49 protein-coding genes and 2 tRNA genes (1 of these 51 only partly in view) are annotated in these 57,083 nt (G+C 61.7%); 20 read left to right on the top strand and 31 right to left on the bottom strand.

Annotated features, from left to right (window positions below):
- Window positions 1-40: 40 nt before the first annotated feature.
- From AACQ95_RS08365 to AACQ95_RS08340, 6 genes are all read right to left on the bottom strand, one after another.
- Complete coding sequence (locus AACQ95_RS08365) at window positions 41-1,006, bottom strand: alpha-L-glutamate ligase-like protein (protein WP_043141648.1); 966 nt, start codon at window positions 1,004-1,006, stop codon at window positions 41-43.
- Window positions 1,007-1,009: 3 nt separating this feature from the next.
- Window positions 1,010-2,548 carry an inactive transglutaminase family protein gene (locus AACQ95_RS08360; protein WP_043141646.1) on the bottom strand — a complete coding sequence of 513 codons (1,539 nt, stop codon included), beginning with the start codon at window positions 2,546-2,548 and terminating at the stop codon, window positions 1,010-1,012.
- Between the two features lie 3 nt (window positions 2,549-2,551).
- The gene (locus AACQ95_RS08355) at window positions 2,552-3,340 is read right to left on the bottom strand and encodes an ATP-dependent zinc protease family protein (protein ID WP_043141644.1); all 789 of its coding nucleotides are present in this window, start codon (window positions 3,338-3,340) and stop codon (window positions 2,552-2,554) included.
- A gap of 52 nt (window positions 3,341-3,392) precedes the next feature.
- The gene (gene cmoB, locus AACQ95_RS08350; RefSeq protein ID WP_241278302.1) at window positions 3,393-4,370 is read right to left on the bottom strand and encodes a tRNA 5-methoxyuridine(34)/uridine 5-oxyacetic acid(34) synthase CmoB; all 978 of its coding nucleotides are present in this window, start codon (window positions 4,368-4,370) and stop codon (window positions 3,393-3,395) included.
- A gap of 3 nt (window positions 4,371-4,373) precedes the next feature.
- Window positions 4,374-5,117 carry a carboxy-S-adenosyl-L-methionine synthase CmoA gene (gene cmoA, locus AACQ95_RS08345; RefSeq protein ID WP_241278301.1) on the bottom strand — a complete coding sequence of 248 codons (744 nt, stop codon included), beginning with the start codon at window positions 5,115-5,117 and terminating at the stop codon, window positions 4,374-4,376.
- A gap of 388 nt (window positions 5,118-5,505) precedes the next feature.
- Complete coding sequence (locus AACQ95_RS08340; protein WP_241278300.1) at window positions 5,506-6,354, bottom strand: DUF72 domain-containing protein; 849 nt, start codon at window positions 6,352-6,354, stop codon at window positions 5,506-5,508.
- 432 nt (window positions 6,355-6,786) lie between these two features.
- Here AACQ95_RS08340 and aspS point away from each other — a divergent pair, with 432 nt between their 5' ends.
- The 3 genes from aspS to AACQ95_RS08325 all read left to right on the top strand — a co-directional run bounded on the left by aspS (window position 6,787) and on the right by AACQ95_RS08325 (window position 11,289).
- A complete protein-coding gene (gene aspS, locus AACQ95_RS08335; protein ID WP_241278299.1) occupies window positions 6,787-8,553 on the top strand; it encodes an aspartate--tRNA ligase in 1,767 nt (588 codons plus the stop codon).
- A 92-nt stretch (window positions 8,554-8,645) separates the two neighbouring features.
- Window positions 8,646-9,386: a YebC/PmpR family DNA-binding transcriptional regulator gene (locus AACQ95_RS08330; protein WP_043557237.1), complete on the top strand. Its 741-nt coding sequence runs from the start codon at window positions 8,646-8,648 to the stop codon at window positions 9,384-9,386.
- A gap of 286 nt (window positions 9,387-9,672) precedes the next feature.
- Window positions 9,673-11,289, top strand: coding sequence for a phosphoethanolamine transferase (locus AACQ95_RS08325; RefSeq protein ID WP_241278298.1), 1,617 nt, complete (start codon window positions 9,673-9,675; stop codon window positions 11,287-11,289).
- A 71-nt stretch (window positions 11,290-11,360) separates the two neighbouring features.
- Here the strand turns inward: AACQ95_RS08325 and nagC are convergent, their stop codons facing one another.
- The 3 genes from nagC to nagB are packed head-to-tail and all read right to left on the bottom strand — an operon-like array spanning window position 11,361 to window position 14,535.
- The gene (gene nagC, locus AACQ95_RS08320; protein WP_042872493.1) at window positions 11,361-12,575 is read right to left on the bottom strand and encodes a DNA-binding transcriptional regulator NagC; all 1,215 of its coding nucleotides are present in this window, start codon (window positions 12,573-12,575) and stop codon (window positions 11,361-11,363) included.
- Window positions 12,576-12,579: 4 nt separating this feature from the next.
- Window positions 12,580-13,725 (bottom strand): N-acetylglucosamine-6-phosphate deacetylase, encoded by a 1,146-nt coding sequence (nagA, locus tag AACQ95_RS08315; RefSeq protein WP_241278297.1) that lies wholly within the window; start codon window positions 13,723-13,725, stop codon window positions 12,580-12,582.
- Between the two features lie 9 nt (window positions 13,726-13,734).
- Complete coding sequence (nagB, locus tag AACQ95_RS08310; protein WP_241278296.1) at window positions 13,735-14,535, bottom strand: glucosamine-6-phosphate deaminase; 801 nt, start codon at window positions 14,533-14,535, stop codon at window positions 13,735-13,737.
- Between the two features lie 273 nt (window positions 14,536-14,808).
- Between nagB and nagE the strand changes: the two genes are divergently transcribed.
- From nagE to glnS, 3 genes are all read left to right on the top strand, one after another.
- Window positions 14,809-16,263, top strand: coding sequence for an N-acetylglucosamine-specific PTS transporter subunit IIBC (nagE, locus tag AACQ95_RS08305; protein WP_042872488.1), 1,455 nt, complete (start codon window positions 14,809-14,811; stop codon window positions 16,261-16,263).
- Between the two features lie 120 nt (window positions 16,264-16,383).
- Window positions 16,384-19,047 carry a beta-N-acetylhexosaminidase gene (locus AACQ95_RS08300; RefSeq protein ID WP_241278295.1) on the top strand — a complete coding sequence of 888 codons (2,664 nt, stop codon included), beginning with the start codon at window positions 16,384-16,386 and terminating at the stop codon, window positions 19,045-19,047.
- A gap of 349 nt (window positions 19,048-19,396) precedes the next feature.
- Complete coding sequence (gene glnS, locus AACQ95_RS08295) at window positions 19,397-21,058, top strand: glutamine--tRNA ligase (RefSeq protein ID WP_241278294.1); 1,662 nt, start codon at window positions 19,397-19,399, stop codon at window positions 21,056-21,058.
- Between the two features lie 101 nt (window positions 21,059-21,159).
- On the opposite strand, the gene fur is transcribed toward glnS, so the two are convergent.
- Entirely contained in the window at window positions 21,160-21,588 is a 429-nt protein-coding gene (fur, locus tag AACQ95_RS08290; RefSeq protein ID WP_042036904.1) for a ferric iron uptake transcriptional regulator, read from the bottom strand.
- 244 nt (window positions 21,589-21,832) lie between these two features.
- On the opposite strand from fur, the gene AACQ95_RS08285 reads away from it, so the two are divergent.
- Window positions 21,833-22,306 (top strand): DUF4442 domain-containing protein, encoded by a 474-nt coding sequence (locus tag AACQ95_RS08285; RefSeq protein WP_172955377.1) that lies wholly within the window; start codon window positions 21,833-21,835, stop codon window positions 22,304-22,306.
- Between the two features lie 71 nt (window positions 22,307-22,377).
- Here the strand turns inward: AACQ95_RS08285 and fldA are convergent, their stop codons facing one another.
- Genes fldA through AACQ95_RS08265 form a run of 4 tightly spaced genes read right to left on the bottom strand, consistent with a single transcriptional unit; the run spans window position 22,378 to window position 24,300 of the window.
- On the bottom strand, window positions 22,378-22,902 hold the full coding sequence (fldA, locus tag AACQ95_RS08280) for a flavodoxin FldA (protein ID WP_017412672.1): 525 nt from the start codon (window positions 22,900-22,902) through the stop codon (window positions 22,378-22,380).
- 39 nt (window positions 22,903-22,941) lie between these two features.
- Window positions 22,942-23,238 carry a LexA regulated protein gene (gene ybfE / locus AACQ95_RS08275; protein ID WP_005309699.1) on the bottom strand — a complete coding sequence of 99 codons (297 nt, stop codon included), beginning with the start codon at window positions 23,236-23,238 and terminating at the stop codon, window positions 22,942-22,944.
- Between the two features lie 20 nt (window positions 23,239-23,258).
- Window positions 23,259-23,480: a DUF2788 domain-containing protein gene (locus AACQ95_RS08270; protein WP_042036907.1), complete on the bottom strand. Its 222-nt coding sequence runs from the start codon at window positions 23,478-23,480 to the stop codon at window positions 23,259-23,261.
- Window positions 23,481-23,535: 55 nt separating this feature from the next.
- Entirely contained in the window at window positions 23,536-24,300 is a 765-nt protein-coding gene (locus AACQ95_RS08265) for an alpha/beta fold hydrolase (protein WP_241278660.1), read from the bottom strand.
- A gap of 288 nt (window positions 24,301-24,588) precedes the next feature.
- On the opposite strand from AACQ95_RS08265, the gene seqA reads away from it, so the two are divergent.
- Window positions 24,589-25,098 (top strand): replication initiation negative regulator SeqA, encoded by a 510-nt coding sequence (gene seqA / locus AACQ95_RS08260; protein WP_241278293.1) that lies wholly within the window; start codon window positions 24,589-24,591, stop codon window positions 25,096-25,098.
- Between the two features lie 57 nt (window positions 25,099-25,155).
- The gene (gene pgm / locus AACQ95_RS08255) at window positions 25,156-26,820 is read left to right on the top strand and encodes a phosphoglucomutase (alpha-D-glucose-1,6-bisphosphate-dependent) (RefSeq protein ID WP_241278292.1); all 1,665 of its coding nucleotides are present in this window, start codon (window positions 25,156-25,158) and stop codon (window positions 26,818-26,820) included.
- A gap of 105 nt (window positions 26,821-26,925) precedes the next feature.
- Here the strand turns inward: pgm and AACQ95_RS08250 are convergent, their stop codons facing one another.
- A complete protein-coding gene (locus tag AACQ95_RS08250; RefSeq protein WP_241278291.1) occupies window positions 26,926-27,807 on the bottom strand; it encodes a DMT family transporter in 882 nt (293 codons plus the stop codon).
- Window positions 27,808-27,902: 95 nt separating this feature from the next.
- Between AACQ95_RS08250 and AACQ95_RS08245 the strand changes: the two genes are divergently transcribed.
- A complete protein-coding gene (locus tag AACQ95_RS08245; protein WP_103471926.1) occupies window positions 27,903-28,385 on the top strand; it encodes a MarR family winged helix-turn-helix transcriptional regulator in 483 nt (160 codons plus the stop codon).
- A 45-nt stretch (window positions 28,386-28,430) separates the two neighbouring features.
- Here the strand turns inward: AACQ95_RS08245 and mltB are convergent, their stop codons facing one another.
- The 8 genes from mltB to AACQ95_RS08205 form a co-directional block, all read right to left on the bottom strand.
- Complete coding sequence (mltB, locus tag AACQ95_RS08240; protein WP_241278290.1) at window positions 28,431-29,522, bottom strand: lytic murein transglycosylase B; 1,092 nt, start codon at window positions 29,520-29,522, stop codon at window positions 28,431-28,433.
- A gap of 89 nt (window positions 29,523-29,611) precedes the next feature.
- Window positions 29,612-30,232 (bottom strand): CDP-alcohol phosphatidyltransferase family protein, encoded by a 621-nt coding sequence (locus AACQ95_RS08235; RefSeq protein WP_241278289.1) that lies wholly within the window; start codon window positions 30,230-30,232, stop codon window positions 29,612-29,614.
- On the bottom strand, window positions 30,225-30,890 hold the full coding sequence (locus AACQ95_RS08230; RefSeq protein WP_241278288.1) for an ATP-binding cassette domain-containing protein: 666 nt from the start codon (window positions 30,888-30,890) through the stop codon (window positions 30,225-30,227). Before AACQ95_RS08230 ends, AACQ95_RS08235 begins: the two co-directional genes overlap by 8 nt.
- A gap of 16 nt (window positions 30,891-30,906) precedes the next feature.
- Entirely contained in the window at window positions 30,907-32,592 is a 1,686-nt protein-coding gene (locus AACQ95_RS08225; RefSeq protein WP_241278287.1) for an ABC transporter permease, read from the bottom strand.
- Entirely contained in the window at window positions 32,592-33,782 is a 1,191-nt protein-coding gene (locus AACQ95_RS08220; RefSeq protein ID WP_241278286.1) for an ABC transporter substrate-binding protein, read from the bottom strand. The genes AACQ95_RS08225 and AACQ95_RS08220 overlap by 1 nt, the downstream gene beginning before the upstream one ends.
- A gap of 22 nt (window positions 33,783-33,804) precedes the next feature.
- Entirely contained in the window at window positions 33,805-35,988 is a 2,184-nt protein-coding gene (locus AACQ95_RS08215; protein ID WP_241278285.1) for an FAD-dependent oxidoreductase, read from the bottom strand.
- Window positions 35,988-36,581 (bottom strand): carboxymuconolactone decarboxylase family protein, encoded by a 594-nt coding sequence (locus AACQ95_RS08210; protein ID WP_241278284.1) that lies wholly within the window; start codon window positions 36,579-36,581, stop codon window positions 35,988-35,990. The genes AACQ95_RS08215 and AACQ95_RS08210 overlap by 1 nt, the downstream gene beginning before the upstream one ends.
- Window positions 36,582-36,591: 10 nt before the next feature.
- Window positions 36,592-37,266 carry a DUF1499 domain-containing protein gene (locus AACQ95_RS08205; RefSeq protein WP_241278283.1) on the bottom strand — a complete coding sequence of 225 codons (675 nt, stop codon included), beginning with the start codon at window positions 37,264-37,266 and terminating at the stop codon, window positions 36,592-36,594.
- A gap of 51 nt (window positions 37,267-37,317) precedes the next feature.
- Between AACQ95_RS08205 and AACQ95_RS08200 the strand changes: the two genes are divergently transcribed.
- A complete protein-coding gene (locus AACQ95_RS08200) occupies window positions 37,318-37,875 on the top strand; it encodes a peptide-methionine (S)-S-oxide reductase (protein WP_241278282.1) in 558 nt (185 codons plus the stop codon).
- Between the two features lie 4 nt (window positions 37,876-37,879).
- Here AACQ95_RS08200 and AACQ95_RS08195 read toward each other — a convergent pair whose 3' ends face one another.
- The gene (locus AACQ95_RS08195; protein ID WP_043138524.1) at window positions 37,880-38,158 is read right to left on the bottom strand and encodes a peptidylprolyl isomerase; all 279 of its coding nucleotides are present in this window, start codon (window positions 38,156-38,158) and stop codon (window positions 37,880-37,882) included.
- A gap of 82 nt (window positions 38,159-38,240) precedes the next feature.
- Window positions 38,241-38,615 (bottom strand): hypothetical protein, encoded by a 375-nt coding sequence (locus AACQ95_RS08190; protein ID WP_042872451.1) that lies wholly within the window; start codon window positions 38,613-38,615, stop codon window positions 38,241-38,243.
- Between the two features lie 593 nt (window positions 38,616-39,208).
- On the opposite strand from AACQ95_RS08190, the gene tamA reads away from it, so the two are divergent.
- Together tamA and tamB are read left to right on the top strand one after the other, a co-directional pair.
- Window positions 39,209-40,984, top strand: a complete 1,776-nt coding sequence (tamA, locus tag AACQ95_RS08185) for an autotransporter assembly complex protein TamA (RefSeq protein WP_241278281.1) — start codon at window positions 39,209-39,211, stop codon at window positions 40,982-40,984.
- Window positions 40,985-41,060: 76 nt separating this feature from the next.
- Window positions 41,061-44,846, top strand: a complete 3,786-nt coding sequence (tamB, locus tag AACQ95_RS08180; protein ID WP_241278280.1) for an autotransporter assembly complex protein TamB — start codon at window positions 41,061-41,063, stop codon at window positions 44,844-44,846.
- Between the two features lie 126 nt (window positions 44,847-44,972).
- Here tamB and AACQ95_RS08175 read toward each other — a convergent pair.
- Both AACQ95_RS08175 and AACQ95_RS08170 read right to left on the bottom strand, forming a co-directional pair.
- A tRNA-Tyr gene (locus AACQ95_RS08175) sits at window positions 44,973-45,057 on the bottom strand.
- 52 nt (window positions 45,058-45,109) lie between these two features.
- Window positions 45,110-45,194: transfer RNA gene (locus tag AACQ95_RS08170), tRNA-Tyr, on the bottom strand.
- 125 nt (window positions 45,195-45,319) lie between these two features.
- On the opposite strand from AACQ95_RS08170, the gene AACQ95_RS08165 reads away from it, so the two are divergent.
- A complete protein-coding gene (locus AACQ95_RS08165; protein WP_241278279.1) occupies window positions 45,320-45,829 on the top strand; it encodes a VC2046/SO_2500 family protein in 510 nt (169 codons plus the stop codon).
- A 98-nt stretch (window positions 45,830-45,927) separates the two neighbouring features.
- On the opposite strand, the gene hpf is transcribed toward AACQ95_RS08165, so the two are convergent.
- Window positions 45,928-46,269, bottom strand: coding sequence for a ribosome hibernation-promoting factor, HPF/YfiA family (gene hpf / locus AACQ95_RS08160; protein ID WP_043138515.1), 342 nt, complete (start codon window positions 46,267-46,269; stop codon window positions 45,928-45,930).
- A gap of 371 nt (window positions 46,270-46,640) precedes the next feature.
- Here hpf and AACQ95_RS08155 point away from each other — a divergent pair, with 371 nt between their 5' ends.
- The 5 genes from AACQ95_RS08155 (at window position 46,641) to yciA (ending at window position 53,946) form a co-directional block, all read left to right on the top strand.
- Window positions 46,641-49,157, top strand: coding sequence for a putative bifunctional diguanylate cyclase/phosphodiesterase (locus tag AACQ95_RS08155; protein ID WP_241278278.1), 2,517 nt, complete (start codon window positions 46,641-46,643; stop codon window positions 49,155-49,157).
- Window positions 49,158-49,241: 84 nt separating this feature from the next.
- The gene (locus AACQ95_RS08150; protein WP_241278277.1) at window positions 49,242-51,158 is read left to right on the top strand and encodes a transglycosylase SLT domain-containing protein; all 1,917 of its coding nucleotides are present in this window, start codon (window positions 49,242-49,244) and stop codon (window positions 51,156-51,158) included.
- 179 nt (window positions 51,159-51,337) lie between these two features.
- Entirely contained in the window at window positions 51,338-52,336 is a 999-nt protein-coding gene (locus tag AACQ95_RS08145; RefSeq protein WP_043557209.1) for a LacI family DNA-binding transcriptional regulator, read from the top strand.
- Window positions 52,337-52,596: 260 nt separating this feature from the next.
- Window positions 52,597-53,409, top strand: coding sequence for an SDR family oxidoreductase (locus AACQ95_RS08140; RefSeq protein ID WP_241278276.1), 813 nt, complete (start codon window positions 52,597-52,599; stop codon window positions 53,407-53,409).
- 138 nt (window positions 53,410-53,547) lie between these two features.
- Window positions 53,548-53,946: an acyl-CoA thioester hydrolase YciA gene (gene yciA / locus AACQ95_RS08135; RefSeq protein ID WP_080741131.1), complete on the top strand. Its 399-nt coding sequence runs from the start codon at window positions 53,548-53,550 to the stop codon at window positions 53,944-53,946.
- 6 nt (window positions 53,947-53,952) lie between these two features.
- On the opposite strand, the gene AACQ95_RS08130 is transcribed toward yciA, so the two are convergent.
- Window positions 53,953-54,177, bottom strand: coding sequence for a hypothetical protein (locus AACQ95_RS08130; protein ID WP_042872430.1), 225 nt, complete (start codon window positions 54,175-54,177; stop codon window positions 53,953-53,955).
- A 111-nt stretch (window positions 54,178-54,288) separates the two neighbouring features.
- On the opposite strand from AACQ95_RS08130, the gene AACQ95_RS08125 reads away from it, so the two are divergent.
- Complete coding sequence (locus AACQ95_RS08125; protein WP_042872428.1) at window positions 54,289-55,134, top strand: endonuclease/exonuclease/phosphatase family protein; 846 nt, start codon at window positions 54,289-54,291, stop codon at window positions 55,132-55,134.
- An 84-nt stretch (window positions 55,135-55,218) separates the two neighbouring features.
- Here the strand turns inward: AACQ95_RS08125 and AACQ95_RS08120 are convergent, their stop codons facing one another.
- On the bottom strand, window positions 55,219-56,766 hold the full coding sequence (locus tag AACQ95_RS08120) for a lytic transglycosylase (protein ID WP_241278275.1): 1,548 nt from the start codon (window positions 56,764-56,766) through the stop codon (window positions 55,219-55,221).
- A gap of 69 nt (window positions 56,767-56,835) precedes the next feature.
- Window positions 56,836-57,083, bottom strand: partial view of a hydroxyacylglutathione hydrolase gene (gloB, locus tag AACQ95_RS08115; RefSeq protein WP_043138498.1) — the end only. The gene runs 517 nt beyond the window's last position; the window shows 248 of its 765 coding nt (coding positions 518-765); its start codon lies off the right edge, out of view; the stop codon is at window positions 56,836-56,838.

Genomic DNA, 57,083 nt, shown 5'->3' with positions numbered 1-57,083 from the left:
GCGCGCCCACAGGCGCGCTTTTGCTAGTCAGGCCGTCAGGCTACTCGTCGAAGATACCGAAGTGATCCTTGGCGAAGTTGACTCGCTGCTCCACGTTCATCTTGACCTGGCCCAGCTTCTCTATGGTCTTGAGATTGGGCACCAGGCCGCGGCCGTTGGCGATCTGGATGGCGAGACCCGGCCGGGCGTTGAGCTCCAGCAGCATGGGGCCGCGGAACTTGTCCAGCACCATGTCGGTGCCTATGTAGCCCAGGCCCGACATCTCGTAGCAGGAGGCCGCCAGGGTCAGCAGGGTGTCCCAGTGGGGCACCTTGAGCTCATAGAGATCGAGGCCGGTATCCGGGTGATGACGCAACGGATTGCCAAACTGCACCGCCCGCAGTGCCCGACCGGTGCGCAGGCACAGGCCCACGCCCACGGCGCCTTGGTGCAGGTTCGCCTTGCCGTCGGAGGCTGCGGTGGAGAGGCGCATCATGGCCATCACAGGGAAGCCCTTGAAGATGATCACCCGGGCATCGGGCACCCCTTCGAACGAGTAGCCATCGAAGACGTCATCGAAGTTGATGAGGCCTTCCACCAGCGCCACGTCGGGCTTGCCGCCCAGCGAGTAGAGCCCGGCCAGTATGTTGGAGACATGGCGCTCCAGATCCTGACCATTGCTGGCGCTGCCGTTTGGCTTGTAGAAGAGACCCTCTTCCTGACGCAGGATCACCAGGATCCCCTTGCCGCCCGAACCGCGCGCCGGCTTTATGCAGAAACCCGGCCAATCCTTGACCAGCTGGGTGATGCGGGTCACGTCATGCTGTTCGCGGATGGTGCCGATCAGTTCCGGCACAGTCACCCCCGCATCCAGCGCGATGCGCTTGGTCTGCAGCTTGTCATCCACCAGCGGGTAGAGGCTGCGCGGGTTGTAGCGGCTGATGTAGGAGTGGTTGCGTTTGTTCATGCCGAGGATGCCTGCCTGGGACAGGCTCCACGGACTGGTGTATTTTTCCCAGAACCACATCTGTTACTTGTCCTTACCCGGGGTGGCGCCAGACTTGATCTCGTTCACCAGCGGTTTGAAACGCTTGAGCTCGCTCAGCTTGTAGCCGGTGTAGTTACCCAGCAGCAGCACGGTCGCCATCAGCACCAGCTGCAGGCCGAGGAAGTTGAAGGTCAGGTGACGGATCAGCTCGTTGTCCATGGCCAGGTAGGCGATGACCGCCACCAGCAGGGAACCACCGCCCTGACGGACGACCTCTTTCGGACCCTCTTCTTCCCACAGAATGGACATCCGCTCTATGGTCCAGGAGAGGATGATCATCGGGAAGAAGGTGATCTTCATGCCGTCGGTCAGCCCCAGCTTGAAGGCGAACGCGGAGAAGATGCCGATCATCGAGATCACCATGATGATGATCGCCGATATTCGGGCCACCAGCAGCAAGTTGAGCCGCGACAGGTAGGAACGGATGATGAGACCCGTGCCGACGATCAGCAGGAAGCCGATCAGACCCGTGATGAGGGAGGTCTGGATGAAGGCGACCGCGATCAGCACAGGCATGAAGGTGCCCGAGGTCTTGATACCGACGATGACCCGCAGGAACACCACCATCAGCACGCCGATGGGGATCAGCAGCAAGCCCTTGAACAGCGCCTGCTCTTCCAGCGGCAGACTGTGGATGGAGAAGTTCATCATCTCTGATTTTTCGAACTTCTGCGCCAGCGCCACGTTCACCGGTTGCTCCTGCTCGATCATCGAGAAGGTCACCTTGGAGTTGTGGCCGCCGGTCACGTCCAGCAGGGCGCCTGAGTTGTATTCCCACAGCAGCAGGTTGGCAGGGCGACCCTGTTCACCGGTTTGCGGGTTGAACAGCTTGTAGTCGGTCGGGCTGTTGAACACCTGCAGGTAATCCACCAGCTCCTGGCGACGGCGGCCGTCTTCCAGGCTCAGGGCATGGACGACCCGGGCCGGGACGTCAGCGTTGCTCAGCAGCTCGGCGATCAGGTTGGCGCGGCTCTTGTGAGACTTCAGCAGCTCGGCGTTCTGCTCCTGCTTCTCGATCTCCTTGATGATCTCGCGGGTCAGGGTGTAGCCGTCGGCGGAGCGCTCCTGCGCCCGCTCGGAGATCTGCTTCATCGCAGTGGCGTAAGGCTCGCTCTCTATCTGCTTCTCGATGACGGGGGGCTGGGCCAGCGCCGCCGGTTTGGCGTGCTCGTCAGCCATCATGTCGACGCGGTAGTAGAGCTCCTGCCGGCCGGAGGCGGTGCGAATGGACCATTCGGCACGGGCATCGCCATCCTTCTCGACAAACGACAGGCCATAGCCCGGGCTAGCGGCGTTCTCGTTCATCAGGGTGAAACCGGGCTGAGTGCCCGGAATGGCCAGGGAGGCGATCACTGGCTCGCCGGTGGCTTCAAATTCCAGCTTGGCCTCGATGGACCAGATCTGGCGTTTTTCACCCGGCGTCAGCGGCACGTCCAACGCTATGTGGTGATAAAACGTCATCCCCAGGCCGACAATGTACAGCAGGGCGACCAGCAAATAGAACGGCTTACGGGAAACCATGGATTATTTCACATCCTTGAGCTTGGGTTTTGGTTGGATATATTCGCGGGCCACATCAACCACGGCGATGTCTTTCAAAAATTCGCGACCCAGCAGCACGGGGAAGGTCATGTCGCTGCGGTCTTTCAGAGTAAATTCAGCTTTTTCTGTCATGTCGCCGATCCGCACAGCCAGACGTACCACGGGACGACGATCGAGATCGTCGGCGGACGCCTGACGTACCCGCACGTGACGCACCAGCGGCGCTTCGATCTGGATCTTGTCATCCATCTCCTGGTGGCTCAGGAAGAAGCGCACCCAGTTTTTGCCGTTGCGCTCGAAGATGGTGATGTCCTGGGCGCTGATGGAGGAAGTGGTGGCACCGGTATCGACCCGCGCCTGGAAGGCGTCATTGGCGGCGTCTACCCAGATCCACTCGGCTTCACCGACCAGCAGTTTGCCATCGACCGTGTGGCCCTGGCTTGGTGCCTGGCACTTCTCGGTCGGGATCGCCATGGGCTTGGGCGGCTCGGGCGGCAAGGATTCGAGCTTGCTGTCGACTTTTTTCACGGACTCTTTCATGTTGTTGACATCAGTGTTGAGCTGAACCAGCAGGTGCTGTTGCTGCACGTACTGCTTCTGTTGCTGTTCCATGGATGTTTGCAGACGTTGCTCGCTCAGATTGATCTCGGTGCGAAGCTCGGCCAGCGTCAAGGTAGGTACCGGGGGCGCTTTCTCCATACTGACACACCCGCCGAGACTGAGCAGGGAGAGCAGGGTCATTCCTTTTAATTTGCTTTTCATGTCATTCATTTAACTGTGCTTCCTGGAATTGGGTCAGTGTAACTTCCACAGGCGCCATCGGCTAGTCTTTGGCCTTTCTGGCAATCAGTACGGCACGTTTCGGCGCCGGGTGTCCTTCCACCGTGAGCGCTGGATCTTGAGGGTCCAGATAATCGCTCAGGGATTCATTTATCATCCAGTCGGTACGACGCTGTTCGTCGGTGCTGGTCATATTCTCGTCTACTATCCGCACGTCGGTGAAGCCGCAGCGCTCGACCCAGAGCTTGAGGGCCGCGCTTGAGGGGATGAACCAGACGTTGCGCATCTTGCCGTAACGGTCGGTGGGCACCAGCACGTCGTTGACGCCACCATCGATCACCAGGGTCTCCAGCACCAGCTCGCCATCGTCTTTGAGCTGGTTGCGCAGCTGCTCTATGTGCTCGATGGGGGACTTGCGGTGATAGAGCACCCCCATGGAGAAGACTGTGTCAAAGGCGCGCAGCTCCGGCAGCTCCTGAATGCCGAGCGGCAACAGGTGGGCGCGCTGGTCGCCGCCGAGAAAGTGGCGGATGGCCTCGAACTGGCAGAGAAACAGCGGGCTCGGGTCTATGCCGACCGCGAGTTTGGCGCCTTCCCCCACCATGCGCCAGAGGTGATAGCCGCTGCCGCAGCCCACATCCAGCACATAGCGACCGGCCAGCGGGCTGATATGGGGCACTACCCGTTCCCACTTCCAGTCGGAGCGCCATTCGGTGTCGATGTGGATGCCGTGCACTGTGAACGGGCCTTTGCGCCAGGGCATGAAGTGGCGCAGCAGGCTCTCGACCTTCTTGCGCTCCCCCTCGCCCAGGCTCTCGGCATGGCCGATCTCGACCCCATGTTGCAGCTCTATGGAGCCGGACGCGACCGTGGGCAGTTTGTTGAGGGCACGATTCCAGCGCGGCAGATCCCCGTGCTGGTTGTCGTGCTGCCAGGCGTGCAACTGGGCGGGCAGGGTATGCAGCCAGTGGCTCAGCCGGTTTTTGGCGATCAGTTGATAAAAATTGGCAAAGTCGATCATGGCTTAGTTGGCGTCGCTGGATTTGATGGCAATCATGGAACCGAAGTTGAAGCACTGGAACCAGAGATCCTGGTGAACGAAACCGGCGTCCCACAGGCGGGCTCTGTGTATCTCCAGGCTGTCGGTGCGCATCACGTTCTCGAGGGCGTTGCGCTTCTGGCTTATCTCCAGCTCGCTGTAGCCATTGGCCCGCTTGAAATCCAGGTGCAGATCGATGAGCAGCTCGTTGACCGGCGCATCCTCGAAGCGGAACTTCTCGCTCAGGATCAGGATGCCGCCCGGGCGCAGCCCATCAAAGATGCGCTGGATCAGGGGCATCCGCTTGTCGGGGTCCACGAACTGCAAGGTGAAGTTGAGCACCACCACGGAGGCGTTCTCGATTTCGACGTCGCAGATGTCCGCTTCCACCAGTTCTACCGGCACCTCGGATTTGAAGCCGGAGAGGTGGGCGCGGGCGCGCTCTATCATCGGATGGGAGAGATCCACCGCCGTGATGGCGCAACCCGGCTGGGTCACGTGGCGACGCATGGCCTGGGTGGCGGCACCCAGCGAACAGCCGAGGTCATAGAGCCGGCTCTCGGGCTGGGCGTAGCGGGCGGCCATCATGCCGATGGCGGAGATGATGTTGCTGTAACCCGGCACCGAGCGCTGGATCATGTCGGGGAAGACGTCGACGACCTGTTCGTCAAAGCAAAAGTCCCCCAATCGGGCGATGGGGGCGGCAAAAATCTGGTCTTTGGTATGCATGCTGGCGCAACCTGACAGCCGGTATATGAACCGACTGTTTGTTCAATTGAGTCGTTGGGTGACACCCTTCAGGGTTGTTTTATCACCGGTTTACGAACGGGGTGGCTGGCCGTGAGATCCTTCGGGCCGGCCCTGTTCGCAATGGGCCATCATCCGGGCCCTTGATCCGGAGCCGCGTTGTCTGTTGCAACGAATTGCAGTGGTCAACGGCAGGCCCCTTATTCGGAGCCGTGCTGTCTGTTGCAATGAATTGCAGTGGTCAACGAAGGCCCCTTGCTTGGGGCGCTAGTGTAGAGGATTGATGGGCGTTTGTCTTGACGCCGAGCCCCGTCCAGCAACAAAAAAGCGGCTTTTTTTACGCATGCCCGATAGCCTGTGAAATGGCTGACTAAAAGCGCAGCACGCCCTGGCGTGCGCGATCGTTTTCCCCCGGCCAGGGGGCCATCTCCTGCCCCAACAGGCGGGTTATCTGGCGGGCCAGCTCGGGTGACTGGGCATTGTCAGCGGTATGTATAAAGAGGTAGAGATCCTTGCCCTCCGCCAGCCACTGACGCCAGTGGGGCAACCAGCTGGGCAGGAAGGGGTGATTGGCGGCCGGATCCGGCAGACCGATGAGCCGCACCACGGGGGCGCTGGCGGTGGTCAGCAGATGCACCGGCAGTCTGGGCTTCTTGCCCTGGGCATCTATCATGGCTGCCGTGGTGGCTGGCACAGAGAACAGCGGCCGGCTGTCGAGCATGATGCGGTTGATGCCTTTTTCCATCAGCATACGGTTCAGGCTGCGCTCCGCCTCGCCCTTGGCGAAGAAATCGGGGTGGCGCACCTCGAGGGCATAGCGAAACTGTGTCGGCAGCCGGTTGAAGAATTCAGCGAGACGGGGAAGGCCGCTCGGGCCGAAGCGGGCGGGCAGTTGCAGCTTGAGCAGTCCCAGCTTGTCGTGCAGCGGGGTGAGCAGCTGGATAAAGTCGCTCACCTGTTTGTCGGCGCTCACCAGATCGCTCTGATGGCTGATTTCTTTCGGAAACTTGAAGCTGAAGCGAAAGTGGGCGGGCACCGCATCGGCCCAGCGTAGCACCGTTTCCGGGGTCGGCGAGGCGTAGAAGGTGGTGTTGCCTTCTACCGTGTTGAACACCCGGGCGTAGTGGGCGAGGTGCTCGGCGGGTTTGGCCCCCACGCCCAATAATTGACCGGGCCAGGCCGGGTGTGACCATTGTGGCAGGCCCAAAAAGAGGCTCATGGCGGATCCTGTCTGCGGGTTTATCTCGTTTTGCGCCCATTTTTTGCCTTGAGATGTAAAAAACAGGGCAAAGGGGGCTGCTGGCCATTTTACCCAAATGGGGGTTTTCCTCTATAATGCCAGCCCTTTTGTTTGCCAATTTGTTGTGACTCACGCCGCTGTGCGCATATTGTGGCGACGGTAGCGGCCATGAATTGGCCAAACAACGACGCTTTCCGATGCCCTCTGACCGACTGCCCGGCCGCTTGCCAGCCGCCTCTGGTCGAGCCGATATCGGTGGCAGGTGTCCGATCCAGGGGATCGGACGGTATGAGACAGATTTCAAACCGGGTAAGAACAAGACTCTGGCCAGCTGTGAGACAGACGGTGCTTGCCAGTCGTGCCCGGCGACCCAGGTTCACCGTCTCTCTACAATTTCGAAGGAAGAAGTCCATGCGCTCTATCTATTGCGGACAGGTCAATGAGGCCCATGCTGGGCAGACCATTACATTGTGCGGTTGGGTCCATCGTCGTCGCGACCTCGGCGGTCTGATCTTTATCGACATGCGTGACCGGGAAGGGATCGTGCAGGTGTTCTTCGATCCGGACAAGCCGGACGCCTTCGCCCTGGCTTCCGAACTGCGCGGCGAGTTCTGCATTCAGGTCTCAGGTGTGGTACGTGCTCGTCCTGACTCCCAGCGCAACAGCGACATGGCCACCGGCGCCATCGAAGTGTTCGCCCACGAGCTCACCATCATCAACCGCGCCGAGCCGCTGCCGCTCGACTTCAACCAGGTCAACAGCGAAGAGCAGCGTCTCAAGTTCCGTTATCTGGATCTGCGTCGCCCCGAGATGGCCAAGTACCTGAAGACCCGTGCCAAGGCCAGCGCCTTCGTGCGTCGCTTCATGGACGAGCACGGCTTCCTCGACATCGAAACCCCCATGCTGACCAAGGCCACCCCGGAAGGTGCCCGTGACTATCTGGTGCCGAGCCGGGTGCACAAGGGCAAGTTCTACGCCCTGCCGCAGTCCCCGCAGCTGTTCAAGCAGTTGCTGATGATGTCCGGCTTCGACCGCTACTACCAGATCGTCAAGTGCTTCCGTGACGAAGACCTGCGTGCCGACCGTCAGCCGGAATTCACCCAGATCGATGTGGAGACCTCCTTCATGACGGCGCCGCAAGTGCGTGAGCTGATGGAAGAGATGATCCGCAACCTGTGGCAACACGTGCTGGCCGTGGATCTGGGCGACTTCCCCGTGATGACCTTCGACGAGGCCATGCGCCGTTTCGGCTCCGACAAGCCGGACCTGCGTCTGCCGATGGAGCTGGTCGATGTGGCAGATCTGCTGACCGCTGTCGAGTTCGCCGTGTTCGCTGGCCCCGCCAACGACCCGAAAGGCCGTGTGGCGGCCCTGAAAGTGCCGGGCGGCGCCGAGCTGTCCCGCAAGCAAATCGACGAGTACACCAAGTTTGTCGGCATCTACGGTGCCAAGGGCCTGGCCTGGATGAAGGTCAACGAAGCCGCCAACGGCCTCGAAGGCGTACAGTCTCCGGTGGCCAAGTTCCTGTCTGACGAGATAGTGCGCGAGATCCTGGCCCGTACCGGCGCCGCCGACGGCGACATCATCTTCTTCGGCGCCGACAGCAAGAAAGTGGTGGCCGATGCCATCGGTGCCCTGCGTCTGAAAGTGGGCCGCGATCTGGGTCTGATGGAAAACAGCTGGAAGCCGCTGTGGGTCATCGACTTCCCCATGTTCGAGGAAGACAGCGAAGGCGGCCTGGCGGCCATGCACCACCCCTTCACTGCGCCGAGCAACCTGGGCCCGAGCGAGCTGAAAGCCAACCCGCTCAGCGCCTATGCCAACGCCTATGACATGGTCATCAACGGCTACGAAGTGGGTGGCGGTTCTGTGCGTATCCACAACAGCGAGATGCAGGCCACCGTCTTCGACATCCTCGGCATCACCCCGGCCGAGCAGCGTCTGAAGTTCGGCTTCCTGCTGGATGCGCTGAAATACGGTACCCCGCCGCACGCCGGTCTGGCCTTCGGCCTGGATCGCCTCAGCATGCTGCTGACCGGTACCGACAACATCCGGGACGTGATTGCCTTCCCGAAAACCACGGCGGCCGCCTGTCTGATGACAGACGCCCCCAGCTTTGCCAACCAGGCGCAGATGAGCGAACTGGCGATTGCGACGACCGTCAAGGGTGATGAATAAGCCGGCATCCGGCACAGTCCCGGCCGCGCCCGGCGCGGCCTACCCGGTCACTTTGTGTTATTGAAATCTAAAAAATATAACGGAGAGTCTCTATGGCAGGTCACAGTAAGTGGGCCAACATCAAACACCGCAAGGCAGCTCAGGATGCCAAGCGCGGCAAGATCTTCACCAAGCTGATCCGTGAAATCACCACCTCGGCTCGTATCGGCGATCCGGATCCCGCCAACAACCCACGCCTGCGTGCGGCGGTGGCGGCTGCCCTGACCGGCAACATGACCCGCGACACCATCAACCGTGCCATCGCACGTGGGGCCGGTGGTGGCGACGGCGAGCAGCTCGAGACCATAGTCTACGAAGGCTACGGCCCGGCTGGCTCCGCCGTCATGGTGGAGTGCCTGACCGACAACCGCAACCGTACCGTGGCGGAAGTGCGTCACGCCTTCAGCAAGTGCGGCGGCAACCTGGGCACCGACGGCTCGGTCGCCTACCTGTTCAGCAAGAAAGGTCTGCTGACCTTCGTCGGTGTCGATGAAGATGCCCTGATGGATGCGGCCCTGGAAGCGGGCGCCGATGACGTGGTGACCGAGGAAGATGGTTCCATCGAGGTGTACACCACCCCGAACGACTTCGGGACCGTGCTGGATGCGCTGGAAGCCGCCGGCTTCAAGGCCGAGAGCGCCGAAGTGACCATGATCCCTTCCACCGAAGCCGAGCTGGATGCGGAAACCGCCCCCAAGCTGATGCGCCTCATCGACATGCTGGAAGATCTGGACGACGTGCAGGAGGTGTACCACAACGGCTCCATCTCCGACGAAGTCGCCGCGACCCTGTAATCCGGTTCGTGAACACTCAGGTGGCGACGCTCTGTTCGCCCCCGCTAAAACGGCAGCCTCGGCTGCCGTTTTTCTTATGATGAGCTGGCACCTGAAGATCGTGCCGACCATGGCATTGCCCGCCTTAATTTTCCCTTAAGTTTGGCGACTTAAGCTGCCTGCCGTGTCCGGGCGCCCAGCCCCTTGCCGCGCTTGCCCTCAGGAAGAGGTGCGCGGCAAGCGAGCACTCACAACGGGTGCCCCCATGCAGGGGACCCAGTCCTGCCTGGTTTGTCGGAGTATCGTTATGCGCATCACCCTGGGAGTGATGAAGGTGAATCTGTTGCTGGTGCTGCTGTTTGCACTGGTGTTCAACTGGCCCATCTTCCTGCACTTTTACCACATTCTCACCCAGCTGGAGCACGTCAAGGCGGGCTTTGCCCTCTCTATCCCCCTGGTGCTGCTGGCCGCGCTCAATGCGGTGTTTCTGCCCTTTACCTTCCGCTATCTGCTCAAGCCCTTCTTCGTGCTGCTGATCCTGATGGGCTCTGTGGTCAGCTACGCCATGCTCAAGTACGGCGTCATCTTCGACGTGAGCATGGTGCAGAACATAGTCGAGACCAACAGCGGGGAGGCGACGGCCTACCTCAATGGCTCGGTCGCGCTCTGGTTCCTGCTGACCGGCCTGCTGCCGGCGCTGGCCTTGCTGTGGGTGAAAATAGCCTATCCCAGCCCCTGGTATAAGGGACTGGGGTTGCGTCTTGGTTCCATCGCCCTGTCGCTGCTGTTTCTGGTGGGGGTGGCCGCGCTCTATTACCAGGATTACGCCTCGGTCGGGCGCAACAACAAGTCCCTCGGCAAGGAGATAGTGCCCGCCAACTATGTGCACGGTCTCTATCGCTATGCCACCGACATCCTGTTTGCCACCCCCATCCCGTACCAGCCGCTGGGGACGGATGCCAAAGTGGTGGGGCAGGGCGGCAAGCCGACCCTGATGTTCCTGGTGGTGGGGGAGACGGCCCGTAGCCAGAACTACTCCCTCAACGGCTACGGGAAGCAGACCAACAGCTTCACCGCGCAGGAGGCGGGCATGGTCTCGTTTCGCAACGTGCGCTCCTGCGGCACAGCCACGGCTGTCTCCGTGCCCTGCATGTTCTCCAATCTCACGCGCCGGGAATATGACGACACCCTGGCCCAGTCGCGGGATGGCATGCTGGATGTGCTGCAACACGCCGGCATCTCCGTGCTGTGGAAGGAGAACGACGGCGGCTGCAAGGGGGTGTGCAAGAACGTGCCCACCATAGACATAGAGGCCAAGGCGTTCCCGCAGTATTGCCAGAGAGGCTCCTGCTACGACGAGGTGATGCTGGAGGGGCTGGATCAGCAGATAGCGCAGATGAAGGGCAACAAGCTGGTGGCTTTTCACCTGATGGGCAGCCACGGCCCGACCTACTATCGGCGCTACCCCGCCTCCGAGCGCTTCTTCGTGCCGGACTGCCCGCGCAGCGACATCGAAAACTGCACCAATGAAGAGCTGGTCAACAGCTATGACAACACCATACGTTACACCGACAAGGTGGTGGCACGGCTGATCGACAAGCTCAAGACGCTGCAGAACGACTACAACGTGGGGCTGGTCTATCTCTCCGATCACGGCGAGTCCCTCGGTGCCATGGGGCTCTACCTGCACGGTACCCCTTACAAGTTCGCGCCGGACGATCAGACCCGGGTGCCGCTGCTGACCTGGCTCTCCCCCCAGTTGCAGGCAGATCGGCGGCTGAACATGGATTGCCTGCAGCAGGAGGCGGCCAGCCAGCGCTTCTCCCACGACAACCTGTTCCACTCAATGCTGGGGATCATGGATGTGCAGACAAAGGTGTATGACGGGGCCCTGGATCTGTTCAAACCGTGCCGGGCGGGGTAAACCGGCGAACAGCACACAATAAAAAAACGGCAGCCAGTGGCTGCCGTTTTTTATCTCGCAAGGCCAGCGCCTTACTTCTGCTCCATGATGATCTGCAACAGATCACCCTCCAGCAGGGCCCGTTTCACCAGGGCGAAGCCGCCTATGGTGGGTTGGTTCTGGAAGCGCGCCTTCACTATGGGCAGGCCACGGTGGAAGCTCGGCAGAGACTGGTGCTCCACGCAGCGGCGGATGGCCGGGAACAGAATCTCTTCGGCGGCGGTGATTTCACCGGCGATCAGCACCTTCTGCGGGTTGAACAGGTTGACCGTGATGGCCACCGCCCGTCCCAGATGCTCACCCACGTTCTCGATCACGCTGCGGGCCAGTTCATCACCGGCCATGGCGGCCTTGCACACCTCCTGGATGGTGATGTGCTTCTCCTGCAGCGAGCTCAGGTGGCCGCGGCTGATGAGCTCTTTCACCTTGTCGACGATGGCCTCGTTGGAGGCTATGGTCTCCAGACAGCCAAAGTTGCCGCAGTGGCAGCGCTTGCCGAGCGGTTCGACCTGGATGTGGCCGATCTCGCCGACGTTGCGGTTCTGACCGAGGAACACCTTGCCCTTGGTGATGATGCCGGAGCCGGCCCCCTGGTGCACGCTCACCAGGATGGAGTCCATGCAGTCGCGGGATTCACCGAAGAAGTGCTCGGCCAGCGCCAGGGAACGGGTGTCGTTGCCCACGTAGCAGGGCAGGTTGAAGTGGTTCTCCAGCAGCTTGGCCAGCGCCAGATTGCGGATCTGGTACTTGGGGGTATAGATGACCATGCCCGATTCCGGATTGACCAGACCCGGCATGGTCAGCGCTATGCTGATCAGGTTGCGGCTGCGCTCCTGCTGGGCGTCGATGAAGGCACCAATTTCGCGCAGCAGCATGTCGACCACGGGCTGCTGGTCGATCTCGGTCACCTGGGTGATGTGCTGATCGAGCTCCTTGCCGTCGAGATCGTACAGGCTCAGCTGCAGATAGCCGCGGCCGAGCTTGGCGGACACAAACTGAAAGCGATGCTTGATGGTGGTCAGGGAGATGGCGCGCCGCCCGCCGGTAGAAGCTTGCGGTGAGGTCTCCTTGATCAGGCCATGTTCGATCAGTTGCCGGGTTATTTTGGTCACGCTGGCCGGGGCCAGCTGACTCAACTCGGCAATTTTGACCCGCGAGATGGGGCCTTGCAGGTCGATGAGCCGATATACGGCCGCACTGTTGACCTGCTTGATAAGATCTACGTTTGCTATTTGTCCGCCAGTCATAGTGTCACTGTGTTGTGTAGTGTCCGTTAACCACGGTCCCGCAGACCGTGAAGGCCTGATCAAAGACAGTCAGGTTGGCTATTTTTTCGACCTGGATACTACCGAGATGTGAGTCCCATCCAATGGCGCGAGCGGGATATAGGGTGGCCATTCTCAGTGCTTCATCGAGCGGTAATCCGACCTGTTTGACCAGATTTTCCACCCCTTCAATCATGGTGAGGGCAGAACCGCCGAGTGTACCATTCTCGTCGACGCACTGACCATCGCGGAAATAGACGGTTGCGCCACAAAAATCAAACTTCTCAAAGCCTTCCGGCGCACCGGCGGCAGCGGTGGCGTCGGTGACCAGCACCAGCCGATCCCCCAGCATCTTGTGGGCCAGCCGCACGTTGGCCCAGTGCACGTGATGCCCATCGACGATGACGCCGGCATAGACATCCTTGCGATCGTAGATGGCGCCCACTACGCCCGGCTCGCGGCCGTTCACGGTCGGGGTCATGGCGTTGTAGAGGTGGGTGGCAAAGCGGATGCCGTTGTCAAAGCCGGCCATGGCCTGATCGTAGTTGGCGGCGGTATGGCCGGCAGAGACCAGGATGCCCGCTTCCACCAGCTGGCGTATGTGCTCCGGTTTGTTACGCTCCGGCGCCAGGGTGATCTTGGCGATGGCGTCGCTGTTGGCACAGAAGAAGTCGATCATCTCGTCGGCGGGCTGGCGGATCTGCTCGGCCGGGTGAATGCCCTTGCGCTTGAGGTTGGTGTAGGGCCCCTCCAGATGCACGCCCAGTACCTCGTTGGGGTGGGCGGCCATGTAGTCGCGGGTCACGGCGACGGCCTGCTTCATGTCCGCATCCGGGCTGGTGATCAGGGTCGGCAGGAAGCTGGTGGTACCGGATTTCAGGTTGGCGGCCTGCATGGTCGCCAGGGTCTGGGTGGTGATGTGGCCGTTGAACATGACGCCGCCGCAGCCGTTGAGCTGCACGTCGATGAAGCCGGCGCAGAGGTTGGCGCCGTGCAGATCATGTTGTTCTATGCCGGCGGGCAGTTCGGCCCGGCGGGAGATGGCGACAATCTTGTCGCCCTCGATCACCACCCCGTAACCGGTCAGCACACAGCTGCCGGTGTAGAGGGTGCAGTTGGTCAATGCGTACATGGTGGCTCCTTACAGACGGCCGATGTTGGCGGCTTCCAGCTGCTGGAAGTAACGCACCGTCTTGACCTTGAGCTCCATGGTGGAGGGCTCGTCGCACACCATCATTCCCTTCGGATGCAGTTGCAGGGTGGAGATGGTCCACATGTGGTTGACGCTGCCTTCCACCGCGGCTTGCAGGGCCTGGGCCTTGCCGTGGCCCGTCACCAGGATCATGATCTCCTCGGCGTCCATCAGGGTGCCGACACCCACGGTCAGCGCCAGCTTGGGCACCTGCTCCATGTCGCCGCCGAAGAAGCGGGAGTTGGCGATGCGGGTGTCTTCGGTCAGGGTCTTGACCCGGGTACGGGAGGCCAGCGAAGAGGCCGGTTCGTTGAACGCTATGTGGCCGTCATTGCCGACCCCGCCCATGAAGAGGTTGATCTTGCCGTAGGACTTGATCTTCTCCTCGTAGCGCTTGCACTCGGCCACCAGATCCGGGGCGTTGCCGTTGAGGATGTTGATGTTCTCGGGGCGGATGTCGATGTGACAGAAGAAGTTGTTGTGCATGAAGCTGTGGTAGCTCTCGGGGTGATCTTCCGGCAGGCCGACGTATTCGTCCATGTTGAAGCTGACCACGTGCTCGAAGCTCACCTCGCCCGCTTTATGCAGCTCGATCAGGCGCTTGTAGGTGTTGAGCGGGGTGCCACCGGTGGGCAGGCCCAGTACGAAGGGGCGATCGGCAGTGGGTTTGAACGCATTGATAAGGTCAACGATGTAACGGGCAGACCACAGGCCCACTTGGCTGGCAGATTTCAACGGGATCAGGCGCATTGTAGATACCTCTGTACGGGTTGCTGCCGGGGTGTCGGCGGCAAATAGGCTGAGACGGATTCAAGTTGTTTTATAGCGTAAATAAAGATTGCGAACTAAGCCACATGTATCCGCTACCTTTATCTCGTTTGGGTGATAATGATCACGAATATACGTTTATTAATTTGCGCAGCGAAATAAAAGCCCTAGACTGCCAAACAAGCCTTGATGGCTTATGCGTCAAACGTGATAAGCACTTAATTTCTAGAAAAACATTAACTAAGGAGAGGAACCGTGAACATTCTCGGTTATTTGCAAAAGATCGGCCGTGCCCTGATGGTGCCGGTAGCGGTATTGCCTGCCGCCGCGATCCTGATGGGGGTTGGCTACTGGATTGATCCGAACGGTTGGGGTGGTGACAGCGCGCTGGCTGCCTTCCTGATCAAGGCGGGTGCCGCCATTATCGACAAGATGGCCATACTGTTTGCTGTCGGTGTCGCCTATGGCATGTCCAAGGATAAAGACGGTTCCGCCGCGCTGGCCGGTCTGGTCGGCTACCTGGTGGTGACCACCTTGCTGAGCCCGGGCGCCGTGTCGCAAATCCAGCAGATCCCGCTGGATCAAGTGCCTGCCGCATTCGGCAAGATTGAGAACCAGTTCATCGGTATCTTGACCGGTGTGATCGCCGCCGAGCTCTACAACCGCTTCAGCAGCGTCGAACTGCACAAGGCGCTGGCCTTCTTCTCTGGCCGTCGTCTGGTGCCGATCGTGACCTCAGTGGTGATGATTGTCGTCGCCTTCATCCTGATGGCCGTCTGGCCGGTCATTTACGGTGGTCTGGTGAGCTTTGGTGAATCCATCGTCAACCTGGGCTCTACCGGTGCCGGTATCTACGCCTTCTTCAACCGCCTGCTGATCCCCGTCGGTCTGCACCACGCCCTGAACTCGGTGTTCTGGTTCGACGTGGCCGGCATCAACGACATCCCGAACTTCCTGGGTGGCCAATCCTCCATCGACGCCGGTAAAGCGGTTGTGGGTGTCACTGGTATGTACCAGGCTGGCTTCTTCCCCATCATGATGTTCGGTCTGCCGGGCGCCGCGCTGGCCATCTATCACTCCGCCAAGAAAGAGAACAAGGACAAGGTCGCATCCATCATGATCGCCGCCGCCTTCGCCGCCTTCTTCACCGGTGTGACCGAGCCGCTCGAATTCTCCTTCATGTTCGTGGCACCCGTGCTCTATGTCATCCACGCCCTGCTGACCGGTCTGTCCGTGTTCATCGCCGCCAGCATGCAGTGGATTGCCGGTTTCGGCTTCAGTGCCGGTCTGGTGGATATGGTGCTCTCCAGCCGCAACCCGCTGGCGACTCACTGGTACATGCTGCTGGCACAGGGTCTGGTGTTCTTCGGCCTCTACTACGTCATATTCCGTGCCGTCATCGTCAAGTTCAACCTGAAAACCCCGGGTCGTGAAGATGACGAAGCCGTACCGGTACAGGCTCAGACCACAGACCGCACCGAACTGGCTCGCCAGTATCTGGAAGTGCTGGGTGGTCAAGAGAACCTGGTCACCATAGATGCCTGCATCACCCGTCTGCGTCTGACCCTGAAAGACCGCAGCATAGTGGATGAGCGCAAGCTGAAAGCCCTGGGCGCGGCCGGTGTGGTCAAGCTCGGTGAACAGAACCTGCAGGTGATTCTGGGCCCCTTGGCCGAAATCATCGCCGGTGAAATGAAGGCCCTGCGTTAATAGAGCGCAAGCTCGCCTCAAGTCTAAGTCCATTGTTGACATAACTAGGGCCCCGCCTCGGGGCCCAATATAAAAAAAGCCAAGAAATTCCAACCTTTACTTCAAATGAGAGCAGCAGTTATGAACTTGAAACATTCTCTGTTAGCCATTGCCATGTCTACCGTTTTCGTCAGCCAGGTACAGGCAGCCGATGCCGCCAAGCAAGCCGTGGTCGATTCCCTCGCCAGCAACCTCGTCGTCAAGTACGAAGTCGTCACCAACGACGGTGCCGGCGCCGGCCTCGACTGTCAGGCGCTGGGTTCCGAGTGGGCGAGCTGTGGCGTTGCCAAGCTGCACCTGACCAATACAGGTGCTGACGTCACCTCCAAGGACTGGAGCATCTATGTCTCCTCCATCCGTCGCATCCAGCGGGTCGACAACGACCAGTTCACCATCACCCATCTGACCGGCGACCTCTATCGTTTGACGCCAACCGAGCAGTTTAAGGGCTTTGCCAAGGACGCCACGGTCGAAGTGCCGTTGGTGGTGGAATACTGGGTACTGTTCGAATCTGACATCATGCCGAACTGGTATGTCGCCAGCGAAGGTGCCGAGCCGAAAGTGCTGGCCAGCATGAGCAACATCGATGACGCCAGCACCTACGAGAAGCCGATGCCGGCCGACGGCTGGAAGCGCACCAAGGATGACAACAACATCCTGATGAACAGCGAAACCCGTTTCGCCGCCAACCTGACCAGCAGCCTGCTGCCGGCCAGCAAGATAGATGATCAGATACTGCCGACCCCGCTCAAGCAAGTCATCAAGGCGGGCCCGCAGGTTGACTTCTCCGCCATCAAGCTCAATGCGCTGGACCTGCCGAGCGATCGCGCCGACGCCCTGAAGGCTCAACTGACCAAGCTGGGTGTTACCCTCTCCGACACCGGCTATCCAGTGACCGTCAAGCTCGGCAGCAAGCTCAAGCAGGCCGAAGGTTATGACATGACCGTAGGCCCGAAAGGCACTGTGATCCAGGGTCATGACATCGAAGGCGCCTTCTGGGGCGCGCAGTCCCTGATCTCCCTCTTGGGGGTCAACGACAAGCTGGTCAGCCAGATGAGCGTCGAGGATGCGCCGCGCTTTGAATACCGCGGCATGCAGACCGACGTGGCCCGCCACTTCAGAAGCCCGCAAACCCTGCACAAGCTGATCGACCAGATGTCGGCCATGAAGCTCAACAAGCTGCACCTGGGCCTGACCAACGATGAAGGCTGGCGTCTGGAGATCCCGGGGCTGCCGGAGCTGACCGAAGTGGGCAGCCAGCGTTGCCACGATCTCTCCGAGACCAAGTGTCTGATGCCGCAGCTGGGTTCCGGCCCGACCAGCGACAACCAGGGCTCCGGCTTCTACAGCAAGTCCGACTACATCGACCTGGTGCGTTATGCCAAGGCCCGCGGCGTGACCGTGATCCCCGAGATCAACATGCCGGCCCACGCTCGTGCCGCCGTGGTCTCCATGGAGGCGCGCTACCAGCGGCTGATGGCCGAGGGCAAAGAAGCGGAAGCCAACCAGTTCCGTCTGACCGACCCGGCGGATACCTCCAACGTCACCTCGGTGCAGTTCTACGACAAGATGTCCTTCATCAACCCTTGCCAGCCGGGTGCTGCCACCTTCGTGAGCAAGGTGATGGATGAAGTGGCCCAGATGCACCAAGCCGCCGGCCAGCCGCTGACCGCCTGGCACTACGGTGGTGACGAGGCGAAGAACATCATGCAAGGCGGTGGCTATCAGGATCCGGCCGTCACCAAGAAAGAAGAGCTGGTCGCCTGGAAGGGCAACGTCGACTCCAGCAAGCAGGACAAGCCGTTCGGTAAGTCGCCGGTCTGCCAGAAGATGATCGACGATGGCAAGATCAAGGACGTGGCCGAGCTGCCTGTCTATTTCGCCAAGGAAGTGAGCGAGCTGGCCAAGAGCCGTGGCTTCTCCACCCTGCAGGCATGGGAAGATGGCCTCAAGTACGCCAATAGCGCCAAGGATTTTGCCACCGACAAGACAGTGGTCAACTTCTGGGAAACCCTCTACTGGGGTGGCTTCAACGAGGCGATGAAGTGGGCGCACAAGGGCTATGACGTCGTGCTCTCCAACCCGGATTACCTCTATTTCGACTTCCCGAACGAGGTGCACCCGGCCGAGCGTGGCTACTACTGGGCAACCCGCGTCAACGACACCCGCAAGGTGTTCGCCTTCGCCCCGGAAAACCTGCCGCAGAACGCCGAGACTTCGGTTGACCGCGACGGCAACGCCTTCGTGGCCAAGGGTGACCAGGATCCGGTCAAGTTCCGCGGGATCTCCGGTCAGCAGTGGAGTGAAACCGTGCGTACCGATGCTCAATACGAGTACATGGTCTACCCGCGCATCTTCTCCATGGCCGAGCGTGCCTGGCACAAGGGCGGCTTCGAGCTGAACTATGTGAAGGGTCGCGAGTTCTCCGGTGAGACCAAGCATGTCAACAAGGCCACCCTGAACAAGGAGTGGAACCAGTTCGCCAACCTGCTGGGGCAGCGCATCCTGCCGAAACTGGATGTCCAGGGCGTCGAGTATCGTCTCTCCGTGCCGGGCGCCAAGGTCATCGACGGCAAGCTGGATGCGAACGTGGATCTGCCGGGCCTGCCCATCCAGTACAGCCTGGACGGCAAGAGCTGGAGCGCCTACGACGCCGCGGCCAAGCCAAGCGTGACCGGCAAGGTCTACCTGCGTACCACCAGCTTCGATGGCAAGCGCACCAGCCGCGTCACCGAGCTGAACTGATAGCAGTCAACCGTTAATGCAAGGTGGGTCGCAAGACCCGCCTTTCCCAAGCCCGATAACGCATCGGCCTTGGGAAAGGTTGACTGTGCGTGTGAGCCTTTGTTGTGTGTGTGTATTGTCTGTTTTTGTTTTTTCATCACCTTGAACCCCGCCCAGTGCGGGGTCTTTTTTTATCCGTCATGACATTCAGCCGGCGGGCGCGTGCCGTTTTGGCCTGCCCGCGCCCCGAATTGGGTAAATTCAGGTTGAGACAGGGCGCGTAATGAGGGATCATAACCGGCTTGACGGCGGGGGTATGAGGGTGCCAGCCGGCACAACTTCCGCCAGTGACGCATTTTTGAGGTGAGCCATGAGTCAGGCGAACAGCCCAACTAACTTTATTCGTCAGATCATTGATGAAGATCTGGCCAGCGGTAAGCACAAGAGCGTGCATACCCGTTTTCCGCCCGAGCCGAACGGTTATCTCCATATCGGCCACGCCAAGTCCATCTGCCTGAACTTCGGCATCGCCCGTGACTATCAGGGTCAGTGCAACCTGCGTTTCGATGACACCAACCCGGTGAAAGAAGACATCGAATACGTGGAGTCCATCAAGCAGGACGTGCAGTGGCTGGGCTTCCAGTGGAACGGCGAGATCTGCTACTCCTCCGACTATTTCGACAAGCTGCACGGCTACGCCATCGAGCTTATCGAAAAGGGTCTGGCCTATGTGGATGAGCTGTCTGCCGAGCAGATGCGCGAATACCGCGGCACCCTGACCGAAGCCGGCAAGAACAGCCCGTTCCGCGATCGCAGCGTGGAAGAGAACCTGGCGCTGTTTGCCAAGATGAAGAACGGCGAGTTCGCCGAAGGCAGCGCCTGCCTGCGCGCCAAGATCGACATGGCATCCCCCTTCATGGTGATGCGCGATCCGGTTATCTATCGCATCAAGTTTGCCCACCACCACCAGACAGGTGACAAGTGGTGCATCTACCCGATGTACGACTTCACTCACTGCATCTCGGACGCGCTGGAAGGGATCACCCACTCCATCTGTACCCTGGAATTCCAGGACAACCGTCGTCTGTATGACTGGGTGCTGGACAACATCACCATCGACTGCCACCCGCGTCAGTACGAGTTCTCTCGTCTGAACCTCGAATACACCGTCATGTCCAAGCGCAAGCTGAACCTGCTGGTGACCGAGAAGCACGTGGATGGCTGGGACGATCCGCGCATGTTGACCGTTTCCGGTCTGCGTCGTCGTGGCTACACCTCGGCCTCCATCCGCGAGTTCTGCAAGCGCATCGGCGTGACCAAGCAGGACAACATAGTCGAGATGAGCATGCTGGAAGCCTGCATCCGTGACGATCTCAACGAGAATGCACCGCGCGCCATGGCCGTGCTGCATCCGGTGAAGGTGGTCATCGAGAACCTGGCGGCCGACGAGGTGCTGACTGCACCGGCGCACCCGAGCAACGCCGAGATGGGCACCCGCGAGTTGAACTTTACCCGCGAGATCTTCATCGACGAAGCGGACTTCAAAGAAGAAGCGAACAAGCAGTTCAAGCGGCTGGTGCTGGGCAAGGAAGTGCGCCTGCGCAACGCCTATGTGATCAAGGCCGAGCGGGTCGAGAAGGATGCGGATGGCAAGGTGACTTGCATCTACTGCTCCTACGATCCCGAGACTCTGGGCAAGGATCCGGCCGATGGCCGCAAGGTGAAGGGCGTGATCCACTGGGTCTCCGCCACGCACTCCCTGCCGGCCGAGATCCGTCTCTATGACCGTCTGTTCAAGATGCCGAACCCGGGTGCCGAGGCTGACTTCGAGGCGGCGCTCAACCCGGACTCCCTGGTGATCATCGAAGGCGCCCGCGTGGAAGCCTCCTTGCAGAACGCCAAGCCGGAGTTTGCCTACCAGTTCGAGCGTGAAGGCTACTTCTGCGCCGACAACAAGCTCTCCAGCACCGAGCACCTGGTGTTCAACCGCACCGTGGCCCTGCGTGACGTCTGGGGCAAGGCCGAGGCCTGACAAGCAGAGGGCAGGGGAGACCCTGCCCCTCTTGTCCGGATTGCGGACACAAAAAAAGCCAGCGCTATGCTGGCTTTTTTATTGACCGGTACAAGCCGCTATCAATCGTCGTGCTTGCAGTCGCCGTTGGCGCAGTGGCCGTACAGATAGAGGCTGTGATTGGTCAGGCGAATGTTGTGCAGCTTGGCGATGTCGCGCTGGCGCTGCTCGATCACCTCGTCGGAGAACTCGATCACCTTGCCACAATCGAGGCAGACCAGGTGGTCGTGGTGTTCCTGGGTGGCCAGCTCGAACACCGACTTGCCCCCTTCGAAGTGGTGACGGGTAACAATACCGGCATCATCAAACTGGTTGAGAACGCGATATACGGTAGCGAGACCAATCTCTTCACCCTGGTCGATCAGTCGTTTGTACAGATCTTCCGCACTGGTGTGCTGGCAATCCGGCTGTTGCAGGATTTCCAGGATTTTGACGCGGGGCAAGGTGATCTTGAGCCCGGCCTTTTTTAACGCTTGGTTGTTGTCTGCCATATTCTACTTATTCGCATTCTCGAAGGTGTGGTTATTCTGATTGACTGCCGCTGGAATGGCAACCACGAACTCGCTTGGCCTGTCATTATAGGTCGTAGCTTACCTAAAAATAAACCCAGTAATTCAAGGGCTTTAGCGCAAAGTCCGCCATCTGGCCGAATTGGTGAAATCGCGGCACCGGCTTGCTCGCCCGTCGAATGTTGATAAGATGTAACCTTCTTCATTGTCTGGTCGGATGAGATCCATGGATTGGCTTTTTGACAACGCGGCCTGGGTGCGCCGCGCCCTCAACGCCTGGCCCCCCTTCTGGGGCGCCGGTATCAAGATAGAGGCGCTGAGCGATGATTTTCGCTACTGCCGGGTGACGCTCAAGTCCCGCTGGTGGAACAAGAACGCCAACCGCACCCAGTTTGGTGGCAGTATGTTTGCGATGACGGACCCCATTTATCCGCTGATGCTGATGGGCTATTTCAAGAACCGCTATTACGTCTGGGACAAGGCGGGCAGCATCAACTACATCAAGCCGGGCAAGGGCAAGCTGGTGGCCGAATTCAACCTGACCGACGGCAAGCTGGCCGAGATAGCGGCGGCGACCGAGGGGGGCAACAAACACTTCCCCGAGTTCGAGGTGACGGTGCAGGACAAGGGCGGCGAGCTGGTGGCCCAGGTCAAGCGCACCCTCTATGTGCGCGCTAAACCCGAGCACAGGGGCGGCTAGCAAGGGCATGTTGCAGAAACAACAAGGGCCCCGATGGGGCCCTTGTTGTCAGAGGTGGCTGGCTCGCCGGATCACTCCAGCTCGGCCAGGCACATCTCTTCATGCAGCTGCTTGCACCAGCCCTTGACGCGCTCGGCGGTCAGCTCCGGCTGGCGATCTTCGTCGATACCCAGACCGACGAAGTGCTTGTCATCCACCACAGCCTTGGAGGCTTCAAACTCGTAACCGGCGGTTGGCCAGTTGCCGATGATGATGGCGCCTTTGGCTTCGACTATGTCACGCAGTGTGCCCATGGCGTCGAGGAAGTACTCGGCATAGTCTTCCTGATCGCCGCATCCGAAGATGGCGACCAGCTTGTTGGTGAAGTCGATCTCTTCCAGCTCGGGGAAAAAGTCATCCCAATCGGCTTGGGCTTCGCCGTAGTACCAAGTCGGGATACCGAACATCAGCAGATCGAAGCTGTCGATGTCGGCCTTGCTGCTCTTGGCAATGTCACGGACTTCAATCAGTTGTTTGCCCAGTTCTTTCTGGATCATCTTGGCGACAGCTTCGGTATTACCGGTATCGCTGCCGAAAAACAGACCTACACTAGCCATAGTGTTTAGTTACCCGTATCTGGTGTTAATGCTTAACGGTCAGATTGCGATGCCTGCTGCGAAAGCAGACTCAATCTGTTGCTTCAGGATAGATTGGATCAGCTCGGCTCGGCTGACGTTCTGTTGTAACGCAAGTTGGTTCAGGCGCTCCAGCAACTCGGCCTCCACCTTTAACTCAACCCGTTTCAGGCCATTCTCTCGATCGCGCTTAAGCTGGTTGCGCTTGTTGATCTTGAGCTGGGTCTCACGGGGGAGTGGATTGGTCTTTGGCCTGCCGGGGCGCTTCTCATTTGCGAACAGATCCAGTGTTGTTCGATCAGTTTGCTGTTTGGCCATACATCACAGATGAAAATAAGTTAGCCGATCCCTGAGCCTTCCCAGCCCAATTCGATCAGCCCCTTGGCGACAAAACCCGCGCAACCGAGAAAGAGAACCAACCAGACGATGAGTCGGCCGAAACGGGGCACATTACCGCGTTTGAGCACGTCGTGAATGGCCAGGCCAATCAATATGAAAATGGCCAGAAAGAACAACTTCAGGCCCAGACTCTCGATAAGATCGATATGTTCACTCAGCATGGATTGCGCACACTCCTTATGACGGGCGCACTATATCACAAAGGATTTGAAACTGTTAACCGCCTGTCGACAGGAAATCCACAACCAATTTGTTGAACAAAACCGGCTTTTCGGCGTGCAGCCAGTGGCCGGTTCCGGCGATGACCCGGGCCTTTGCCGTAGGGAATTGCGCCATCACAGTCTCGGTATGCTGGGGCTGCATGTAGTCAGAATCCCCCCCCTTGATGAAGAGCGCGGGCCCCTCGAAGCGGCTCTGGTCGTCGGGCCAGCCCATGATGTTGGCGTAGTTGCGCTCCAGCGCCGGCACGTTGAAGCGCCAGCCCCAACCTGACTCCCCCTTGGCGAAAGACTTGAGCAGGAACTGGCGCACGCCGGGGATCTCGACATATTGGGCCAGCAGGGCTTCCGCCTCGCTGCGGCTCTGCACCGGCTGGCGCAGGGTGGCGTTGAGGCCGGCAAACACATTCTGATGGCGGGCATGGGGATAGGCGACCGGCGCTATGTCGGCCACCACCAGCTTGCCGATCCGGGCGGGGGCCTGCTTGGCCAGCTGCATGGCGACCTTGCCGCCCATGGAGTGGCCGACCAGGGCCACCTGATCCAGCGCCAGGGCATCGAGCAGGGCGAGCACGTCGGCGGCCTGCTGGGGATAGCTCATCTCGCCTGAGTGGAAGGAGGCGCCATGGTTGCGCAGATCCACGCTGATGACGCGATAGTGCTCGCCGAGTGCGCGGGCCAGCAGCCCCAGGTTGTCCAGGCTGCCGAACAGACCGTGGATCAGCACGACAGCCGGGCCCTGGCCCTGTTCCTTGAAGTTCAATAATGAGTTTTGTTGCAAAATGACACCTTGCCGGTCGTGGGCTTTTTCGCCTGTTTTTTAACACACTGAAAGAAAAGGATTTCATTCCCTGGGAGGCATTTTTTTGTGGTTTTTTTTCAAAAAAATGGCCCCGTATGCGCTATCAGTGCGGAGGATCACACACTTGGCCCGCCATTATGCCGTATTCTCGATGAGATTCATGCATATCTGCCAGCCCTTGGCTTGGGCTGCCGGGTTTGCCTATGTATAATCGCCGCATCCGAATTTCGACGAGTCCAGCGCATCCCTATGAAAACCATCGAGCTTGATGACGATCTCTACTTCTATATCGCCAGCCAGACCCGGCACATTGGTGAGAGTGCCTCCGATATCCTGCGCCGTCTGCTGGAACACCCCACGCACATCGCAGTGCCGCCGGCCGAGCCGGTCGCCACTGCCCAGCCGCGCGTCGTCGCCGACCCCATAGGGCTGCAGGCCCTGCTCGATTCGGGTGAGCTGCAAAAAGAAGAGAAGTCCATCAACCGCTTCATGCAGGTACTCAGTACCCTCTACCGGGATGACCCGGTCGGGTTTACCCAGGCCACCGAAATCAAGGGGCGCAAGCGCGTCTATTTCTCGCAGGATCCCGAGGCACTGCGTGCCAGCGGCAGCACCACCAAGCCCAAGCCGGTGCCACAGACCCCGTTCTGGGTGATCACCAATACCAATACCAGTCGCAAGCAGAACATGGTGGCCCAGCTGATGGCCAGCATGGGCTATGGCGAAGAGGTGATCGCGCAGGTGTGCAGCGCAATTTAACGCTTCATCAGACTCAGGCCTTGCCGGGCAAGGCCGCCATCAAGCAAGGACAACGCCATGGCACAGCATTCCCACGCCGGTCAGCCGGCCCGTTTAAGTGACCTGACCAACATTCCCCGTCTGGTCAGCGCCTACTACCTCAACAAGCCGGACATGAGCCGCCCCGAGCAGCGGGTGGCCTTCGGCACCTCCGGCCACCGTGGCAGCGCCCTGCACAACGCCTTCACCGAATCCCACATACTGGCGGTGACCCAGGCACTGGTGGAATATCGCCAGCAGGCCGGCATTACTGGCCCGCTGTTTGTCGGCATGGATACCCACGCCCTGTCTGAATCCGCCTTTGCCAGCGCCGTGGAAGTACTGGCCGCCAACGGGGTCGAGACGCGCATTCAGGCAGGCCTCGGCTTCACGCCGACCCCTGTCATCTCTCACGCCATCCTGCGCTACAACGCTGGCAAGGAAGGGGCTGGCAAGCCTGCGGCGCTGGCGGACGGCGTGGTGATCACCCCGTCCCACAACCCGCCGGAAGATGGTGGCTTCAAGTACAACCCGCCCCACGGCGGCCCAGCCGAAGGGGAGATCACCAAGTGGGTGGAAGACAGAGCCAACGCCATTCTGGAAGCCGGCCTGGCCGGGGTGAAACGGATGCCGTTTGCCGAGGCGCTCAAGAGCCCGTTCGTGGTTGAGCACGACTACGTCACCCCCTATGTGGATGACCTGAAAAACGTGCTGGATCTGGACGCCATCAAGAAAGCGGGTATCAAGATAGGTGTGGATCCGCTGGGTGGCTCAGGTGTCGCCTATTGGGACGTCATCGCCAAGACCTACGGCCTGAACATAGAGGTGGTCAACTACAAGGTAGATCCCACCTTCTCCTTCATGACCCTGGACAAGGACGGCAAGATCCGGATGGACTGCTCCAGCCCGTTCGCCATGGCGAGCCTGATCGCGCTCAAAGACAAGTTCGACATCGCCCTTGGCAACGACCCTGACTATGACCGTCACGGCATAGTCACCAAGGCGGGGCTGATGAACCCGAACCACTATCTGGCGGTGGCGATCCAGTATCTGTTCACCCACAGAACCGGCTGGTCGAAAGAGTCTGCGGTCGGCAAGACGCTGGTCTCGTCCTCCATGATTGACCGGGTCGCCGGCGAGATTGGCCGGACCCTCAAAGAGGTGCCGGTCGGCTTCAAGTGGTTCGTGGATGGTCTCTACAGCGGCGAGTTCGGCTTTGGTGGCGAGGAGAGCGCCGGCGCCTCCTTCCTGCGCAAGGACGGCACCGTCTGGACCACCGACAAGGATGGTTTCATTCTGGCGCTGCTGGCCGCCGAGATCCTGGCCGTTACCGGCAAGGATCCCCAGGCCCACTACGATGTGCTGGAAGCCAAGTTCGGTCGCTCCAGCTATCGCCGCATCGACGCCCCGGCCAACAGTGCCCAGAAAGCCGTGCTTTCCAAGCTGGACCCGGCGCTGGTTGAAGCCTCTACCCTGGCCGGTGAGCCCATCATCGCCAAGCTGACCCGGGCGCCGGGCAACGACGCCGCCATCGGCGGTCTCAAGGTGGTGACCGAGAACGGCTGGTTTGCGGCGCGCCCCTCCGGCACCGAGTCCATCTACAAGATCTACATGGAGAGCTTCAAGGGCGAGGTGCACCTGGATCTGATTCAGCAGGAAGCCCAGCAGATCGTCTCCGCTGCGCTGGCCAAAGCGGGCGTCTGAGTCAGCATCAAGCCACTGAAAGCTAAATAAAAACTGACTCAAAACCAAAAGAGGAGCCGCAATGGCTCCTCTTTTTTATTCCTCTCGGCCGAGGCGGTCTGGCACTCACGCCTGGTCGCACTGGCCCGTGCTTGCCCTGCGGGCCTGCCAGCGCTTGAAGAAGGGCCGCGCCGGCAGCTTCATCAGGAAGAGGGAGAGCAGGATCACCCCTATGCCGAGCCACTGGCGGCCATCCAGGGTTTCACCCACCATCAGCACGCCGCAGGAGACAGCCACCATGGGATTGGTGAGGGCCAGCATGCCCATCACTTCCGGGCCGTGGCGCTTGAGCCCCCACAACCAGGCCCAGTAGGCCAGCGCCGTGTTGAGCAGGATCAGCCAGAGCAGGCCGGGAGCGCTTGCCGGCTGCGGCAGCGGCATGGGGCCGGCCAGCCACCAGGCGAGCGGGATCAGCATCAGGCCGCCGAGCAGCAATTGCCAGGCGGTCAGCGCCAGCAGATCGCTCACCGGCCAGCGCTGCATCCAGCGGCTGGATTGGCCGATGAGCAGGGTGGCCAGCAGGGCGCAGGTCACGCCTATGGGATCCAGATTGGCGGAGGGATTGAGCAGCAGCAAGACCCCGGCCAGCCCCATCAACCCCAGCAGCAGCCATTTCAGGCTGGGCCGCGTGCCATCCTGCAGCCAGGCCAGCAACATCAAGACCAGCGGCAGTGTGGCGCCGAGCGTACCCGCTACGGCCCCCGGCAGCCGGAAGGCGGCCACGAACAGCAGGGCGAAGAAGGCGGCTATGTTGCAAAACGCCAGCAGAAATTGCTTGCCCCAGGGCAGGGGTGGCAGGCGCGGGTGCAGCAACAGCAGTAGCAGCCCGGCGGGCAAGGCGCGCCACACCGCCACCCAGTAGGGGGAGTAGTCGGTCAGATAGAGGCTGACGACGGCATAGGTGCTGCCCCACAGCAGGGGAGCCAGCAGGGCGATCAGCAGAGGCATGATTTATCTCTTTGTGAAGTATCTTTAAGTAAAGATAATCTAGTCCCAAATTGGTTTACTATCAAGTATCTCGATGAAAAGATAAGTGACCTGAGATGGACAGTGATCATGTAGACCTGCTGCTGGCCCAGTGGGCCCGGCAGAGACCGGATCTCGACTGCTCGCCCATGGGGGTGCTGGGTCGGGTGGCGCGGATGGCGGCGATCGCCGGACGGGAGGTGAGCGACGAGCTCAAGGAGTGCGGCCTGCTCGGCAGCGACTTCGATATTCTGGCGACCCTGCGCCGGGCCGGCGAGCCGCTGACGCCGACCGTGCTCTATCAATCCGCCATGCTGAGCTCGGGGGCCATGACGGCCCGGCTCGACAAGCTGGCCGAGCGGGGACTGGTAGAGCGGCAGGCGGCGCCAAGTGACAGACGCAGCCTGCTGGTCTGCCTGACCGAGTCGGGCAAGACCCTGATCGACCGGGCGGTCGAGCTGCACGTGGCCAACGAGCGGCGTCTGCTGGCGCCGCTGACCCTGGCCGAGCAGGCCCAGCTGGCGGCCCTGCTCAAACGCTGGCTGCTGGAAAACGAATAAAAAAACGGGCCCGCTGGCCCGTTTTTGTTGTCGCCGGATCTCGGTTCAGTAACCGCCTCTTGCATCCTTCACCGCCAACCCCAGCTGCCATACCGCCATGGCGTAGTGGGTGCTGTGGTTGTAGCGGGTGATGGCGTAGAAGTTGGGCAGGCCGTACCAGTACTGGTAGCCGGTGCCGACATCCAGCCGCAGCAGGCTCGACTCGTTGTGGTTGCCCAGAGGGCTGGTGGGGGTCAGCCCGGCGCGGCGCAGGGAGGCGACGGGGTAGCGGGTCTGGAAGCCGTGCTCATAACCGGGCAGCTGGCCCTGACCACGCACCGCCACCGGCTGGCCCTTCTCCCAGCCGTGGGCCTTGAAGTAGTTGGCCACGCTGCCGATGGCATCCACCGGATCCCACAGGTTGGTGTGGCCGTTGCCGTTGAAGTCCACCGCGTAGCGCTGGAAGCTGGACGGCATGAACTGACCATAACCCATGGCGCCGGCGTAGGAGCCCTTGGGTTCGGTGGGATCCATCCCCTCATCCCGGGTCATCACCAGGAAGGATTCCAGCTCGCTGGTGAAGAACTCGGCCCGGCGCGGGTAGTCAAACGCCAGGGTCGCCAGTGCATCCAGGATGCGGGTCTTGCCCATCACCCGACCCCAGCGGGTCTCCACCCCTATGATGCCGACTATGATCTCCGGCGGCACCCCATACACCTGCTGGGCGCGGTTGAGCTCGCTCTCGTATTCGCGCCAGAAGCTGACGCCATTTTGCACGTTGTCCGGGGTGATGAACTTGGCGCGGTAGCGATTCCAGGCGCCGGTCGGGCCCGTGGGCTTGCTCGGCGTGGGGGCCTGGGCATCCATCAGCCGGATGATCCAGTCATAACGCTGCGCCTGTGCCAGCACACCGTGCAGCTCTGCGCCGTCAAACCCGTGCTTTTGCACCATGCGTTGCACGAACTGATCCACGTTGCTGCGATTGGCAAAATCCCCCTTGCTGACCCCCTGGCCGTAGACGGGGCGGCTAGGCGGCGTCTGGTTGATGAAGGCGCTGTTGGGCTGGGGTTTGACCACGGGTTTGGCAGCCGGCGTGCTGCTGCAGCCGTAGAGCAGGGGAAACAGGGAAAGCGTGAGCACGGAGACAAGGCGACGCATAAGGTTCTCATGAGCCTGAAAAAGAGTGCCGCCATGGTAAAACATTGTCATCCATGCGCAAGTGCTCAGTGCATCGCAGGGCCTGTTCATCACACCCTGCGGCCTTGCTGCCGCAGGGTGTGATAACCGCTCCAGAGCCGGGTCAGGGTGGTGATGAGGCAGAGCAGGGCAAAGCCGTAGGCGAGCGGTGCAAACGCCGCGGGCCAGAGGCACATCAGCACGAACAGGGCTATGGTTTCGCTCCCCTCGGTGAGTCCGCCCAGATAGTAGAGGGACTTGTGGTGGTAGACGGGGTTTTCGATCCCCCGCTTGCCCGCCATGATGGCGAAGGCCAGAAAACTCGAGCCTGTGCCCATGAAGGCAAACAGCAGGGTGGCGGCGGGCAGGGCGTTGGCGGGTGCGGCGAGGGCAAAGCCCAGCACCACGGCAGCGTAGAAAATAAAGTCCAGCGTGATGTCGAGAAAGCCGCCGCAGTCGGTGATCCCGGTTTCCCGCGCCACGGCGCCGTCCAGCCCGTCCAGCAAGCGGTTGAGCAGTATGACGGCCAGCGCCAGCGGATAGAGGCCGAACGCCAGCAGCGGCAGCGCCAGCATGCCGATGGCAAAGCCGGTGAGGCTTATCTGGTTGGCGCTGATCCCGGCCCGGCAGAGCGGTTTGGCGAGCCGGGTGAGGGGGCTGCGGATCAGGGGAATAAGGTGGCGATCAAACAAGGTCGGGGTCCTCGGTTGGCAGACAAAGAGAGGGTGTGAGATCGAGTATGGTGCCGGGGGCATCCTCCTCGTCATGGGTCACCAGGATGGCAGGCATGCCTCTGGCCTTGAGCCGCTCGAACACCAGGGTTCTGAACGCGGCGCGCAGCGGTTTGTCGAGGCGCGAGAAGGGCTCGTCCAGCAGCAGGGCTTGCGGTTCGGCCAGCAGGGCCCGCAGCAGGCTGACTCGCGCCTTCTGGCCGCCGGAGAGTGCCCCCGGCAACTTGTCGGCCTGATCCGCCAGCGCCACCTGCGCCAGTGCGGCCAGCGCGGCTGCCCGTCTGGCCGCCAATCCCTTGAGGGTGGCGGGCATGCCGAACATCAGGTTCTCCGCCACCGTCAGGTGGGCAAACAGCAGATCATCCTGAAACAGCATGCCGATGCGCCGCGCCTGGGGGGGCAAGGGGGTGAGCAGCCGCTCGTCGAGCCGTATCTCCCCCTCCAGCCGGATGGGGCCCCTGGGGGGCAAGACTCCTGCCAGCGCCGCCAGCAGCGAGCTCTTGCCGCAGCCGCTTGGCCCCATCAGGGTCAGCACCTCGCCGGGGGCCACCTGCAGGGCGGGGAGCGAGAGCAGCAGGTTTTCGTCGAGGTAGAGGCGAAGGGGCGTGGTGCTCAGCATCGGCAAGTTCTCATGTTCAGCGGGCGCCCTTGAGCGCCGGGTTGAGCCTGGCCGGCAGCCAGAGCGCCAGCAGATAGATAAAGAGCGGCAGCAGCAGTTGCAGCAGGCCGTAGAGGCCCGCCAGCCGCCGGTTGAGGCCGCTGCCGATGGCCACCGCCTCTGTGGTGATGGTGACCACTCTTCCTGCACCAAACAGCAGGGTTGGCAGATATTGGGCCAGGCTTACCGCCGCTCCCACCGCGAAGGCGAACAGCAGCGGGCGGGCCAGCAGAGGTCCCTTCACCCGCCACCAGGTGCGCCAGGGGCCTGCCCCCAGCGTCAGCGCGGCCTGCACCAGGCGCGGGTCGAACTGACGATAGGGGCCGTGCAGGCAAAGGTAAACGTAGGGGAAGACAAACAGCAGCTGGCTCCAGAGCACCCAGCCCCAGCCGATGCCATTGCCTGTCCAGCGAAGACTTAGCCAGTCGAGCCCGAGGCGGACGCCAAACAGCAGGCTGGCCTGGGGCAGCAAGAGCGGCAGACAGATGAGCCAGAGCGGCCAGGGGCGGCGGCCCTGCTGCGCCTCCAGGCTCAGCACCACCATGATCAGCGCCAGCAGCCCGCTCGCCAGCGCCAGCAGGGCGCTATCAATGAGCAGCGGCATCAAGCCCGGCAGCAGATCTTGCCAATGCTGGCCGCTCCACTGGCTTGGCCAGAGGTCGGGGAAGGACCAGCGCCGGGTCAGCGACCAGAGCAGCAGTGCCCCCAGCACCGCCAGATTGACCGCGATCAGAACAAATACGCTGCCGCTGGCCAGGCGGGCGGCCAGCAGACCAGGCCCGGTCCGGCGGCCATCGAGCCAGGCGTGCTTGCCGATGCTCGTGTGGCCCCACTCCAGCAGCCGCAAACCGGCGAGCAGCAGCAGGCTGAGGGCGAGCAGCAAGAGGGCCCCGCTGGCGGTGGCGCCACGCCAGACGAGATCCGGATCCTGATACCAGAGCCACAACCTGACCGCCAGCGGGGCGGGGGCATCGGGCCCCAGCAGCTGGGCCAGATCCACCACGGCCACCCCGTAGGCGGCAACCGCATAGAGAGGCAGGCGCAGGGCGGGCCACAGCGCCGGCAGCAGCAGACGCCACCAGATCTGCGGCGCGCTAAAGCCCAGGCTGGCGCCGAGCCACTGCTGGCGCGCCAGCTTGGTGGGCTCCAGTGCGGCCAGCGCCATCAGCAGCAGAAAGGGGGTTTCCTTCAGGATCAGGGCGAAGATCAGCCCAAGACCCAGCGGATCCTTGATGGTCTGCCAGTCGGGGGGAAACTCGAAACCTGTGAGCGCTGGCGAGACGAGGCGCAGCAGCCAGCCGGAGGGGGCGAGCAGAAAGGCCAAACCGATGGCGAAGGCGACGTGGGGCAGCGCCAGCAGGGGAGAGAGCAGGCGCTGCAGCAGCGAGAAGGCCCGGCTCTTTGCCCCCAGCAGGCCGCTGTGCGCCAGCAGCAGGGCGGTCAGCAGCAGGCTGCCCAGGGTCGAGGCGGTGCCAATCCAGAGGCTCAGGGTCGCCGAGTGCCAGAGCCCGGGCTGGGCCAGCAGCCGTTGAAGGTGCGGGGGAGCCACCCCTTCGGCCAGCAGCAACCCCAGCCCCGCCAGCAAGGGGGCGGCCAGCAGGGCGGCGCAGCCGGCGCCAAACAAGGGGCGCCAGTTGGACTCTAGGTGACCGGCCGGGCTCATCAGTGACCGTAACGCTCGGTCCAGGCCGCTTCTAGCCTGAGCTGCCAGCTGGGGTGGGGCTCAGGCTTAGCCTTGAAGCGCAGCGCAGGCGCCTGTTTGGCCGAGACCGGCAGGGCGCTGGCTTGCAGCACGCTGGGATCGCCCCAGAAGGCGGGCTCGGCCTTGCGGGCCTGGGCCACCGGGCTCAGCAGGAAGTTGGCCACCACCTTGGCGCCGGCCCGGGCCGTGGCGTTGAAGGGGATGGCGAGAAAGTGGCTGTTGGTCAGCGCCCCCTTCTCCATGGCGACTGCCACCACATTGGGTGGCAGGGTGCCGTTTTGCACCGCGCTCTGCGCTTCCTGGGGATTGAAGCTGATGGCCATGGCGAGCTCGCCATCATCGAGCAACTGGCGGGTCTCGGCGGCGCTGGCGGGGAACAGCTTGCCCTTGCGCCAGAGCGCCGGATGCAGCTCATCGAGCCAGGCCCAGAGCGGCGCCGTGAGCCGGTCAAAGTCGGCGTCGGTCGCCTCCCGATAGAGGGGGGCGGGATCGGCCGTCAACTCCAGCAGGATCTGCTTGAGGAAGCTGGAACCATGAAACTGGGGCGGCTTGGGATAGGTGAAGCGACCGGGATGTTCCTTGACCCAGGCGAGCAGGGTTGCCGCCGAGGTGGGCGGGGTGGCCACCAGATCTCCATTGACCATGAAGTTGAGCTGGCCTATGCCCCAGGGCGCTTCCAGTCCTTCGACCGGCACAGTGAAGTCCTCACTCACCGGCAGCGTTTTGTCTACCTGCGCCATATTGGGCAGATCACCGGTAAAGGGGGCACCCAGCAGCCCCTGCTCCTTGAGCGCCTTGAAGTTCTCGCCATTGACCCAGAGCAGATCGATGGGGCCGCCCGTGTCCTTGCCCGCCTGCTTGTTGGCAAGCAGCTGGCTGACGCTCTGGGCTATGTCATCCACCTTCACCTGCACCAGCTTGACCTGATACTGGCGCTCAAGCTCCTGGCCGGCCCACACCAGATAGGCGTTGATCTCCGGGCTGCCACCCCAGGCGTTGAAGTAGACTGTCTGCCCCTTCGCCTGGGCCAGGGTTTGCTGCCAGTGGGCATCCTTGGCTTCGTTGGCACTGGCATGGGCAAAGAGGGCGCCGCCTGCCAGCAGGGGCAGGGCGCACAACAGGGATTTGAGCAAGGGCAGTGTCTTGATCATGTGAGTTACCTTGGGCAAAGGATCAGGCGCCGCGGCGCCAGCTATGATAACGGGCCAGCAGGGCCAGCACCCGGGTGGGCTGGTGGGCCCGCTTCCACTCACCGGCCAGGTACTTGTTCCCCTCCATCAGGGTGGGATAAGCGTGTATGGTGGCGAGGATCTTGCCAAGCCCCAGCCGGTGGCGCATGGCGAGCACAAATTCGGCGATCCGCTCGCCGGCGTGAGTGCCCACTATGGTGGCACCCAGGATCTGGTCCTTGCCGGGCACGGTCAGCACCTCGATAAAGCCGTGGCGCTCCCCGTCGGCGATGGCGCGATCCAGCTCGGCCAGCGCGAAACGGGTCGTCTCGAAGGGGATACCCTCGGCTTCGGCCTCCTTGCGGTTGAGGCCGACCCGGGCGATTTCCGGCGTGGTGTAGGTGGCCGCCGGGATCACCCTGTAGTCCGCCTTGAACTGCTTGAACTGGCCGAAAAGGGCATTGACGGCGGCATACCAGGCCTGATGGGCGGCAAAATGGGTGAGCTGGTAGGGGCCGGCCACGTCCCCCACCGCCAAAATGCTGGGGTAGTTGGTGGCGAGAAAGCCATCGACGGCAACCGTGCCGCGCGGCGCCAGCTCCACACCCAGCTCTTCGAGCCCGAAGCCGCTCACATTGGCAACGCGGCCCAGCGCCAGCAGCAGCTGATCCCCTTCAATGATTTGCGTCTCGTCGCCCCGGCGCAGTTGCAGCCGGATGGGCAGGGCGTTTTGCGTTTCCGCTGATTGCGGCTGCGGGTCTGATGCCTGCGGCAGATAGTCGACCCGCTCGGCGCGCCAGCCGGTGAGCACTGTGACACAGTCACGGGTCAGTTGGGATTGCAGCGCGTCGGCCACCTCCCGCTCTTCGCGCGGCAGCAGTTGATCGGCCAGTTCCACCAAGGTGACCGGCACGCCGAGCAGGGCAAGGCTCTGGGCCAGCTCGCAGCCGATGGGGCCGCCGCCAAGCACCAACAGGCGGCGCGGCGGGGTACGCAGCTGCCAGAGGTTGTCCGAGGTGAGATAAGGCACGTCGGCCAGTCCCAGCAGATCCGGCACCCAGGGTCTGGCGCCGGTGGCGAGCACTATATGGCGGCTGGCAAGGCGCCGGCCGTTCACCTCCAGCTCCCAGGGGGAGACCAGTGTTGCCTCCCCGGCGATGCACTCCACCCCCAGTCCTTGATAGCGTTCCATCGAGTCGTGCGGTTCGACCTCCTTTACCACCCTGGCGACCCGTTCCATCACGGCGGCAAAGTCGGCGCGGGCCTGACTCGGACTGAAGCCCAGCTCGCTTGCCCTGCGTTGCTCGGCGGCAAAGCGGGCGCTTCGGATCAGAGCCTTGGAGGGGACGCAGCCGCTGTTGAGGCAATCTCCCCCCATCTTGTGCTTCTCGATCAGCGCCACCTTGGCCTTCACCGCCGCGGCGATATAGCTGGTGACCAGACCGCCGGCGCCGGCCCCGATCACCAGCAGGTTGTAGTCATAACGGGCGGGTTTTCGATAGGGGGCATGGAGGCGGTGCAGGGCAAGCTGTTGCATGGCGCGCCTGATCAAGAAGGGCATCAGCCCCAGCAGGGTCAGCGCCACCATCAGACCGGGGGAGAGGATATTGCCAGTGCTGGTGAGGGTCGCAAGTTCGCTGCCCGCCAGCACGTAGACGAAGGTGCCGGGCAGCATGCCGAGCTGGCTCACCCAGTAGTAGGTACTGACTCTGATGGGGGTGAGCCCCATCAGCAGGTTGACCAGAAAGAAGGGGAAGAGGGGGATGAGGCGCAGGCTCAGCAGGTAGAAGGTGCCGTCCTTCTCCATCCCGGCCTGGAAGGTGGCCAGCTTGTCGCCAAAGCGGGTCCTGACCCAGTCGCGCAGCAGGAAGCGGGCGCTGAGAAAGGCCAGGGTGGCGCCCAGGGTGCTGGCAAAGGAGACCAGCAGCAGCCCCCAGCCGATCCCGAATATTGCGCTGCCGCCCAGGGTCAACAGGCTGGCGCCGGGCAGGGAGAGAGCCGTGCTCACCACATAGAGGACCACGAACAGCAGGCAGGCGGTGACAAAATGGGTGTCGACCCGTTGTGCCAGGGCATCCTGATGGGCCTGCAGCTGGGCCAGGTTCAGGTAGCGGCCGAGATCGAATGCGAAGAAGGCGCCGATGAGGCACCCCATCACCAGCAGGAGCAGCAGGCGGGCCCGTGTCATCAGGCGTCCTTGCCGGGTTGCTGATCGGGGGCCGCGGCGGGGCGCTCGGGTTGCACCGGCAGCTGGCAGAAGCCCTGGGGGGCTATGTCGAGGGCCGCATTGAACTTGGCTGACATGTTCTGGAAGGCGATGAGGCCGGTCAGCTCCACCATGGCATCGTCGTCGAACCAGGGCTTGAGGCGCGCAGCCTGTGCGTCGCTCACCCCATCCAGGCCTGTCATGGCTTCTGTGTAGTCGAGCACCGCCTTTTCCCGCTCATCGAACAGGGGGCTGCTGCGCCAGTGGGCCAGCGCCTCCACCTTGGTGCTGGAGCCGGCCCGTTTGATGAGGGTCATGGCGTTGATGTCGACGCAGAAGCGGCACCAGTTGAGCTGGGAGACCCGCACAGTCACCAGGGAGCGCAGCACGGGATCGATGGGCGAGCGCTTGCGGTTGATGACGCCGTAGAGGGTGGCCACGGCGGCAAACAGCCGTGGCGAGCGGCCCCAGCATTTGCCCGGGATCAGCACCTGGCCGTAGTTGCGTTTCTGCAGCCAGAAAAAGGGGCGGATGAACCAGGCATATTCCCGATCGGGCTTGACCTCGACGCGCATTGATTACCTTCTATTGCTTCAAATGGGGTTTGTAGGCCTGACCGAGCCGCTCGTTGAGGCGAGTCAGAAAGTCCTCGATCCGCGCCCGGTTGGTGCCCAGATCGCTGCGCCCCTGGCGGGAGGCCGATCGCATGTCGATGCGGGTATCTTTCGGGCCGGCAAAGACTCGCAGCGCCACGTCATCCTGAAAACCGAACCAGCCGGTGGTGGCCACCGCATCCAGGCCATCCTGGCTCGGTCGCACCTGCCAGCCCAGCTCCTCCATCAGCTCGTTCGCCTCGGTGATCACCTCGATCGGAGAGGCGCTGGTATAGAGAGGACCGGGTTTGCTCTCGAATGCTTTCAAGGGGGCCGCATTGATGGGCAGATCCTGCGCCGTTCTCAGCTCGGCGGCCCAGCGCAGGGGCGGCGGGTTATAGGGATCCGTGCTGATGTCGTTGAGCGGCGGCATGCGCAGTGCCTGCACCAGCAACAGCAGGGGCAGCAGCAGCGGGGTTATCCCCCACAGGCTCGGGACCTTGCGCCGGCTCCAGGGCAGGCGGACCAGCAACAGGAGCGATATCAGCGCACCGAGCAGACAGATGGCGAACCCCAGCCACCAGGGCCAGAGGTGAAGGCGGCTGCCGAGGGCGCCAGCGAGGGGCAGCAACCAGGCCAGCAGGGGCCACCACAAATAACTGGGCATAACGGGGATCCACTGGTTATGATGGACAAGTGCCCAGAAGGATAAACTTAATTGACTGATAACGTTAGTAAATTTATCTCAATCCTGCTGCTTTTCCCAAGCGCTTCGCTGTGGGCAGATACAGCAATGCTGGCGGCAGGGGACATGTGGCGCGCCGAGATCGTCTATGAGGCCGTGCCCGGGGTGACGCGGGTTGAACCCGGCTATGTCATCCCCTTGCCCGAGGGGACCGCGCCTGCACAGGGGGCGGCGCGCCGCCAGGCGGTGCGCATCGATTACGATCCGGCCCTGGTGGGTTATGGTGATCTGCTCAATGTCTTCTGGCAGCTGGTGGATGGGCACGATGGTGGCGGGCAATATTGCAATCGCGGTCAGGAATTTGTCCCGGCCCTGCTGCCCAGGGATGACTATCAGTGGCGTCTGGCCCAGGTGAGCCTGACGCGCTGGCAGGCGCTGCATGGCCGCGCGAGCCGGGTATCGCTCTGGCCGGATAGCCGCTTCACGCCGGCACCCGAGATGGAGGACTGGGCGCAGCGCCATCCCTGGCGCTTTGGCTTTTATGCCCGCCGTTGCGGCGGCTGGCCGGTGACATTGACACCCGAGCCCTGAGCCATCAGTTGCGGTAGAGCACCTTGATGAGGTGAAAGCCGAACTTGGTGCGTATCGGGCCGAGCACGGTCAGCAGTTCGCCCTTGAACACGGCATCGTCAAACGGCTTGACCATGTCGCCCTTCGAAAACTCCCCCAGATCCCCCGAACGTTTGGACGAGGCACAGGTGGAAAAACGCTTGGCCATCTGACCAAAGTCGGCCCCCTTGGCAAGTTTCTCCTTGATCTCCAGACACTGCTTCTCTGTCTTGACCAGGATGTGCTGGGCACAGGCTTTCTTCATGATGTTGGCGCTCCTCGGCGGCGGGCAAATCGGGGCGCAAGATTACTCCAATTCCCGCCGCGCGTCAGCCGTCATGCAGGGATTAACTGCGGGCACGGGCGCCGAGGCGGGCCCTTGGACGCGATTGCCACAGGATCTCCAGCCCCAGCAGGGCATGCAGGCTCCAGATGGCCAAGGGGTTGAGCCAGTCGCCCCCCAGTTGCAGGGTGGCCAGGGCGCAGCCCGCCAGCAAGAGGGTGATGCCCGGCAGACGCCAGTGCGCCGGCAGGGGCGCCAGCATGGCCATGCCCAGCAGTATGGCGAGCCCGAACGGCAGATTGAGGGCGGTAAAGGCCAGTGCCTGCTGGCCGTTCATGCCGGTCAGCAGGGCTAGCAGGGCGCTGCAACAGGCGAGAAAGGTGATGAACTCGAGTCGGTCGGCAATGTAGTCAGCCATCTGTTCGCTGCGTGCATGCATGATGTGTCTCCTTCGGTTGAGAGCGTCGGGGGCAACGGGCCCCTGGACTCATGACGCCGGTGCGGGCGATGCGTTTTCTTTGGTAGATGAACCCAGTGTGGGCGAGACGAGCGGCGGGGGGCAGCGGGATAAATCGATTGAGGCGAACGAGGCTTTGATTATTCAGATTCAACCAGTTGATTTTTATCATCTAAATCAGCTTTTGATCGAAGAGGAAGGCAGGGACTCAGGGGGCAGGTAGCGGGCCGGCCGTCGTCATCTTGACCAGTTGCCGACAGTTGATGTCGCGTCGGCGAGGGGGCGTTGGCGCAAGGGGGAGGCGAGACGAACCGCCGTTTGTGATGCCTGTCATGGCCTGATGGCTGAGGAATGGCCCTTTTTTACCCACAATGGCATAAGTCTGTGGGGCAGGCGGGAGGAAAGTGAGCAAGCAGAGTGGCAAAGGCTTCAATAATAGGGTGAATTTCGATGCCGCTCCGCTCTGATGTTGCGCCGGGGATATGCTAGGATGAGGCGCGCTTGCCATCGAGTGAGCCTCATATTCATTCTAAATATTGCATTATTTTAATCATGTTCTTCGGGGAAATTGACGTTTGACAGGATGCAATCCGCCCCTGCCTGCAGGGATCTCATCGCCCGGACGGGTTTTCCGTCGTGGGCTCCGCGCGCTGGGCCTGAGCCTCTGTCTGCTGCTGTTCGTCACGCCGGCCATGGCGGCCAAACTCACCTATCAGATCAAGGGTCTGAGAGGGGAGACCAAGGATAACGTCGAAGCCTATCTCAATGCGCTGCCTGTCTATCAGGAGCGCCAATACCGGCCGGCCCGCGCCAAGATCACCGAGAGCGTGCAAAAAGCCCTGCAGGTCTATGGCTACTACCAGCCCAAGATCACCCTGAGCCGCGACAAAAAAGCCCCCGCCAGGGTGGTGGTCGAGGTGGACGCGGGCAAGCCCGTCATCATCTCCCGCCTCGACATACTGCTGGAAGGGGACGCGGGCAGCGACGAGATCTACAGCGAGCTGCTGGACAAGCTGCCCCTGAAGGAGGGGGATCCCCTCAACCACGGCAAATACGAATCCATCAAGGCGGATCTCGGCAGCCTGGGGCTGGCCCGCGGCTATTTCGACGCCAAGATCAGCAAGAGTCAGGTCAAGGTGTTCCCGGATCAGGGCACGGCCGAGATCTACATACTGTTTCGCTCCGGCCCCCGCTATCACTTCGGCGAGATCCACTACGACGCCACGCCGGAGGCGCTGCGCCTCATTCGGCCGCTCATCAACATCAAGAGCGGCGACCCCTATCTGGCGATCCGGCTGGCCGAGATGTCGCAGGATGTCTCCTCCACCAAGCTGTTCAAGCAGGTGGATATCAAGCCCATGATCAGCCAGGCCGAGGGCAACCGTGTGCCGGTGCAGGTGACCCTCTCCAACCGGGTCGACCACGAGATAGAGACGGGTATCGGCTATGCCACCGACGTGGGCCCGCGCATGAGCGCCACCTGGGAGAAGCCCTGGGTCAACCGTTATGGCCATCGCCTCAACGCCACCGCCAAGGTCTCGCAGCCCGAGGCCGAGCTGAGCTTTGACTACCAGATCCCGGTGGGCAACCCGCTGCGTGATTACTACTCGCTGCAGGCGGGTTATCAATACAAGGACAACAACGATACCCGCTCCGACCTGACCACCGTCAGCGTGCACCGCTGGAAGCGGCGGCCGGAGAGCTGGGACAGGGACGTCTTCATCCGGCTCGAGAACGAGATCTATACCCAGGGTGCCGACGAGGGGAACAGCCTGCTGTTGATCCCCGGTGTCTCCTGGTCGCGGCTGCGGGTGCGTGGCGGTCTGGTGCCTGACTGGGGCGATCGCCAGCAGCTGACCCTGGAGTTTTCCGATCCCTACTGGGGCTCCGACATCAGCTTCGTGCGGGTGTGGGGGCGCAGCAAGTGGCTGCGCACCCTGGGCGATGATCACCGCTTCCTGCTGCGGGCCGAGCAGGGCGCCATCATAGGGGACAGCTTCTCGCTGGTGCCGCCGTCACTGCGCTTCTTCACCGGCGGTGACCAGACGGTGCGTGGCTATGGCTACGAGACCATATCGCCGCGCGGCAGCGACGGCAAGCTGCTGGGGGGCCGTTACGTGAGCGTCGCCAGTGCCGAATACAACTACCGCTTCAGCGACAAATGGCTCGGCGCCCTGTTCGTGGATGGCGGGACTGCCACGGTCGACTACAGCGAGGCCTGGAAGATAGGCACGGGTATCGGCGTGCGCTGGGTCACCCCCATAGGTCAGGTCAGGCTCGATCTGGCGGTGGGCATTTCCGAGGAAGACAAGCCGCTGCGGCTCCATTTCGCGCTGGGGCCTGAATTATGATCCGGTTTGAACTCACTCATCCTCTCTGTTCTCTTTCCTGGCCGCTGCGGCTGCATGTTTCGCGGGGGTCTGCGCTGTGATCTGGGTAAAACGCATTTTTCTCTGGCTGATGGGGCTCATCTTCCTGCTGCTCATCGGCGTCAGCCTGCTGGGTTTCACCCATCAGGGCAACAAGTGGCTGTGGCTGCAGGCCAGGGCCGCTCTGCCTTCCCTCAAGGGGGAGCTGGTGGCGGGCCAACTCGGTTATGGCTGGACCCTGGAAGGGGTAGGCTGGCAGGACGAGCTGGTGGATGTCACTGTCGATCGCGCCGTGCTGGACTGGGATCTGGGCAAGTTGCTGCAGGGCAAGCTCTGGATCAAATCCCTGACGGTCACCCACCCCGTGGTCAAGGTCGCCGAGTCCGAGCCTGTGGCGGAAGAGCCGTCAGAGCCCTTCGTCTGGCATCCGCTGCCCCTCAGGATCCAGGTCGACAGCCTCAAGGTGGCGGATCTGGATCTGGCGGTGCCCGGCGTCGGCGTGACTCTCAAGTCCCTCGACATAGGCGCTACCCTCAGTCGCAAGGGGCTCATAGTGCGCGGGCCCGTGCTGGACGGTCTGAACGTCACTCTGGCCGAGACGCCGCCTGCCGATGCCGCCAAGCCTGCTGCCGGCAAGGCAACCATCAAAGACAAGGCTGCGGCCAAGGCGCCTGTCACCGCCAAGGCGAAGCCGGCGGATGAGAGCAAGGCGCAGAAGGCAATCAAGGCGGCGCCCATCGAGCTGCCCGCCATCCGGCTGCCTTTCCCCATTCAGCTGGAAGGCCTGACGGCGACCCGCTTTCGCTATCAGCAAGGGGAGCTGATCGAAGGGCTCGACACCCTGCTGCTGTCGGCCAGTGCCAAAGAGGAGCGCATCGAGGTGCGCGAGCTCTCCCTGCGCCATGCCATGGCGGATCTGGCGCTCAAGGGCCATGTTCGGCTGACCGCGGACTATCCGCTCGAGTTGACCCTGGATGCCAAGGCCCGCAAGGGGCTGCTCGATGGCGAACTCAAAGGGCAGCAGGCGACCCTGACCCTGGGTGGTTCGGTAGGCAAGCTGGCGCTGGCGCTGCAAGCCAAGGGGCCTGTGGCCGCCAACCTCAAGGGGTCATTGGCCGCCCTCAACCCTGACTTGCCGTTTGACCTGGGGCTGGAGTGGAAGCGCCTCGGCTGGCCGCTGCACCAGCCAACCAAGGATGAGCCCAGCTATCAGCTGGACAAGGGCAGCCTGACCGCCAAGGGCAAGCTCTCCGGCTATCAGTTTGCCTTGAATACCGCCGGCAAGGGCACGGACGTGCCCCCCTTCAAGCTGGCGTTGACGGGCAAGGGGGATCTGGAACAACTGAACCAGATAAACCTGCTGCTCAACGCCCTGAAAGGGGAGCTCAAGCTCGATGGCAAGCTGGCCTGGAACCAGGGAGTGCGCTGGCAGGGCACCACCGAATTCAAGGGGATCAATCCGGCCGAGCTGGTGCCCGAGCTCAAGGGTTCCCTGGCGGGAAAGATTGCCAGCCGTTTCGAACTCAATGAAGCCGGCCATTGGCAACTGCAACTGCCCGAGCTGAAGGTGGACGGCAAGCTCAACCAGTATCCGCTGGCCATCAAGGGCAGCCTCGGCGGCAACGACAAGATGGAGTGGACCATCCCCGCGCTGGCGCTGCAAAGCGGTCCCAACCAGTTGCAGGCCAAGGGCAGCCTCAGCCAGCAGGCCTGGAAGCTGGATGCGGATATCGATGCCCCCAATCTGGCCGGGCTCTACCCCGGCCTGAAGGGGGACATCAAGGGGCAGGTGCGCCTCACCGGCAATCAGCAGGCGCCCAGGGTCACCACTGAACTGGCCGCCAGCCGGCTCTACTATGCGGGCACGGATCTGAAAGGGATCGCCATCAAGGGTAATGCCCTGGTCGGCGACAAGCCGGCCGGCGAGCTGGCGCTGACGGTGGCGAGCCTGGCACAGGGGGCCAACGCGCTCAGCCAGCTGGCCCTAAACCTGAGCGGTGACCTCAATCAGCATGTCTTGTCGCTGACCATGAAGGGCGATCCTGTGGCGGCCAACCTCAACCTGAGCGGTGGCCTGCGCGGGAATCGCTGGCGCGGCGCCTTGTCGGAACTCAAGCTGAAGACGCCGCTGCGCCGTTGGGAGCTGACCGCCCCCTGGGCGCTCGACCTCGATCTGCCGCGCCAGCGGCTGACCATGGGGGATCTCTGCCTGGGATCCCAGGGGGCCAGCCTCTGCATCAAGGGCAGCCAGGTGTCGGCCCAGCAGGGCAGCCTCGAATTTGCCCTGAGCGGCTTCGATCTCAAGCGCCTGCGCCCCTGGCTGCCGGAGAACTTCCGCTGGCTGGCGGTGCTCTCCGCCGATGGCCGGGCCAGCTGGCGAGGCAACCAGCCGACCCTGCACGCCACAGTGCGTACCACGCCGGGCACCCTGGTCGCCGATGAGCTCAAGACCGATTACCAGCGTCTCGAACTTGGGGTCGATTTTGAGCGCCAGCAGGCGGCGATCCGGCTCGATTTCGTCTCCAAACAGATAGGTACTATCGATACCGATCTGCTGATCAAGGATCCATCCGGCCGTGGCCAGCTGTCGGGTCAGCTCAAATTTGACGACCTCAAACTGACCACCTTCGCCCCGCTCATCCCCGAGGTGCGCTCCCTGCAGGGGATCATCTCCGCCGATGCCCGCTTCGATGGCACCCTGGCCGCCCCCTTGCTGTTTGGTCAGCTCAACCTGCTGGATGGGGAGGTGCAGACCCATTCCGACATGGTGACCCTCTCCAAGCTGGTGACCCGACTCAAGATCGAGGGCAACCGGGCCGAGCTCGACGGTACCATGCTGGTGGGCAAGGGCCCGCTGGCGCTGGGGGGCTGGCTGAGCTGGGCCAGGATGCCGGTCAGCGGCAGCCTCACCATTCAGGGCAAGGAGCTGGAGGCCCAGTATCCTGGCATGGGACGAGTGCGGGTCTCCCCCGACATCGCCATCTCGCTGGGAGAGGAGACCCTGATCACGGGTCAGGTCGACATTCCCTGGGCGCGGATCCTGGTCAAGAGCCTGCCCGAGAGTGCGGTGGCCGTCTCCGACGACGTGACTGTGGTCTATGACGATCTGCCGCCACTGCCGAAGACGGCGCCGTTGCCGATGGCGATCAAACTGGCGATCCGGCTCGGTGACGATGTGCGGCTGGAGGCCATGGGCCTCAAGACCAAGGTGGGGGGGGGCATCAACATCCGCCAGGAGCCGTCCCGGCCGCTCGCGGGCAACGGACAGCTGGTGCTCAACGATGGCCGCTTCAAGGCCTATGGCCAGAACCTCATCATCAAGGATGGTCGGATCCTCTTCTCCGGTCCCCTCGATCAGCCCTTCCTCAACATAGAGGCGTATCGGGATCCCGATACCATAGAGGACAAGGTGACGGTCGGGGTGCGGGTGACGGGACCTGCCAGCAAGCCCAAGATCACCGTCTACTCGGAGCCGCAGATGGCCCAGTCCGAGCAGCTCTCCTATCTGCTGCGCGGCAAGGGGCTGCAGACCAGTGGCGAGGATGGCGGTTTCAACGGTCTGCTGGTGGCCGGTGCCGTCAGCCAGGCCAACGGCGTTGTCTCCAGCCTGGGGGAATCCCTTGGCATGAGCGATGTGGCGCTCGATACTGCCGGCAGCGGTGACAATACCCAGGTGACCCTGTCGGCCTATCTGCTGCCCGGCTTGCAGTTCCAGTACGGGGTCGGGGTGTTCAGCCCCATCGCCGAGTTCAAGCTGCGCTACGAGCTGATGCCTAGACTCTACCTGCAGGCCATGAGCGGGGTGGCCCAGGCGGTGGACATCTTCTATCGCTTCACCCTGTAGGGCAGCTGAATGCAAAACGGGAGGCCCAGGCCTCCCGTTTTTTATGCGCGTTGTTGAGTGCGGCCCAGGCCGGTCGCGGTTGGCCAGAAATGCGAAAACCCGGCGCAGGCCGGGTTATCTGAAGGGTGGTGGAGGGAGAAGGATTCGAACCTTCGAAGGCAGAGCCGTCAGATTTACAGTCTGATCCCTTTGGCCGCTCGGGAACCCCTCCACGGGGTATTACCAATTTTTACCCACGACTCGCGCCGCGATTGCACTTGAAATGGTGGAGGGAGAAGGATTCGAACCTTCGAAGGCAGAGCCGTCAGATTTACAGTCTGATCCCTTTGGCCGCTCGGGAACCCCTCCACAAGTGCGAGGCGCATACTAACAGATCTTCCGCTGTTGTGAACCCCTTGGCGGGATTTTTCCTGCTCACAGGATCCGATTTGCGGCCGATAAGTGATGAAACCACCATTTCCAAGAGTTATCTCATGCTACCCAGCGCAATACGTGATCAGCTGTTGGTTGACGAGGCCCAACTGGGGCAACGTCTCAACCGGGATCTCCAGCACGGCGACAGGGCTGATTTTCGTCTGCACCTGGCCCTGCTGACCGACGCTGTGGAGGAGCAGCCCTGGTTCGATCCGGCGGCCGTGTCCAGACCGGATCCCCAGGACTGGCGCGGCCGCTTTGAGCTGTCGGCGGTGGCCCCCCTGCAAGGGGGGGAGGACGATGGGGAGGGCGTGCGACTCAACGAACGGTTGCAGCAGGGAGGCTCCATGGTGGATGTGAGGCTCTGGCTGGCACTGCGCTCGCCGCCCTTGCTCGGCCCGCAGCCGGCGCTGGATCCCGCCGTGTATGACAACCTCTCGCCCTTGGCTCGCGAGCGTTGGCAACGCAAGCTGGTGGATCAACCAAGGCGTGACGATCCGCTGCTCATGCTGCCCATACTGGATGCGCTGCAACAGGAGGTGGATGCTCGCCTGCACTGGTTAAGCTGAGACGGGGCAAGGAGGGGGCATCGACTGGCGGCAACGTCAGGATGCAAAAAGGCGGGAAGATCCCGCCTTGGCATTTGATTCGTGTGATGTGTGGCAGATTATGCGTCGGCTTCATCCGCTTGGGGTACGACGTCCTTGGCACTCGCGGCCGCACGACGGGCCATGGGCTTCTCGATGTGGCGGTTGAGCTGACGTTCCAGCTTTTGCCCCAGTTCGGTGATAGCGGCGTACATATCCTCGTGTTCTGCTTGGGCAAACAGTTTGCCGTTGGGGATGCCAGCACTGGCTTCAACGATAAACATCAGACGCTCTTTGGAGACAATCACATGGGGTGTGATAAGAGGCACCTGAAGACGTTCGAGCTTTTCAAAGCGGGATTCAATGCGCTCGCGGATAGCCGGGGTGATGTCGATGATTTTGCTGGTAATTTCGATTTTCATATTGGCCCCCTTCGGGTCGTCTTGCTTGTGTCTTCACCTTCAGATTACTCATGGCGGAATATTGAAATGTGATCTGCGTCACGAAATGAATCCTTTACTATCACGCGACTTATAAATTGTGATCTTTTCCCGTTCTGCGCCAAAAAGCGCTTGAGCTCCATGAAACTGGCAGGCAGTATGGGGAAACTTGGATCGTTTCTGTCCCCTCTTGGCAGCGCCGCATGTCGACCTCATGTCCGGTTTTCACCGCATAGTCTCGCCTCTTTCGCACTCCTCACGTATCGCCCTATGCCCTTAGTGCGAGAGGGGGTTGTGGGCTCTATCAAGTTGTCAGGGTAGTGAACGTGGTTGTCGTGGTGTTGGAGTAGTAGATGAAACAGCAGGCCACTCAGATGATGTGGTTTTATGATCGGCAACATGAGCAGTGGAGCCTGTCCGATCATGCCTCTTACCAGCTATGGCAAGGGGAGGGGCCACACCCCTGGGCCGGTCAGCTGGCCGTGGACGATGAACCCGGCTTCTCTGATTTTCTCTCCAGACTCTACCACTCACGCCAGCCAGCCCAGTTCATCGGTCACCTGATGGACGAGAATGGCGAGGTGCGCCATGTGCTCTGGAGCGGCCAGTACGTCTCTGCCCAGCAGGTATGCTGTGGCTGGCTGGCCCCGCTGGATACCACCCGCAGCACGCCGCTGCCCGCCGAGCTGTCCCAGCAACTGCCCCTGTTGCAAGATCCTCTGCTGGCCCAGCTGGCCCAGGCGCTCTCCGCTAGAACCGGGCTCGACTTTTTCGATACCCTGATCAACCAGCTCGCCCATATTCTGGTCGCGGATGCGGTCTGGCTGGCGGAGCGCACCAGCAGCGATCGCCTCAAGGTATTGGCCTGTCACGGGATCGACCTCAAGGAGTACGAACTCGCCGGCATGCCCTGCCAGCAGGTCTATCGGCGTGGTGAGGCCTGCGTGGTCACCATCGAGGCCGATTACCAGCTCAATCCGCAGTTGAAAGCGGGGCAGCGTTATTACGCCCAGCCGCTGTTCGACCGACACGGCCAGATCCTGGGTCATCTGGCGCTGCTCTTCTCCAGCGAGATAGAGATCCCCAACCTGGGCTCAGTGCTGACCATTTTCTCCGTGCGCATGGTGGCCGAGCTGGAGCGGTTGCAGAGCGATGCCCAGTTGCGGCTCTCAGCGGTGGCCTTCGAAACCCATGAAGGCATCATCATCACGGATCCCGACTTCAAGATATTGCGGGTTAACCATGCCTTCAGCCAGATCACCGGCTTTGACAGCCAGCGGGTGATAGGCCTGCATCTTGGCAATGATCTCTGGTCAGGACTGGGGGGGCTTGGCTATGAGCTCAACACCCTGAGCCGCTGGCAGGGAGAGACTCTGCGCCTGCACGTCGATGGTCACATCTATCCCCAGTGGGAAATCGTCACGCCCGTGCAGGATGACAAGGGGGTGATCAGCCACTTCGTCATCTGTTTCGAAGACATCTCCGAGCGCAAGGAGGCCGAGCGCCGCATCCAGGATCTCGCCTACTACGACGAGCTGACCGGCCTGCCCAACCGCCGCCAGCTGCACGAGACCCTGGCGCAGGCATTCAGCGAGGCGAGCCGCGACAACCTGATCGGGGCCCTGCTGTTCATCGATCTGGATCACTTCAAGACCATCAACGACTCCCTGGGTCACGCCACCGGCGACTGGCTGCTCAAGGAGGTGGCCACTCGTCTCAAACGGCTGGTGCGCCAGGGGGATTGCCTGGCGAGGCTGGGTGGCGACGAATTCGTGCTGCTGCTGCCTTCGCTGTCGGCCAGTCCGCCCCAGGCGGAGATGCAGGCCGACCTCATCGCCGAGCGGCTCATCAGCGAGATCGCCGCCCCCTACACCCATGGCGGGCAGGTGCTGCACATAGGCGCCAGCGTCGGCATTACCCTCTTCCCCGGCCGTGAGCAGGGGGTGGACGATCTGCTCAAGCAGGCGGATACCGCCATGTATCAGGCCAAATCGGCGGGCCGCAAGACCCGGCGCTTCTTCGATGCCTCCATGCAGCAGCAGGCGGATCGTCGGCTGCTCATTCACAACGAGCTGCGCAATGCCTTGAGCCAGCAGGAGTTGACCCTCTACTACCAGCCGCAGCACATGGTGGAAGGGGGGGACATCATAGGGGTCGAGGCGCTGATCCGCTGGCAACCGCCGGGGCGGGCACTGGTCTCGCCGGCCGAGTTCATTCCCATCGCCGAGGAGACGGATCTCATCGTCGACATCGGCAACTGGGTGCTGCACGAGGCGTGTGCCCAATATGTGCTGTGGGAAGAGAACGGCATCCACATCCCCCAGCTGTCGGTCAATGTCAGTGCCAAGCAGTTCCATGCCACCGATTTTGTCGAGCGCATTCACGACGTGCTGGCCGCCACCGGCATGGATCCCGCCTGCCTGAATCTGGAGATCACCGAATCCGTGGTGCTCGGCCATGCGGAAGACACCATCAGCAAGATGAGCGAGCTCAAGGTGCTCGGCATCAGTTTCGCCATCGATGATTTCGGCGCCGGTTACTCCTCCCTGAGCTACCTCAAGCGGCTGCCGGCCGATGAGCTCAAGATAGATCGCTCCTTCATCCAGGACATTCCCAAGGATGGCGACAACATGGCCATCGTCGAGGCGGTGATCGCCATGGCGCGCCACATGGGCTTCAACGTGACGGCGGAGGGGGTGGAGTCACGCCAGCAGCTGGAGTTTCTGAAGGCACAGGGCTGCCATTTCTATCAGGGCTACCTGGCCTCCAAGCCGCTGCCCGTCCCTTATCTGGAGCGTTATGTCAAACGTCTTGCCCGCCCTGATGCCGCCGTTTCAGGCGCGAAAAATAGTGTGGTGAGCGAGCTGTAGCCCTGGGCGTTAACGGGTAGAATGAGGGGATACAAGACCACCGCCAGCGGGCGGTGGCATTGCCTCTCAAGGGAGAAGTCTTTCGTGAAAGCCGTGCAGGGAATCATTTTATCGGCGCTGTGCGTACCAGGGCTGCTGGCGCAAGTCGCGGCGCAAACCACGGAGCAGTCTCTCTATCGACAGGCCTATGATGCGGTTCGTGCTGACGATCAGGCCCGTTTCCAGCAAATTCGTGCCCGTTTGACCCATTATCCGCTGCTGCCCTATCTGGATTACTACCAGCTGGCCTTCCGGCCCGGAGCGGCAGAGTATGACGACGTGACCCGTTTCATCCGACAGCACGGTGACACGCCGCAATCCAACCGGCTGGAACGCAGCTACCTCACCTATCTGGCCCAGAGCCAGCAGTGGTCCCAGTTCCTGCGCTTCTACCCGGCCAAGCCGAGTTCCACCGATCTGCTCTGCATGCACTATCAGGCGCGCTACTACACGGGGCAGCAGACGCAGGCCTTGCAGGAGGCGGGCAAGCTCTGGCTCAGCGGCCAGTCTCGTCCCGATGCCTGCACCCCCTTGTTCCAGCTCTGGCAGCAGGCCGGTTTGCGCACCCAGGATAAGATCTGGACCCGCATGACCCTGGCGTTTGAAGCTGAGAACCCGAATCTGATCCGCCATCTCGGTGCCCAGCTTGGCAGCGGCATGCAGCCTTATGGCGATCAGATGGTCGCCCTGTTCGAGCAGCCCGCCAAGGCGATGAACCCGGCCTATTTTTCCACCGCCGCCCCCTCAAAGCGACTGTTGCTGCTGGGCCTGGCCCGTTATGCCAATCAGCAGCCCGAATCCGTGCTGGGCCAATTGCCCGCGATGCGCACGCGCTTCGGGCTGACCCCCACAGAGCTCAAACCGGTGGAGCGAGCCGTGGCGCGCCGTCTGCTGCTGGATCGTGCCACTGCCCAGCGCGGCTGGGTGGATGCCACAGTGGTGCGGCTGGTCGATCCGGATCTGCTGGAGCTGCGGGCCCGGCTCGCCATCTGGGAGCAGGACTGGCGCGGGCTCTCCGGCTGGGTCAAGCGCATGCCCATCGCCCTGCAGAAGGAGGATCGCTGGCGTTACTGGCTGGCCCGCTCGCTGGAGGTGCAGGGTCAGAAGAAACCTGCGCGGGATCTCTATCTGGAAACCGCCAACTTGCGCGGCTTCTACGGCTTCATGGCGGCGCAACGCAGCGGCGTGCCCTATCGAATGAAGAACCAGAGTGCGGTGAAGCGGGTGCCGGACTGGCGCACCGCCAGCGCCCGTTGGCCCTTCCTGCTGCGGGTGCGTGAACTGCTCGACATGAACGAGATCACGGCGGCGCGTTCTGAGTGGATCCACAACATGGATCGCAACCCCGTGGCCCAGCGCATCGAGTTTGGCCACATAGCCCTCAATCAGGGCTGGCATGAGCTGGCGATCCTGGCCAGCATCCGGGCCGAGGCCTGGGATGCGCTCGACCTGCGCTTCCCGTTGCCGCTCAAGCGCACCTTCTCCCAGATGGCGCAGGAGCGGACCATGAATACCAGCCTGCTCTACGCCATCTCCCGCCAGGAGAGCGCCCTCTATCCGCTGGCGCAATCGCCGGTCGGGGCGCGCGGTCTGATGCAACTGATGCCGGCCACCGCCAGGGAGACCGCCAGCAAGCTGGGGGTGCCCTATCGCAACGAGGAGCAGTTGTTCGATCCCGCCATGAACATCCGCCTCGGCAGCGCCTATCTCAAGCGGCTGCTGGATGTGTATGACGGCAACCGCATCCTGGCCGCCGCGGCCTACAATGCCGGGCCTGGCCGGGTCAAACGCTGGCGCGATCAGAGTGCGGACAAGCCGATGGATGTCTGGGTCGAGAGCATCCCCTACAAGGAGACGCGCAACTATGTGCAGAACGTGTTGTCGTTCGATCTCATCTATCAGCACAAGCTGCAGCAGCCGCTGCGTTTCATGTCCGATCGCGAGCTGAGTCACGCTTATTGAGACGGCAGCCGCCCCGGCGGCTGCCAGATTCCCTTTCCTTCCCCAAAATGGTTATTATCCCATAAGGTTTTGTTACAAAAGGAAACCTGTCAGGTGATCGGGCGCCACGTCTTGGTCTGACAGGTTCGATATAATCGCTCGATCAACACAGACAGGCTTCCCCAACAAAGGAATTGATAGTGGCAACGATTAAAGACGTTTCTCGGTTGGCTAATGTGTCCATTTCAACTGTGTCGCGGGTGATCAACAACACGGCTCAGGTGGCACCAGAAAAGCGTGAGGCCGTATTGGCGGCCATGAAGGAACTGAATTTTCGTCCCAACAGTTTTGCCCAGGCACTGGTCAGCAAGCGCTCCAACTGCATCGGCGTGCTGGTGGGGGACCTGTGTGGTGGCCCCTTCTTCGCCCAGATGATGCGCGGCATCGAGACCATGGTCGACAAGGCGGACAAGTTCACCATCGTCATGTCCGGCAACCACGATGCGGTGCGCGAGCGTCACGCCATCCAGGCGCTGCTGCAGCGTCAGTGCGATGCGCTGATCCTGCACAGCAAGGCGCTGCCCGACGAGGAGTTGAGCGAGCTGGTGGCCGGCAATACCCCCATCGTCTTCATCAACCGCCAGGTGCCGGGTGCCGAGGATCGTTGTGTCTGGCTGGACAACCAGGCCGGCATCACCACCGCCTGCCAGCATCTGCTGGATGCGGGTCACCGCAAGATCGCCTTCGTGACCTCTGATGATGAAGAGTTCGTCGATGGTCAGCAGCGGATGGCGGGTTACCGTCACGCCTTGCAACGGGCGGGCATCGAGCTGGATCCCGCCTTGATTGGTCGTGCCTTCGCCGATGAGAATGGCGGTTATGTGGCCATGGGTGAGCTGCTGGAGCGGGGCGTCGAATTTACCGCCGTGCTCGGTTTCAACGATGCCATGGTGGCGGGGGCCATCTCCTGCCTGCTGGAGCGCGGCTACAAGATACCGCAGCAGATCTCTGTGGTGGGTTTCGATGACATACCCTATGCCCGCTACATCTATCCCAAGCTCACTACTGTGCGCTATCCCATCGAGGAGATGGGGGGGCGGGCGGCCGAGCTGGCCCTGCGCCTGCTGGATCACAAGCCGGTCGACGGGCTGGCGCTCAAGTTCGAAGCCGAGCTGGTCAGACGCGAATCCGTCGCCTGACGAGACAGAATTGGCCCTGAATGGGCCAATTCTTCGTCGATGCGCAGCCAAAAAATTGAAAGCGTTTTCAGAAATCCTTTTCAACTGTGATCCGCTTCAAAGCTTTTTGGCCTGCCTGCCACTAGCATAGGCCCCACGAATTAGGAGCCTGCGCTCCCGATTTTCCCGCTGTGGGAGGTAACTGGTCAATCCAGCTATTTCCTTCGTTACTTTCGACGGTCATCATGGATGGCCGTTTTTTTTTGCCAGGATTTTTGCCAATGACAACAGAATGTAAACAGCAGACGGGGATAGTGGGGGCGGGTTGGCTGGGGCTGCCGCTGGCGAGGGCATTGCAGGCGCAAGGCAAGGCCGTGGTGGTGACGGTCAGCTCGGCCGAGAAGGCCGCGCGCCTGACGGCCGAAGGGGTGGCGGCCTGGCCGCTGCAGCTGTCGGCCCGGCTGGACGCCTTGCCGCTGCACTGCCGCGAGCTGGTGATCTGTGTGCCACCGAGCAAGACGGAGGATTACCCGGCGGCCATCGCCCGCCTGTGCCAGCTGGCAAAGGCTGCGGGTGTGCAGCGGGTACTGTTCGTGAGCGCCACCTCGGTATGGGCGCCTGGGCAGGGGGAGGATGAACAGCCGGCTCCTGCCCACGCCCGCGGGACGCGGATGCTGGCCGCCGAGCAGGCGGTGCTGGATGCAGGTTTTGAGTGTGCCATGGTGTTGCGTCCCGCCGGTCTGTACGGTCCGGAACGCCATCCAGGGCGTTTCCTGGCGGGCAAGACCCTGGAGGGTGGTGGCCAGGCGGTGAACCTGGTGCATCTGGATGATGTGGTGGCCGCCTGCCAGCTGATGCTGGCACAAGGCAAGGATGGCGATGCCTACAACCTGAGTGCGTCGGTCCATCCGCGCCGCGAGCAGTTCTATCCCTTTGCGGCTCGCCAGCTCGGCCTGCCGACTCCGGTGTTTATCGAGCCAGCCGGGATCTTTGCCCCGGTCGAGGGTCAGCGCATTTGTGAGCAACTCGGTTTTGCCTATCGCTGGCCCGATCCGGCCCACTGGTTTGCCGAGCTGGCAGCACAGGGCAGCTGAGCATACCGCCCGGTTCTATGGGGTGGCATGGCGGCGGGGCACAGGCGGCTCCAATGGCTTGGCGCGGCGGGCAATTGAGGTTTGCCAAGGCGGGGCTCGCCCCCTATCATGCCGCCATCCATGATAGAGAGAGCGGTAATGATGGTAGATACAAGACGTCACCCCGATGGGGAGCTGTTGCTGAGAACCCTGGCAATGCCAGCCGATACCAACCCCAATGGCGACATCTTCGGGGGCTGGATCATGTCCCAGATGGATATAGGTGGGGGCATCATGGCCAAGGAGCTGGCAAAAGGACGTATTTGTACCGTTTCCGTCGAGGGCATGACCTTTCACAGCCCGGTCAAGGTAGGCGATGTGGTGTGCTGCTACGGGCGTTGCCTGAAGATTGGCCGCAGCTCCATGCGCCTTAAACTGGAGGTCTGGGTCAAGCCGGTGCTGCGTGCAAACGAAGCCCAGCGTTACTGCGTGACCGAGGGGATTTTCACCTACGTCGCCATCGACGATCAGGGCAAATCCCGCCCGGTTCCAGTCTGATCCGGCTCAGATCAGCCGGGCGTTGATGATGGATATTTCCTGCTCAAAGCCGGTTTTTTGCCGTATCATGCGTTCCAGCATCTCTTCCGAGCCGACACACTGCTCAGTGTCGAACAGGCAGAGATCGCACTGGGGATCCCGTCTGATCTGATAGACGGTGGAAAGCTCCACTTGATGACAATTTCCTTGTTGATCATAAAATGTCACGCGGTACTGGTGCTGTCTCGCCATCGTTGAATTCCTTCTGGATGCGCCGGGCCGGACACGAATCATGAGCCTAGTCGGCTGCGATGACATTTGTGATGGTCATGACACAATGCAGAGGCAGGTGGTTGTTAGCCAATGAAAAATAGTTATCGCATTCTGGGAACGTCGCTGCTGACGTTGGGGTTGGTCGGCTGTTTCGAGGTGCCGGATCAGGATCATCTGGTGACGGCGCAGGGCATCATTCCCGGCGTCAATTGCCAGAAGCCGCCGCTGGTAGCGCTGGCGTCCACCGCCTTGCCCCGCGAGTTTGGCATCACCGTCTGGAACCTCTACAAGGGTCAGCGTAAAAACTGGCGCGAGGGGCTGGACGAGTATGCGAAATCCCAGGATCTGGTGCTGCTGCAGGAGTCGGCGACCCGCCCGGACATGCTGGCGTGGCTCAAGGCCGGTGAGTTCCAGTGGCAACAGTTACAGGCGTTCACCCAGGGTGGCGTCTCGTTTGGCGTCATGACGGTCGCCAAAACGCCACAGGCCTTCGTCTGCGGCGTTCGTTCGCCAGAGCCTCTGCTACGCATTCCCAAGTCCGGTCTGGTCAGCCTGTACCCCTTGCAGGGCGATCCTGACGGTGTGCTGGTGGTGAACCTGCATGCGGTCAACTTCGAACTGGGCATGGCCACCTTCCGCGAGCAGCTCAATGATCTGACCGCCCTCATCCATCGCCATCAGGGCCCTGTCATTCTGGCGGGGGATTTCAACACCTGGAGCGACAAGCGCGAATTCTGGCTGAACAAGCTGGTGGGCGAGCTGGGGCTGCAGGAAGCCATTCCGGTGCCGGATCTGCGCCGTACCGCGTTTGGTCGTCCGCTGGATCACCTCTACTACCGCAATCTGGACCTGGTGGAAGTGAGCAGCCCGGCGACCGACGCATCGGATCACAATCCCATCATGGCGCGCTTCGCGGCCCAGGCCATCACTCCCTGATGGCCCTCGGCTGCACCAACAGCCTGCGCTGATAAAAAAACACCCTGCACTTGGCGGGGTGTTTTTTTATGAAGTGACGGCGGCTCAGCTGTTGTTCTTCACGAACAGGGTCAGCTCCTGACCCGGCTTGAGGTAGTCGCTCTTGCCGAGCTGATTCCAGCGCATCACATCCATCACGGCGACCTGAAAGCGGGCGGCGATGGAGGAGAGGGAATCCCCCCGACGAACCTGATAGACCATGGACTTGTTGCTGCTCTTGCCCTGCTTGGGCCAGACCACCAGTTTCATGCCGGGTTTCAGGGCCGACCTGGCGTTAAGACCGTTCCACTTGGCCAGCTGATCATGGGTCACCCCGTGTGCCTGGCTGATGCTCCAGAGGTTGTCACCGGAACGGACCTTGTACTGGATCTTGCTGCCGCTGCGACTGGCAATCTGCTGCGACTTGCTCTGGGCTGCCTGACTGGTGACCTGTTTGCTGCCACCGGTCGGGATCATCAGGGTCTGGCCACGGCGCAGGTTGTTGCCACGCAGATTGTTGGCCAGCTTGAGCTGTTGCACGCTCACCCCGTGATTCTGGGCGATGCGGGAGAGGGTATCGCCACTGGTGACCTGATAGGAGCGGGTGCGGATGCGCTCGCTCTGGGGCAGATCGGCCAGGGCCAGTTCCAGGGTATCGGCATATTCGACCGGTACCAGCAGGCGATAGGGGCCCTGAGGCGAGGTCGACCAGCGGCTCAGAGCCGGATTGACCTCTTTCAACTGGGCCGGGCGCAGACCCGCCAGCTGGGCGGCCACGTTCAAATCGATCTGGCCCCCCGTGTTGACCACCCGCAGTTGCGGTTTGTTGGCCAGTACCGGCAGGGTGACATTGTATTTCTCCGCGTTGCGGATCATGTCAGCCATGGCCAGGATCTTGGGCACATACATCCGGGTCTCACGGGGCAGATCGAGGGACCAGTAGTCGGTTGGACGACCGGCCTTCTGATTGCGGACTATGGCATTGCGCACGCGCCCTTCACCGGCATTGTAGGCGGCCAGCGTTTGCAGCCAGTCACCATCAAAGAAGCGGTTCAGGTACTCCAGATAATCCAGCGCGGCATTGGTGGAAGCCAATACATCGCGGCGGCCGTCATACCAGCTGTCGTGGCGCAGGCCGAAGTTCTTGCCGGTCGCAGGGACGAATTGCCACAGACCGACCGCATTGCTGCGGGAGCGGGCGTGGGGATCGAACATGCTCTCGATCATGGGGATGGTAATAAGCTCCATTGGCAGCTCACGCCGTTCGATTTCCTCTACCATCAGATACAGGTAGGGCTCAGCCCGGCTGGCAATGGTCGCCAGATGCTTATCATTGCGTAGTAACCAATCGCGCTGCTGGCGGACACGGTCGTTCTCCTGCGGATCAAACTGCATATCATCGCTGATACGCACCCACAGGTTCTCGGTGTCATCCAGTTCGTCTATCTGTTCGTCACCAAACAGGAAGCGCGCAGAATGTTTTTTATACGCTTTTTTGTTGACTTGGGGGGACTTGATCGGCTCGATTGCCGTTAGCGCCCGGTCATCCTGATGGCTCAGGTTTTGGCAGCCGCTGAGAAACAGCGCCGCCAATAAGGCCGTTCGTACCTTCATCTCGCTCAGGTCATCTCTTGAAAAACAGCTGGCATCATAAGGGGCAATGGCCTCCTGATCAAGGTTTGTTCAAAAAACGTCCTTCCAGCTGCGTAGCACGGCGAAGGTATCCTCTGGATTTTCCAAGCATTTTAAGGCGTGTTTCTCAGCAGAAAATTTCACGGAATCCTGTTCGCAGCGCAGAAAAACGTTGAACTCACGCTCATCACCCAGCCGGGAGGGGAGACTCGGCAGGCCCTGCTGGCGCAGTTTGCTGATCAGCCCGATCCGCTGCTGGATCGCCCTGTTGTCAGGCTCGACCGCGTAGGCGAAACGCA

It is taken from the genome of Aeromonas sp. MR19 (genome assembly GCF_963899305.1).
Taxonomy (GTDB): domain Bacteria; phylum Pseudomonadota; class Gammaproteobacteria; order Enterobacterales; family Aeromonadaceae; genus Aeromonas; species Aeromonas bestiarum.
The sequence above is the reverse complement of the archived record's forward strand: the minus strand, read 5'-3'. Positions and strand labels throughout refer to the sequence as shown.

Bases quoted from the DNA above. Each gene is read 5' to 3' on its own strand.
- AACQ95_RS08365 (WP_043141648.1), bottom strand. From the start codon at position 1,006: ATGTGGTTCTGGGAAAAATACACCAGTCCGTGGAGCCTGTCCCAGGCA.
- AACQ95_RS08360 (WP_043141646.1), bottom strand. From the start codon at position 2,548: ATGGTTTCCCGTAAGCCGTTCTATTTGCTGGTCGCCCTGCTGTACATT.
- AACQ95_RS08355 (WP_043141644.1), bottom strand. From the start codon at position 3,340: ATGAATGACATGAAAAGCAAATTAAAAGGAATGACCCTGCTCTCCCTG.
- cmoB (WP_241278302.1), bottom strand. From the start codon at position 4,370: ATGATCGACTTTGCCAATTTTTATCAACTGATCGCCAAAAACCGGCTG.
- cmoA (WP_241278301.1), bottom strand. From the start codon at position 5,117: ATGCATACCAAAGACCAGATTTTTGCCGCCCCCATCGCCCGATTGGGG.
- AACQ95_RS08340 (WP_241278300.1), bottom strand. From the start codon at position 6,354: ATGAGCCTCTTTTTGGGCCTGCCACAATGGTCACACCCGGCCTGGCCC.
- aspS (WP_241278299.1), top strand. From the start codon at position 6,787: ATGCGCTCTATCTATTGCGGACAGGTCAATGAGGCCCATGCTGGGCAG.
- AACQ95_RS08330 (WP_043557237.1), top strand. From the start codon at position 8,646: ATGGCAGGTCACAGTAAGTGGGCCAACATCAAACACCGCAAGGCAGCT.
- AACQ95_RS08325 (WP_241278298.1), top strand. From the start codon at position 9,673: ATGCGCATCACCCTGGGAGTGATGAAGGTGAATCTGTTGCTGGTGCTG.
- nagC (WP_042872493.1), bottom strand. From the start codon at position 12,575: ATGACTGGCGGACAAATAGCAAACGTAGATCTTATCAAGCAGGTCAAC.
- nagA (WP_241278297.1), bottom strand. From the start codon at position 13,725: ATGTACGCATTGACCAACTGCACCCTCTACACCGGCAGCTGTGTGCTG.
- nagB (WP_241278296.1), bottom strand. From the start codon at position 14,535: ATGCGCCTGATCCCGTTGAAATCTGCCAGCCAAGTGGGCCTGTGGTCT.
- AACQ95_RS08300 (WP_241278295.1), top strand. From the start codon at position 16,384: ATGAACTTGAAACATTCTCTGTTAGCCATTGCCATGTCTACCGTTTTC.
- glnS (WP_241278294.1), top strand. From the start codon at position 19,397: ATGAGTCAGGCGAACAGCCCAACTAACTTTATTCGTCAGATCATTGAT.
- fur (WP_042036904.1), bottom strand. From the start codon at position 21,588: ATGGCAGACAACAACCAAGCGTTAAAAAAGGCCGGGCTCAAGATCACC.
- AACQ95_RS08285 (WP_172955377.1), top strand. From the start codon at position 21,833: ATGGATTGGCTTTTTGACAACGCGGCCTGGGTGCGCCGCGCCCTCAAC.
- fldA (WP_017412672.1), bottom strand. From the start codon at position 22,902: ATGGCTAGTGTAGGTCTGTTTTTCGGCAGCGATACCGGTAATACCGAA.
- ybfE (WP_005309699.1), bottom strand. From the start codon at position 23,238: ATGGCCAAACAGCAAACTGATCGAACAACACTGGATCTGTTCGCAAAT.
- AACQ95_RS08270 (WP_042036907.1), bottom strand. From the start codon at position 23,480: ATGCTGAGTGAACATATCGATCTTATCGAGAGTCTGGGCCTGAAGTTG.
- seqA (WP_241278293.1), top strand. From the start codon at position 24,589: ATGAAAACCATCGAGCTTGATGACGATCTCTACTTCTATATCGCCAGC.
- pgm (WP_241278292.1), top strand. From the start codon at position 25,156: ATGGCACAGCATTCCCACGCCGGTCAGCCGGCCCGTTTAAGTGACCTG.
- AACQ95_RS08250 (WP_241278291.1), bottom strand. From the start codon at position 27,807: ATGCCTCTGCTGATCGCCCTGCTGGCTCCCCTGCTGTGGGGCAGCACC.
- AACQ95_RS08245 (WP_103471926.1), top strand. From the start codon at position 27,903: ATGGACAGTGATCATGTAGACCTGCTGCTGGCCCAGTGGGCCCGGCAG.
- mltB (WP_241278290.1), bottom strand. From the start codon at position 29,522: ATGCGTCGCCTTGTCTCCGTGCTCACGCTTTCCCTGTTTCCCCTGCTC.
- AACQ95_RS08230 (WP_241278288.1), bottom strand. From the start codon at position 30,890: ATGCTGAGCACCACGCCCCTTCGCCTCTACCTCGACGAAAACCTGCTG.
- AACQ95_RS08225 (WP_241278287.1), bottom strand. From the start codon at position 32,592: ATGAGCCCGGCCGGTCACCTAGAGTCCAACTGGCGCCCCTTGTTTGGC.
- AACQ95_RS08220 (WP_241278286.1), bottom strand. From the start codon at position 33,782: ATGATCAAGACACTGCCCTTGCTCAAATCCCTGTTGTGCGCCCTGCCC.
- AACQ95_RS08215 (WP_241278285.1), bottom strand. From the start codon at position 35,988: ATGACACGGGCCCGCCTGCTGCTCCTGCTGGTGATGGGGTGCCTCATC.
- AACQ95_RS08210 (WP_241278284.1), bottom strand. From the start codon at position 36,581: ATGCGCGTCGAGGTCAAGCCCGATCGGGAATATGCCTGGTTCATCCGC.
- AACQ95_RS08205 (WP_241278283.1), bottom strand. From the start codon at position 37,266: ATGCCCAGTTATTTGTGGTGGCCCCTGCTGGCCTGGTTGCTGCCCCTC.
- AACQ95_RS08195 (WP_043138524.1), bottom strand. From the start codon at position 38,158: ATGAAGAAAGCCTGTGCCCAGCACATCCTGGTCAAGACAGAGAAGCAG.
- AACQ95_RS08190 (WP_042872451.1), bottom strand. From the start codon at position 38,615: ATGCATGCACGCAGCGAACAGATGGCTGACTACATTGCCGACCGACTC.
- AACQ95_RS08165 (WP_241278279.1), top strand. From the start codon at position 45,320: ATGCTACCCAGCGCAATACGTGATCAGCTGTTGGTTGACGAGGCCCAA.
- hpf (WP_043138515.1), bottom strand. From the start codon at position 46,269: ATGAAAATCGAAATTACCAGCAAAATCATCGACATCACCCCGGCTATC.
- AACQ95_RS08155 (WP_241278278.1), top strand. From the start codon at position 46,641: ATGAAACAGCAGGCCACTCAGATGATGTGGTTTTATGATCGGCAACAT.
- AACQ95_RS08140 (WP_241278276.1), top strand. From the start codon at position 52,597: ATGACAACAGAATGTAAACAGCAGACGGGGATAGTGGGGGCGGGTTGG.
- yciA (WP_080741131.1), top strand. From the start codon at position 53,548: ATGATGGTAGATACAAGACGTCACCCCGATGGGGAGCTGTTGCTGAGA.
- AACQ95_RS08130 (WP_042872430.1), bottom strand. From the start codon at position 54,177: ATGGCGAGACAGCACCAGTACCGCGTGACATTTTATGATCAACAAGGA.
- AACQ95_RS08125 (WP_042872428.1), top strand. From the start codon at position 54,289: ATGAAAAATAGTTATCGCATTCTGGGAACGTCGCTGCTGACGTTGGGG.
- AACQ95_RS08120 (WP_241278275.1), bottom strand. From the start codon at position 56,766: ATGAAGGTACGAACGGCCTTATTGGCGGCGCTGTTTCTCAGCGGCTGC.